Raw genomic sequence first — 56,083 nt, forward strand, 5'->3', positions numbered from 1 at the left:
GTTCCCGCTCCGCCGCGACCTCCTCGGCGCCGAGCGACCGGGCCAACCGGGCGAACCGGTCCCCGATCCGGTCGAGGGTGCGCGCCGGGCCCACCTCGATGACGACGACCGGGACGTGCTCCTCCAGATGCTTGGCGGTCTCCGGGGCGAGCCCGTAGACATGGCCGCCGCCGTAGCTGACGGCGACGACGAGTTCCGGCTCGCCACGCAGCAGGTCGTCCACGTCCAGGGTGCTGCCCGCGCCGAGGTAACCGACCTCGGCCAGTGGCAGTGATCCCGTCTTCGCGGCGTCCGGCACGGTCGGGTCGTCATGGTCGGAGCCGAATACCGCGCTCACGCGTATGCCGTGGTCCCAGAGGGTCGCTCCGGCCTGGACGTAGGCGAGCACCCGGGTCGGGAGCCGTCCGCCGGTCGACAGCTGACCACGGTCGTCGGAGAACTGCCACACATCCTGGTCGCTCACGCCACACACCCCTCGGTACCGGCCGCTTCGCCCGCTCCTCCGGGCTCGTACACCAGTACCTGCCCACCCAGCCGGCGCGACACCCTCACTTTTCGGCCGGTCCGGCACGGATGGCGCGAAGGCGCTCGCGTACGGGGGGCGCGACGGCGCTCGTGCGAGGGGCCGGGGCGGACATCGGGTCGCGCAGCCTCATCGCACGAGGCGGGGACGGAGCGGTCGGGTGCGACCGCCGTCACTCGTTGACGGTCGTCAGCAGCACCACCGCGTCCTCCAGCGCCAGCAGCCCGTGCCGCTCCTGCGGGATCGGGTGGAGTTCGGCGGCGCCCAGCTCCACGTCCCCGGAGGCCGCGGTGAGGCGGACCCTGCCGCGGAGCACCTGGACGGAGGCGGCGGCGGGTGCGTTGTGCGCCTCGAGGGCGGAGCCCGAGGTGAGGGCGATGACGGTCTGCCGCAGGGGTTCCTCGTGCAGCAGTCGGTGGGCACTACGGCCGTGCGGAGAGCTGCGGGCCGTGGTCAGATGCTCGTCGGCGAGGGCGTTCAGATCTTCCATACGCCCACTGTGCCGCAGCCCTCGTCCCCTCGCGATCCTGCCTGCGGCCCGCACGCGGCCCGCCCGTTCCGGCCGGGGCAGGGTGTGCGGGAGCCGTACGGCAGCTTGGGACGTACGGTCAGCCGCGCGCGGTCCAGCGGTATCTGACGTCCGGCTCCCGTTCCTCGTTGCGGCTGCCGTCGTCGAACGCGACCGCGGTGAAGCCATGCCGCTCGTAGAAGGCCCGGGCCCCGGTGTTGCGCTGGAAGGCGTAGAGCGTCAGTTCCTCGGGGGCGGACTCCCGCACCCTCGCCAGGAGCGACGAGCCGATGCCGCGGCGCCGTACGTCCGGCCGGAGATAGAGGTGTTCCAGTTCGGTCCCGTCGACGGAGGCGAAGCCCAGCACCTCCCCGGTACCGGACTCCGCGACCCACACCGTGGTCCCCGGCAGGACGACATGGGTCATCCAGGCGAGCGTGTCCTCGTCGCTGTGCACCTTCGGCAGGTAGGGCATGGCCGCGGCACGCGAGGCGAGAAAGAGCCCGGTGAGCGCCTCCGCGTCCTCGGCGCAGGCCTCGCGCAGCAGGATGCGGTCGGCTGTCGCGGACTCGTTCGGTGCCATGTCTTCTCTTCTCTCCCCGTCCGGTCGGATCCCGCTTCCCACCGGCATCCGCGGCGTGCGGTCTCTCCTCGGTACGAGGCTAAGGCCGGGCGGGCCCGCCGCTCCACAGAATTCGGGCTGTTCAGCCGGGTGGGCTGTGGAACGCCGCGCCGGTGCACGTCCACGGCGGGGCCGCTGCGGCCCGGCGCCGGGCACCCGCGAAAATAGCGGAGGGGAAGATCGCAACGATACGGAGGAGTGGGCGCATGCCGCACGAACGAGCAGGACAGCCGGCCCGGCCCGAGGATCTCACCGATGTGGCCCGGCTGGTGACCGCGTACTACGCGCTGCACCCGGATCCGGCCGAGCCCGGCCAGCGGGTGGCGTTCGGCACCTCGGGCCATCGCGGGTCGTCCCTGACCACCGCGTTCAACGAGGACCACATCCTGGCCACCAGCCAGGCGATCAGTGAGTACCGGGCGCGCCAGGGCACCGACGGGCCGCTCTTCCTCGGTGCGGACACCCACGCGCTGTCGGAACCGGCCCGGGTCACCGCCCTCGAGGTGTTCGCCGCCAACGACGTGACCGTGCTCGTCGACCCGGCCGACGGCTACACCCCGACCCCGGCGGTGTCGCACGCCATCCTCACCCACAACCGGGGCCGCACGTCGCACCTCGCCGACGGTGTGGTCGTCACCCCGTCCCACAACCCGCCCGGTGACGGCGGGTTCAAGTACAACCCGACGCACGGCGGTCCGGCGGGTTCCGAGGCCACCGGCTGGATCCAGCAGCGGGCCAACGAGATCATCGCCGCCGGGATGAAGGACGTGCGCCGGATCCCCTACGCCCGGGCCCGGGCGGCCTCGACCACCGGGACGTACGACTTCCTCGGCAGCTACGTCGCGGACCTGCCCTCCGTGCTCGACCTCGACGCGATCCGCTCGGCCGGGGTCCGCATCGGGGCCGACCCCCTGGGTGGCGCCTCGGTCGCCTACTGGGGCCGCATCGCCGAGGAGCACCAGCTCGATCTGACCGTCGTCAATCCCCTGACCGACCCCACCTGGCGCTTCATGACGCAGGACTGGGACGGAAAGATCCGGATGGACTGCTCCTCGCCGTACGCGATGGCCTCGCTGATCGAGCAGCGCGACCAGTACCAGATCTCCACCGGGAACGACGCCGACGCCGACCGGCACGGCATCGTCACGCCCGACGCCGGGCTGATGAACCCGAACCACTACCTGGCCGTCGCCATCGATCACCTGTACAGGCACCGGGAGCGGTGGCCGGCCGGTGCCGGAATCGGCAAGACACTCGTCTCCTCGGGAATGATCGACCGGGTCGCCGCCGGCCTGGGCCGCGAGCTGGTCGAGGTACCGGTCGGCTTCAAGTGGTTCGTGGACGGGCTGGTCGACGGATCGCTCGGGTTCGGCGGCGAGGAGTCCGCCGGGGCCTCGTTCCTGCGCCGGGACGGCTCGGTGTGGACCACCGACAAGGACGGCATCATCCTGGCGCTGCTCGCGTCCGAGATCCTCGCGGTGACGGACGCGTCACCGTCGGAGCACTATGCGGCACTCACCGCCCGGTTCGGTGAGCCGGCGTATGCCCGGATCGACGCCCCCGCCGACCGTGAGCAGAAGGCGGTGCTCGCGCGGCTCTCCGCCGACCAGGTCACGGCCGACACCCTGGCCGGTGAGGCCGTCACCGCCGTGCTCACCCATGCGCCCGGCAACGGGGCACCGATCGGCGGCATCAAGGTGACCACCGAGAACGCGTGGTTCGCCGCCCGCCCTTCGGGGACCGAGGACGTGTACAAGATCTACGCCGAGTCCTTCCTGGGCACCGACCATCTCGGCCGGGTCCAGGAGGAGGCCAGGGCCGTGGTCTCCGCGGCCCTGGGCGACTGAACCCCGCGGTTGCGCCGGGACCGCCCGGGTGGCGGGCCAAAGGCTCGCGGCCCGGGCCGGCGGGGGGCTGTCCGAGACGACGACGCATCAGGCGTGCAGGTGGACGTATCGCTAGAATTTGGGCATGGGAGAACGGCCTGCCATGACCGCGCCCGAACTCGTTCTCGAAACCGACGCGGGGGCCACCGTATTGAGCCCGAGCCGTGACTACCACGTCGGGCGCGACCCCCGGAGCGACATCGTCCTCGACGACGAGAGGGTTTCGTGGCACCACGCGGTACTGCGGCCCGTGGCCGACCACTGGTTGCTGAAGGACGAGGACAGCACCAACGGCACGTACACCGCGGGCCGGCGGATCCAGGAGTCGGACGTGGGCCCGGGCAGCGTCATCCGGTTCGGCCACCCCGTGAACGGACCGTGCGTGGCCCTGGTCGAACAGACCTCCCCGCCCCGCGCGACCCGATCGGCCGACCGCCCGACCGCCGTCGCCAAGCCCGAGGCCACCATCACGTTCCGGCAGCCGACCAGCGTGCGCCCGCGGCCCGTCCGCACCGTACGCATCGGCCGCAGCCCGGACAACGACCTCGTCGTCGACGACCTGGTCGTCTCGCACCGGCACGCCGAACTGCGGACGCATCCGGACGGAACGTACGAGATCGTCGACCTCGGCTCGCACAACGGCACGTACCTCAACGGCCAGCTGGTCGGACGCGCGCCGGTCGCGGAGGGCGACATCATCGGTGTCGGCCACTCCGAGTTCGCCCTCATCGACGACATGCTGCAGGAGTTCGTCGACACCGGTGAGGTCTCGCTCGATGTGCAGGACCTGAGCGTCACCGTGGACCGGGGCCGCAAGTGCCTGCTCGACGACGTCTCCTTCCCTGTGGGCGAGAAGTGCCTCCTCGGCGTGGTGGGTCCGAGCGGATCCGGCAAGTCCACCCTGCTCAACGCACTGACCGGCCTCCGCCCGGCCGACCAGGGCACCGTCCTCTACGACGGCCGCGACCTCTACCACGACTACGCCGAGCTGCGTCACCGCATCGGGCTCGTCCCGCAGGACGACATCCTGCACTCCCAGCTGCCCGTGGGCCGCGCCCTCGGGTACGCCGCCGAGCTCCGCTTCCCGCACGACACCGCCCCGTCCGAACGACAGGCCCGGGTCACCGAAGTGATCCGTGAGCTGGGTCTGACCAAGCGGACGAACCTGCCGATCCACAGCCTCTCCGGCGGTCAGCGCAAACGCGTCAGCGTCGCACTGGAGCTGCTGACGAAGCCGTCACTGCTCTTTCTCGACGAGCCGACGTCGGGGCTCGATCCCGGAATGGACCGCTCGCTCATGCGCGTGCTCCGGCGGCTCGCCGACGACGGCCGTACGGTGATCGTCGTCACGCACAGTGTGCTCAGCCTCGATGTCTGCGACCAGTTGCTGGTTCTCGCCCCCGGCGGGAGGACCGCCTACTTCGGGCCCCCGGAGGAAGCGCTCCCGTTCCTCGGGTTCGACCACTGGCCGGAGGCGTTCGAGGCATTCGAGCACGACCGGGACCGGGACTGGTCGGCGGAGTACCGCGCGTCCCCCTACCACCAGCAGTACATCGCGAACGCCGGCGCGCAGCCGCAACCGGCGCACGCCCCGCCGGTACCGGCCGAACCGCCGCCGAAGACCCGGAGCAAGGGCGCGCAGTTGCACACCCTTGTCCGCCGCTACGCCGCCGCACTGAGCGCCGACCGGACCTTCCTGGCCGTCATGATCGCTCTGCCGTTCGTGATGGGCGCCATGACCCGGGCCCTGGCCGGCAGCCGTCTGACCTCGGACACAGCGATCAACGCGTTGCTGATCCTCTGTGTGGGTGCCGTGCTGACCGGCGCCGCCAATGCCGTACGAGAACTGGTCAAGGAAAGGGCGATCTACCAACGGGAGCGTGCCGTCGGGCTCTCCAGATCGGCGTATCTGATGTCCAAGGTGGTGGTCCTGGGAACCATCACGGTGCTGCAGGCCGTCGTTCTGACCCTGGTCGGCCTGGTGGGCGTGGATCTCAACGCCCCGGGCGGCAAGGGCGTTCTCATGCCGCCCCTGGTCGAGATCACCCTGGCCGTGGCCATGTTGTCGTTCACCGCGATGATGCTCGGGCTGGTCGTCTCGGCACTGGTGCGCAAGGAGGAGGTCACCATGCCGCTGCTGGTGCTCCTCGCCATCGTGCAGGTCGTCTTCTGCGGCGCTCTGCTGAAACTGCACGGGGTACCCGGCCTGGAGCAGGTGGCGTGGCTGGTGCCGTCCCGGTGGGCGCTGGCGGCGATGGGCGGGACCATCGGGCTCGGCAGGATCGTGCCCGGAAGGGTGAGCGCGGACCCGCTGTTCGATCACTCCGCTGCGGCGTGGCTGCTGAACATGGGGATGCTGGTGGTGCTCTCGGTGTTCTTCGGAGGCGTGGTCTCCCGACTCCTGCGGCGGCAAGAGCCCGCGGTCATGCGGTAGCGGCGGACCGGGCAGCGACGGTGACTCCGAAACCCGGCCCGACGGCTCTCCGCCGGCGCTCCTCGGGCCCGCGTCCCGGGCAGCCACTCGGGACACGGGCCGAGCAGCGGGGTCTGTCGTCCTCCCGTACTCCCGGCACAGCGCAACCCATCTGCCGCTGAGCGGTGGCGGAACGCGCCGGTTGGTCCGACCCTTGTGCCTACCCGCCGATTGCGGCAGGTGGGCGAGGGACGATGGGGTGATTGTGTGACGGACGCCGGCACATCGGACAGCACGGCGACCGTGGCCGACGGCATGGGGGCGGCGATACTCCACACCCTGTTCGCCCAGCCCACGGTGGGTCTGCATGTACTGGACACGGACTTGCGGGTGGTGCGGGCGAACCCGCTGAGCAACCTCGTTCCCGCCGAGGACCTCGTGGGGCGTTACTTCACGGAGGCGTACCTCATCGAGGATCCGGACCTGGCCGAACGGACCATGCGCGAGGTGCTGGAGACCGGCGTGACCGCGGACCATCACGTGATCCGCGGCCGGCTCCGGGATTCTCCCGACCCCGTGCGCTTCCTCAGGGTGTCCGTGAACCGTCTGGAGGACGCGCAGCGGCACACCCTCGGGCTGCTGGCCGCCGTCGTCGATGTCACCGAGGAGGAGAAGGCACGTACCCGGGCTGCGTGCCTCGCCGCGGTGCGCACGCGGGTGGGCAGGTCCCTCGACGTGGCAGACACCTGCGAGGGGCTCGTCAGGGCCGTCGTCCCGGAGTTCGCCGACTTCGCCGTGGTCGAGGTCGTGGACGACGTGCTGCGTGGTTCGGATCCGCCGATAGGGCCCCTGGGGCACGATGTCCCGTTCCATCGCACGGCCGTGCGCGGTCCCGGCGACGCAGGCCGCCGGGACGGCCTGGTCGCAGAGATGCGGCGGCTGCCCGCCCGGACGCCCTATGCCCTGGCCACCTCGGACCTCCGGCCCCGCCTCGTCCAGCTCGACGCCCGAACGCCGTGGCTGGACGCGGACCCCGAGAGCGCCCGGATGATCAAGGCGACGCAGGCCCATTCCCTGATCGTGGTCCCTCTGAAGCTGCACGGCGCGGTCCTCGGTCTGGCGAGTTTCTATCGGTGCCAGGGGACCGAGCCCTACGAGGAGGACGATCTTCCGCTCGCTCTGACGGCCGCCGCCCATGTCTCGCTGAGCATCGAGAACGCACGGCGCTACGAGCACGACCATGCCATCGCCTCGACGGTCCAGCGGCGGCTCCTGCCCCAGCACGACGGGGACCGGATCGCCGTGGAGACGGCGCACGTCCTGCTGCCCGGTCGCAACCGCGGCAGCTGGTTCGACACCATCAGCCTCTCCGGTGCGCGCACCGCGCTGATCATCGGCAAGGTCGACGGCCCCGGCCTCCAGACAGCCATCGCCATGGGACAGTTGCGGACCGTCATCCACGCGCTGGCCGGTCTCGACCTGGAGCCCGACGAAGTGCTGGCCCGGCTGACGGACACCGCCGGCCGCCTGGCCGTCGAACGCGCGTCGCTGCCGCCCGGCGACCGGCTGCGCAAGGAGTCGCTGCACGCAACGTGCACGTACGCGGTCTACGACCCGTTCTCCCGTACCTGCGCCATCGCCCGGGCGGGACACCCGGCGCCGGTCCTCGTCACGCCCGACGGGATCACGACCGTCCTGGACGTGCCCGAAGGACCCTCGCTCTTCTCCACCGACACCTCCCCCTTCGCCACCGCCTCCTTCGAACTCGACCAGGGCAGCCTTCTGGCGTTCTTCACCGGCACCCTCGTGACCGACCAGGCGTCCGCGCAGCGGATGCACGAGGCACTCGCACGGCCCGGCCGGAGTCTCCGGGCCCTGTGCGACGACGTGGTCTACCACCTTCCGGCAGATGCCTCCGACGAAGGCGCCGCCCTCCTCCTCGCCCGTACCGACGTCGTCCCGCCCGAACGGGTCGCGACCTGGGAGCTGGCCCACGACCCGACCACGCCCGCCATCGCCCGCACGCTCGTGCGCGACCGGCTCGCGGGCTGGCACCTCGACACCGGGACGATCGAGTCGACCGAACTCATCGTGAGCGAACTGATCACCAACGCCGTGCGGTACGGCACGCCTCCGTTGCAACTGCGGCTGATCCTGGGCCCCTCGCTCACCTGCGAGGTCCACGACAGCAGTCGGGTCTCCCCCCATCTGCGTCATGCCCGCACCGTCGACGAGGGCGGACGCGGGCTGTTCATCGTCTCCCAGCTCGCCAGCCACTGGGGAACCCGCTACGGCAACGACGGCAAGGCGCTGTGGACCGAGCAGGACATCACGCCCGTGACGGACGGTTCCTGACCAGGCACGCAGCACCCGCCGCGAGCGGGAGCTCTTCGGGGGACAGCCGTGCGGGCACACCGAATGCGGCGCCCCGCGGCCGGATCGGCCGCGGGGCGCCGCGTTCAGGGTGAGGGCGGCCGCTCCGGGAGCGGGGAGCGGCCGCCGGCCGGATCAGCGGCGACCGTCGTGGTCGCGGTCCCGGTGGTCACGGTCCTTGTGGTCGCGGTCCCGGTGGTCACGGTCCTTGTGGTCGCGGTCCCGGTGGTCACGGTCCCGGTGGTCACGGTCCCGGTGGTCACGGTCCCGGTGGTCACGGTCCCGGTGGTCACGGTCCCGGTGGTCACGGTCCCGGTGGTCACGACCGTGGTGGCCACGGTCGTCGCGGTCATAGCCCCACGACTTCACGTCGACCCGGCGCCCACGCGCATCCCGCAGAGTCGCCGTGTCGCTGTCGTCCCAGACGTACCTGCGGAGGTCCTGGTAGACGTCGCGGCTGGTGTCGCGGCCGATTCCGGTGTGCACGCGCACCGAGGAACGGCCCGCCAACCACAGATTGAACCGGTAGCTGCGGTGGCTCTCGTCGCTCAGGGTCCAGCCACGCAGATCGACCGTGTGACGGCTGAGGTTGGTGACGGTGACCCACTCACCGTTGAGGCTGCGGTTGGAGCCGAAGTCGCGACCGGGGCTGTTGTACTGGATCGCGCCCAGGACCACGGGCGAACGCCGGTCGAACGAGGCGTGGCCGGGACCGCGGTCGCGACCGTATCCATGGCCATGGTCGTCTGCGGCCGCCGGCAGAGCGGCGGCGGCCACCAGCGCACCGGAAGCGATAACGGCAGCGGTGAACCGCCGTGCGGAACGGGACATGAAGACCCCTTCGGATCTGGGCCCGGACCGTGCGGTCCGGGCGTTGTTCGATCTCGGCCGTGCTGCCGAGAACGCACACTGTGGCCCGATTGCCCGAGTCGCGAAAGACCCACCGATACGTGTTACGAAGTACAGACATTTCCGTCACACGCACCTGTAGGCGCCACCCATCCCGCCTCTTCAAGTACCTGTCAATCCATGCCTGTTGCACACATCCGCGCGGCACTGCGGGGACACCATCCACCACGCCGCCCGCACCCGGCACACTCCGCCTCGGACCCCGCCCGCCCGGTCAAGGGAAATCCGTAACAGCCTCCACTTGCCCATAGGGGAAAAACAGTTCCCTTTACCCACAGAAAGGGGAACAAAAGTTCCGCGGCGGATCGTTACGCCGCCCCGACTGTCGTCACGCGAGGATCAGGCCGTGGTGTCGGACCAGGCGTAAGGCGGTGCGACCGGCCCGTTCGCGGGACCGGCTCCGGCCATTTCCATCTCCTGGTCGGCGACCTTCATCAGCTGCAGGGCGACATCCTTCATGGCACGACTGGCCGCAAGATCGTCACCGATGGCAGGGATGTCCACGTCCTGCGGGTTGCAGCGGGCGACCCCGTGTCCGACGACCTTCTCGGAGCCGGTGTCCAGCACGGCCTCGGCCCGGGTCGTACCGTCCTCCTCGGACAGACCGACGCTGACCTGCCACTCCCGTGTGCGAGTCATCGCGCACCTCCTGCGCGACCACGCCCGGCCTCGGTCCGCCGCCACGACGCGGTCCTGTCACCAGCATCCACCCGGCCGGACCGGTTCGCGCGTTCCGGCTCGTCCTGCGGGGATCGCACCGGCGAAATAGAATCGGCCCAGTCACTTCCACCCAGTGCGGAGCACCATGAACCGGCATCGTCCTGCTCGTTCGGCGAGCGCCGGCGAACTGCTCAGCACGTTGCAACAGCTCACCTCACGGGCACGCCGTGAGGTGGAGCTGCATCAGGCACGGGTGGAACTGGCCGAGGCACTCCAGCGCAAGATGCTCCCCGCCTCGCTTCCCACCCTTCCTGGGCTGCAGACGGCGGCCCGGTACGCGCCGGCCCGCAGCGGGCTGGACATCGGCGGGGACTGGTACGACGGCTTCCTGTTGCCGGACGGCTCACTGGCGTTCGCCATGGGCGACGTCCAGGGCCACGACGTCGAGGCAGCCGCACTCATGGGGCAGATCCGCATCGCCATGCGCGCGATAGCGGCCACCGCCGCGGACCCCGGAGAGGTGGTGGGCCGGACCAACGATCTGCTGCTGTCGGTGGACTCCGACCTCTTCGCGACCTGCACGTTCGCCCGTCTCGACCCGGTCACCTGGGAGCTCCAGACCGCCCGGGCCGGGCATGTGTCGGCCGTGTGGGCCACCGCCGACGGGCGGTCCGGCGTCACCTCCGACGAGGGCGGCCTTCCCCTGGGGATCAAGTCGGGCCAGCGTTATCCGGTCACCCGCCGACGGCTGTCCGGCGCCGGCGCGTTCGTCCTGGTCACGGACGGGGTCGTCGAAGGGCCTTCGTTCCCGATCGAAGAAGGCCTGGCCGCAGTCGAGCGGCTGGTGGCCTCCGGGGTCCGCGCAGACGCCGGTGAACTGGCCGACGCGGTGCTGCAGGCGGCGGAACAGACCGGGCACGAGGACGACGCCGCCGTTCTCGTCCTGCGCCACGCAACCACGCTCGCCCCTGGGTGATCCACAGATCCGGGCAGAGCGTGTCAAACAGCCGACACCTGCCCGGGTGGGTGTCTGATGAAATGCGTGACCCGCAGCAAAAGAACGAAAAGTGCGATATCGGCCGTACTGCACCCTCTGGCCGTCGCTGCCGCCTACTACCTGGCCGGCGGCCTCGGCCTGATCCGCAGCGTGGACATCAATGGCGCGGCCCTCACACCGATCTGGCCGCCGACGGGCGTCGCGCTCGGCGCGCTGCTCTACCTCGGCCTGCGCGTCTGGCCCGGTATCGCGCTGGGATCCGTGCTCGTCGCCGCCACGCTCCGGAGCGAGGGGTCCCCGGCGTTCACCGTCGCCATCGTGGCGGGCAACACCCTTGCCCCCGTCTGCTCCTTCCTGATGCTCCGCAGGGCGGGATTCCGCATGGAGCTGGACCGACTCCGCGACGGAATCCTGCTGGTCTTCCTCGGCGCACTGACGGGCATGATCATCAGTGCGTCCGTGGGCACCGCCACGCTGGTGCTGCAGGGCGGTGTCCCCGGAGACGATCTCTGGCCGGTTCTGGCGGGGTGGTGGTCGGGGAACGCGATGGGGGTCCTGGTCGTCACCCCTCTACTGCTCGCACTCCGCAGCATCCGGATGCCCCGGTTCACCGACCGGTGGGTCGAGGCGAGCACGCTGCTGGTCGTCGCCGTGGCGGTCTCGCTGATGGCCACCAGGTCCACACTCTCGATGCTCTACATGGTCTTTCCGCTGCTCATCTGGGCAGCCCTGCGCTTCCAACTGGCGGGGAGCGCCCCCTGCGCCTTTCTGGTGTCGTCCCTGGCGGTTCTCGCGGGGGCGCAGGGAGTGGGGCCGTTCGCCGGCCACACCACCCTCCAGGTGATGGTCAACCTCACCGTCCTCAATGGTTGCGTGACCCTCACCGCGCTGCTGCTCGCGGCCGTCGTCACCGAACAGAGCAACATCCGCCGGACGATCGAGCGGGCCTGCGACGAGCTGGCCGACGTGGTGGACCAGCTGACACAGAACGCCCGGACATCACGGCCCGACGACGAACCCGACGGCCTCCTGCCCCAGCGGCCGCGACACCACTGACCAGGACGACCCCACCAAGCACTCGGAGCCTGTCCGGCGGATCTTGCCGGACAGGCCCCTGGTCCCGGGAGGGATCAGCGCTTGAGCGTGAAGGTGAAGTCGCCGGAGAGATTGCCGCTCAACCGGACTGCCGAAACAAGTTTCCCCTCCGTGATCAGTCTCTCGACCTCGGCCCGTGAAAGTCCGCAACCCTCAGCGATCAGCCGCACCGGCCGGACCGGGATCCGCGCCGCAAAGCGGACCGAGACGTCGATCACCTCGTGGTCCAGGTGATCCGATCCGCCGGTGTCGAGGCGCCAGGCGTTGTCCCAGTCGAGGGCAATGCGATGACGGCGCCGCACGACCGGATCCTGGAGCAGCTCAGCCGCCAGTCCAGGGTCGTTGTCATGCAGCCGGTCCAGCAGCTCAGGTCGTACGGAGCGCACATTCACCCGCTCCAGGACCGTGAACTTTGCCGTTTCCCCGCAAGCGGTACAGAGCGCGAGGAGCCAGGCGTCGATGAGCTTGTGGTGTGCGTTGACGCGAAATTTGCCGCTTGCCCGGAAGCGTTCTGACGCGCACGCGTCGCAACGACGGACAACGAGCGGCAGGCAAGTGGGTGCGACCACCCAGTTCTTGAGCACAGAAGTACACCGGTTCCAGTGAGAAGTCCGCAGCAAAAAAGCAGCGCGGCGCACAGGCGCGACGCGCGACGCATCAGCGCTCGGGAGGTCTCACACGGTGTACAACGGCATGTCCTTGACTGGACGGCTTGGTTCGGCAGCACGGTAACGGTGCACAACGGCGGTGCTCCACTGGTTTTCCGGCGCCTCACCGCCAGGTTCTGTCCGCCCGATCACGGACGAAGCCAGGGCCGGACCACGGTGAGCGGCCCGGCACACCATCATCCGTTCGGCATGCCCAACTCTGCTGCCACATCGGTCAGATGGGCCCCCGACCCAGCCGAGAAGTGACGCTCCGACACTGCCACTTCGACACGTGTTCCAGGCTGCCCCGCAGCGCAGTGACCTCGGGGGAGAGTGACGGTGCCGCCCAACCGGCCGCGCACATTTCCGCACAGCTTCCGATTACCGCACCCTCCACATGCGAACACTCACCCATAGAAGGTGAGTTCCCGTACGGAACGGGACGAGGTCGGAGTGGGCATCGATGTCTGAACTTCACCGGAACTCCTGCCAAATGGCACGTGTGTGGATATCGTGCACCGAGCGAGGGCGCATCCGTCAGTCCATGGGATCGGGGGATGCGCCCTGTTTGTGGCGATGCAACTGTGACTGGGGGGTTCATGGGGCATGTCGAGCTACCTGGATGGGACAGATCGGCACCTGTGGGACTGGCGGGGGCGCCTGGTCCACGGGCCGATTCACGTCGGTCCCGCAGCAAGGAACTGGAAGATCTCTGCAGGGCTCAGGCCGGTCGGCGCGAGCCTGCGGAGCCGGCGCCGGCGCGAAGGAAGTCCGTTCGGTTCGCACGGACGGCCGCCCCGGGGGCCGAGGCACTCGGCCTGGGGATCACGGCGTGGCTCGTCCTGCGGGCCGGTGACCAGCCGCGAGCCGCGTTCGCGGCGGCGGTGGCCGCGCTCGTGTGGTCCGGTGTGCGGGCCGTGCGCGGCCGCTACGCGGACCGGCCCGGGGGCCGTCCACCGGGGTTGCTGAGCAGCATCGGTGACTGGCTTCTGCTGATCGGCGCACTCGCCGTCCTGTGGACCGTGGTCGGCGACGCCACCGATCCCGCGACGGCGGTCGTGGCACTCCTGCCGGGCCTGTTCATGGGCATCGCGGCAGGGGCCGTACGGCGATTGCCCCGGCCCCGGCGGCGGCACCGACAGACCCGACGGGTCCTGGTCGTCGGCGAGGCCGCGGGAGTGGAACGCGCGGTAGGTCTGCTCGGTTCCCGCACGGACCATCCGTACGCGGTCGTGGCCGCCGTACCCGTGGGGACCACGGCGCTGGCCTGCGAGGTGAAGGTGCCGGGCCGGCTCGGACCGACGCCGGCCGACGACGACGCGTCGACGGTGCTGGGCGGCGCCTTCGCCCATGACGCCGACCTGGCCCTGGTGGTCCCGGGGCCGCAGCTCTCCGAGGAACGGCTGCGCCGGCTCTTCTGGGCACTGCACGACGGCGGGCTTCCGCTGTCCGTGCTGTCGGAACTCTCGGGCATAGCGGTCGACCGGGTACGGCCGGCCGCGGCGGCCGGGCTGACCCTGCTGCACATCGCACCACCGCTGCGCCGCGGACCACAGATGGTCCTGAAGGCCGTGGTCGACCGCGTCGGTGCCGCCTGCGGCCTGCTGGTCCTGGCGCCTCTCCTGCTGCTGATCGGGGCGGCGGTGCGGCTCGGCTCCGAAGGGCCGGCACTCCACCGTCAGATCCGCCACGGGCAGCACAACCGGCCGTTCACCATGTGGAAGTTCCGGACGATGGTGGTGGGCGCCGAGCGTCACAAGGAGCAGCTCGTCGCGGCGAACGATCACGACGGTCCGATGTTCAAGATGCGCCGCGACCCCCGGGTGACCGGGATCGGCCGTCTGCTGCGCCGGACGTCTCTCGACGAGTTGCCGCAACTGCTCAATGTGCTGCGCGGTGACATGTCCCTGGTCGGTCCCCGGCCGCCGTTGCCGGAGGAGGTCTCCCGCTACGAGGAGCACGAGCTGCGCAGGCTCGCGGTCAGGCCGGGACTGACCGGTCTCTGGCAGGTCAGCGGACGTTCGGATCTGTCCTGGCAGGAGACCGTCTCCCTCGACCTGTGGTACGTCGACAACTGGTCGGTGGCCACGGATCTGGGACTCATGGCCCGTACGCTGCGCGCCGTCACCGACGGCCGCGGGGCGTACTGAGAGCGGCGGCCGAAGGATGCGCACCGTGCGAATCCACCGGACGTACGTCGGGGCCAAAAGGACGGGCGGCCGTCGCGTTGCGGCAGCCGCCCCGTGCCGGCCGGACCGTCGGATCCGCTCAGACCTCAGCGATCTGCCGCTCCAGCCACCATGCATAGGTACCGGCGATGCCGTCGCGCAGGGGAATCCGCGGGACGAAACCGAGGGAGGCGAGCCGGGACACGTCGAGCAGCTTGCGCGGAGTGCCGTCGGGCTTCGACGCGTCCCACGCGATTTCCCCCTGAAACCCCGTCACCTCACCTACTATCCCGGCGAGTTCACTGATCGCGAGGTCCTGCCCGCAGCCGACGTTCACGGGCTCCTCACCGTCGTAGCGCTCCAGCAGGAGGAGACACGCGGAGGCCAGATCGTCCACATGCAGGAATTCGCGGCGCGGACGGCCGGAGCCCCAGAGCATGACCGTCGCCGAGCCGTCCCGTCGCGCCTCGTGGAAGCGGCGGATCAGCGCGGGCAGGACGTGCGAGGTCTCCAGGTCGAAGTTGTCACCCGGACCGTAGAGGTTGGTGGGCATGGCGCTGATGTACGCGACACCGTACTGCCGGCGGTAGGAGCGGATCTGCACGATCCCGGCGATCTTGGCCAGTGCGTACGCCTCGTTGGTCGGCTCCAACGGACCGGTGAGCAGGGCGCTTTCGGGGATCGGCTGCGGGGCGAGCCTGGGGTAGATGCAGGACGATCCGAGGAAGAGCAGCCGCTCCACCCCGGCGGCATGCGCCCCGGCGACGACGCTGAGCTGGATCCGCAGGTTGTCCTCCAGGAACTGCACCGGATACGTCTGATTGGCCATGATCCCGCCCACTTTGGCGGCGGCCAGCACCACGGCGTCGGGGCGGACCTCGCGGAGGAACGCCTCGGTCCGCGCGGCGTCCCGCAGATCGAGACGGTCACGATCGCGGGTGATCACCTGATACCCGGAGGCGGTGAGGCGGCGGACCACCGCCGAGCCGACAAGGCCGCGGTGGCCCGCGACCCATATGCGGGCGCCGGGTCGTAGGAGGGGGCGGACGGATTCCTGGGACGGGCCGGGGAGATCAGTCGTCATGGATCGGATTGTGCCAGCGGCCGCAGCGCGCGGTGACGTTTTACCGCAGATCACTCACAGTCCCGTATTTCGGCGGGAACGTACAGCACATGAGGCGAACACAGAGGGGGGAGACGTGGCCAAGACCGCACTCATCACCGGCGTGACCGGGCAGGACGGTTCGTACCTGTCCGAGCTGCTGCTCGACAAGGGGTACACGGTGCACGGCCTGATGCGCCGGTCGTCGAGCTTCAACACCGAGCGGATCGACCACATCTATCAGGGACCGGAACAGGAGGACCGCTCGTTCGTGCTGCATCACGCCGACCTCGCCGACGGGGTGGCGTTGGTGAATCTGCTGCGCGACATCCAGCCGGACGAGGTGTACAACCTGGGCGCGCAGTCACATGTCCGTGTCTCGTTCGACGCGCCGCTGTACACGGGCGACGTCACCGGTCTCGGCACCGTCCGACTGCTGGAGGCGGTCCGGGCCAGCGGGGTCGACACCCGGATCTATCAGGCCTCCTCGTCGGAGATGTTCGGGGCCTCCCCGCCGCCGCAGAACGAGCGGACGCCGTTCCATCCACGGAGCCCGTACAGCGTCGCCAAGGTCTACTCGTACTGGGCCACCGTCAACTACCGCGAGGCCTATGGGATGTTCGCGGTCAATGGGATCCTCTTCAACCACGAGTCCCCGCGCCGCGGCGAGACGTTCGTGACCCGGAAGATCACGCGGGGCGTGGCCCGGATCAAGGCGGGCCTGCAGACCCACCTCCACCTGGGCAACCTCGATGCCGTACGGGACTGGGGCTATGCCCCCGAGTACGTGGACGCGATGTGGCGGATGCTTCAGTGCGACAGCCCGGACGACTATGTCGTCGCCACCGGCGAGGGGATCAGTGTCCGGCAGTTCCTGGAGTACGCGTTCGAGCACGCCGGCCTGAACTGGCGGGAGCATGTGCGCTACGACGCCGCGTACGAACGCCCCAGCGAAGTCGACGCGCTGATCGGTGATGCCGCCAAGGCCGAGGAACTGCTCGGCTGGAAACCAGCGGTGCGAGCGCAGGAACTCGCCCGGATCATGGTCGACGCGGACATCCGCCAGCTGGCCGACCAACTCGCCGGGGCGGCCGTGCGGGTGGACCGATGAGAGGTCCCGCCACTCCCGCCCGCAGCACCGCCCCGCCGTCCACCCGGGTACGGGCCGGTGCGGCACTCCCCCACGACGCCCGGCCGTCGCACCCCACGACGGAGCCGGGGACCGCCCCGGACGCGACCTCGGAATCCACCGGCCGCCCGGTGGCCCCGGGCACGTCCACGTCGGTCCGGACCCCGGGTCCGGATCTCCCACTCGCCCCGGCCTGCGACGGGACGGAACGTCTCCGTCGCCAGTCGGACGAGGCATCAGTCGCGGCCGCCCGGCCGCAACTCGCTCTCACCTTCGGAGCTGCATGATGAAGAGAAGTACGGCGCGCAGGCACCGCGGACGCGGCAGGGCCCGTGCCGCGTCCGCGGTGCTCTGCCTGCTCGTCGGAGCCCTGTCCACCACCGCGTCCCAGGGCTCCCCCGCCGCGGCCCTCACCGCGCCGGTCTCCCTGACCGCCGACGACCTCACCACCTGGCAGACCAACGGCATCGTCTGGTCGATGGCCGCGTCGGACTCCGGTGTCGTGTACGCCGGAGGGACCTTCTCCACCGTCCGGCCTCCGGACGCGGCCGCCGGGACGTCGGAACAGCCCGCGGTCAACTTCGCCGCGTTCGACGCGGCAACCGGGGAACCGACCGACTGCAGCCTGTCGTTCACCCTCTCGTCGGGGACGGCGACCGTACGGGCACTGGCGCTCTCCCCCGACCAGAAGACTCTCTACGCCGGCGGACAGTTCGGGGCGGTGAACGGGGTCGGGGTGAGCAATATCGTCGCGATCGACACCGCCAGCTGCACCCCGCGCCAGGACTTCAAGTTCTCCGTCTCCGCAACGGTGCGGGCGCTGGCCGTCACGGCGGACACCGTCTACCTGGGCGGCGACTTCAACACCGTGGCGGGGCAGACCCGGAACAAGTTCGCCGCGGTCACCACCGGCGCCGCGCTGAAGCCGTGGAAGGCCAACACCGACGAGGTCGGCCGGGCCCTGGAACTGACACCCGACCAGAAACACGTCCTGATCGGCGGTGACTTCTTCACCGTCAACGGCACCACCTCGCACGCCCTGGCCGTCGTGGACGCCACCACCGGGGACGTGGACAAGAGCTACCCGGCAGGCTTCATTCCGAACACCTCCACGGTGCAGGACCTGACCACGGACGCCACCGGCTTCTACACCGCCAACGAAGGCACCGGAGGCGGTGTCTTCGACGGCCGGATCGCCCTGAACCTCAGCACCTTCGAGCAGCGCTGGCGGGACACCTGCCTGGGCGCCACCCAGGCCGTCCTCGTGCACGACGGTGTGCTGTACAGCGGGAGCCACGCGCACGACTGCGCCAGCATGGGCGAGTTCCCGGACCAGCCACGCAAGCACCTGCTGGCCCAGTCCGTCGACGACCCGACGCTGCTCCCCTGGTTCCCGGACACCAACGACGGCATCGGGGAACCGGTCGGGCCTCGGGTGATGGCGCAGACGGACAAGGACGGCCACCACTACCTGTGGGTGGGCGGCGAGTTCACCACCGTCAACAGCTCCGCACAGCAGGGCCTGACCCGGTTCGCGGACGGCCCCGACACAGGGAAGCCCTGGGTGCCCAACGTCAGCCTGTCCACCGTTCGGGCGGGCAGGGTGGTGGTCGACTGGCAGACCAGCTTCGATGCCGACGACGGTGAACTCACGTACCGGATCTACAAGGACGGCGCGAGCACGCCGGTGTACACCACGACGGGATACTCGCTGTTCTGGGACCGGCCGCAGCTGAGGTGGACCGACACGGACGTGGCGGCGGGCGAGACCCACTCGTACCGGATCACGGCGAGCGACGGGACCAACACCAGCGCCAAGTCGCCCGCGCTGTCCGCCACCGTGGCGTCGACGGACGAGAAGTACCCCGCCAGGGTGCTGGCGGACGGTGCGTCGCTGTACTGGCGGTACGACGAAGGCACCTCGACCTTCGCCGGCGACACCGGCAGCGGACTGGACAACGGATTCCTGCGCAACTCCCCCTCCTACCGGCAGACTCCGGCCGCTGTCGCGGGCGACTCGACCGCGATCGGCTTCAACGGATCGAACCAGTACGCGTACAGCAACAGGCGCCATGCGTCACCGACCAGGTTCTCGGTGGAGACCTGGATCAGAACCACGACCACCAAGGGCGGCAGGATCATCGGATTCGGCAATGTGACCATGCAGAACAGCACCCAGTTCGACAAGCATGTGTACATGCGCGACGACGGCCGGCTGGTCTTCGGGGTCTACAGCGGCAGTGCCAGAACCATCGCGACGACCGCGGCCTACAACGACGGCGCCTGGCACCACGTTGTGGCCACGCAGGGCACCGGTGGCTTGGCGCTGTACGTGGACGGGAAGCTCGTCGCCTCGAACGCCGCGTACACCAGCAACCAGAACTACAACGGCTACTGGCGGGTCGCCGGGGACAACCTGAGCAACTGGCCCGGCAAACCGACGAGCAACTTCTTCGCCGGGCAGATCGACGAGACCGCCGTCTACCCGACTGCGCTCAGCAGCGCGCAGGTCAGTGCCCACTACGCGCTGAGGACAGGTGAATGAGTCATCCGTTTCGGGCCGGTGCCGCCGTCGTCGTGCTGGCGGCGGCGCTGGCCGCCTGCGGCTCGTCCGCCGAGGAGAACGGAGCAGCCGGCGACGGGAGGCCGACAGCCTCCCGTACCCCGCTCACGACCCCCTCGGCCGGGCCCTCGGTCGCCGCGGCCGACGGCGCCCCGGCCGCCGGGACGAGCGAGCAGCCGAAACTGCCCACCGACGAACTCACCCCGGCCACCGGGTCGTTCACCGAGAAGCAGCGGGAGTATCTGGTCGACCGCGTGCCCAAGGGCATGGACCCGGCCGCCGTGCTCCAGACCGGTCAGGAGACCTGTGACAGGCTGACGTACCTCGTCAAGGTCGACCGGGACACGGCCGTCGGTGCCATCGTCGCGCGGGAGATCAGCGACGCCGAACCCGCCGTCGAACATCTCTGCACCCAGCACGCGGAGTTGGTACGGGAGGCATCGCAGGGTTACGCGGACGGCACGTACCAGGACAAGCAGATCCGTCCGGGCCGCTACCACGACGTGAGTCCCACCCTGAACTGCAGCTGGCAGATCACCGGGGAGAACGGCAGGAACCTGGCGTCGGGCTCCTCCACCTCCGGGAAGCGGGTCGCGATCACCGTTCCGAGGACGGCCCGTGTCTTCACCTCCACAGGCTGCTACGCCTGGCTGCCCGAAGGGGGGCGCGGATGAACAGACTGCCGATAGCGGTGGCGATCCCGACGAAGAACGAGGGCCTGAACATCGCCGAGGCGGTGCAGTCGGTGCTCGGCCACTTCGAGGCGGTCGTCGTCGTCGACTCGAACAGTACGGACGACACGGCAAAAATCGCGCAGGAGTGCGGTGCCGAGGTCATCACCTACACCTGGGACGGTGGCCATCCGCGCAAGAAACAGTGGTGCCTGGACCATGTCCGCACGGACCTGGACTGGATCCTGCTGCTCGACGGCGACGAGCGGCTCAGCCCCGGACTGCTGGCCGAACTGCGGCAGATCTTCACCGGTCCCGGCGCACCGAAACCGGCCGCGTACGACGTACCGCTGAGCTACTGGTTCTGCGGGAAGCGGCTGCGGCACGGATACACGATCCGCAAGCGGTCGCTCACCGACCGGACCCGCTGCCGGTATCCGGAGGTCGGTGATCTCGACGCGCCGGGCATCGGCGAGGTCGAGGGGCACTACCAACCGATCGCCGACTCGGTCGGTACGCTCCGCAATCCGATCGAGCACCGGGATCTCGATCCGGTCACCGCCTGGTTCGAGCGGCACAACCGGTACTCGGACTGGGAGGCCTGGCTGGAGCACCATCCCGAGGTCAGGGAACAGGTGCGGAAGGCGAAGTCGCGTCAGGGGCAGGTGTTCCACAAGGCGCCCTTCAAACCCCTGGTGTCGTTCGCGTACATGTATGTGTACCGGCGCGGGTTCCTGGACGGGCGGGCGGGCTTCGACTTCGCACTGGCGATGAGCTTCTACCGTTGGCAGATCGCGCTCAAGTCCAGGGAGGGGAAGACAGGTTGACCCTTCAGGCCCTCCGGCGGACCACGTCCTCGTAGGCCTTCCGGAGGGTCCGGGTCACGACGTCGATGGTGAAGTGCTCCTGGACCAGGTTCCAAGCAGCCTTTCCGGCACGTTCGTTGGCCTCCGGTTCCAGGAGTTCCAGGATCGACTCGGCCACCTTCAGCGCGTTCCTCCGGTCCTCGCCGACCCTGCTGTCGATCACCCGTCCGGCCCCGGCCCGTGCGACGTCGGGTCCCAGGCCGCAGGTGCGGGTGATGACCACAGGGGTGCCGACGGACATGGCTTCGAGGACGGAGACGCCCAGGGGTTCCTCGATCGACGGCAGTACGTACACATCGGCCTGCCGCCCCGCGGCCAGGACCTCTTCGTGGCCGAGCGGTCCCACATGGTCGAGGGAGTCCCTCACGCCCAGGCGACGGGCCAGTTCAAGGGTTGCGGGCAGCGCCCCGGTATCGGGTCCGGCCAGCACGAACCGGACGTCCGGGTACGCGGCCAGGACCGCCGGCATCGCACCGACGAAGTCCTCGGGCCGTTTGCGCGCCTGGATCCGGGCCAGGAAGAGGACCGTCGGCGGCCGGTCCGCGTCCCGGGCGGGCCGCCGCTCCTGCGGCCGGACACCGTTGACCAGCCGTACGGTGCGGGTCAGTGGCACCGGCGCGGCGACGGCCTGGACATCGAGACGTTCCTTCTCGGTCAGGTGCAGCACGACGTCGGCCTCGCGCAGCACCTTGCGCACTCCCAGCAGGTCGGTCAGCCGGGCGACACGGTTCTCGGTCGGGTCCACCATGCCGTGGGTCTGGACGACCAGGGGGGTGCGGGTGGCCAGCGCGAGCAGCGCGGCGGGCAGCGTCACCAGGTCGCGCATCAGATGGACGTGGACGAGGTCGGCACCGTGCATCATGCGGCGGGCGGAGCGGAGCAGCGCGCCCGAGGTGATGCCGCTGACCTCGAACACGGGGAGCAGATGACGGGCCTGGAAGAGATGGACCGGTACGCCCTCGACCTCGCGCGGCAGGGGGCCTTCGAAGCCGTCGCCCAGTGCCATGATGCGGGCGTCGTCGCCTCCGGCCCGTTGGACCTTGGACAGGTTGAGCGCGACCCGCGTCGGGCCGCCGAACGCATGGTCCGGGGTGTGCAGTGTGACGATGTGCAGGATCCTCACCAGGGCCCCCTCAACCTCTGCCGATCCTGCACAGCCTAGTCATCCAAAGCCCCCCAAGTGGGTTGATTCGTTAGAGTGTTCACAGGTCCACGGAACGGGGAGCAGATGACGTCCGTGCATGAGGCGGCGCCGTCCGCACCCACATCGGAGCACGGACCGCGGGATCCGGTCCGGCCGCCGGTGAGGCCCATGTCGTGGGCGATGCTGTCGCGGGCCATGGCCGTGCCTCTCATCCTGGGACTGGTCTGTTTCCTGCCCGCGGTGATCGCCGCACAGCCGGGGACGGGCGTCCGGGACACGGCCTACTGGCTGCAACTGGTGCTGACCTGCTACGCGGGGGCCCGGCTCGCCACGATGATCCTGTCCACGCGGCGGCGTCTGCTGCAGGGCGTGTTCTGGATGTTCGTGTACATCGCGATGGGGGTGGCCCCGTTCGCCCAGGCGGTCATCGGGCAGACACCGACTCCGATGGTGGGGCCGCGGTCGGATCTGGTGACGGCCATCGCGCTGGTCCTGGTGGGGTGTGCGGCCTTCGATCTCGGGGCGCTGCTGGCGTCCCGTCGTCCGCTGCGCCGTCGCGGCACCAGGCGTCCGGGGCGCGGCCCGGCCGTCGCGCACCGGGGCCGGCTCGGGCTGCTGGTGGTGCTGGCCTTCGTGGCGAGCGGCTACTACATCCTGAAGCTCGGCGGACCCGGCGTCTTCTTCACCAGCCGTCAGGAGCTCAGCGCGTCCGTCGCGGTCAGCGGGGTGGCCTCGGAGCAGTCCCAGGTGGGGTCGGCCTTCCTGAAGGGGTTCGGCACGGTTCCCGCGTTGCTGGCGCTGCTCTTCTTCACCCGCCGGCTGGTGACCTCCCGCAGGGCGCGGCGTTCACCGTCGACGGTTCTGGTGTGGTGCGGGCTGCTGATCCTCAATGTCATCGTGAACAACCCGATGTCCAACGCGCGTTACTGGTTCCTGACCGTTCTGGTCTCGCTCCTGTTCACCGCTTTTCCGAGCAGTGCGGCGGTGTACCGGTCGGTGCTGGCCCTGGGAGTGGTCGGGGCGCTCGTGCTGTTCCCGTACGCGGACCGTTTCCGTTACGACAGTGCCGGATACCGGCCGGTGGAGTCGTCATCGGTATTCGAGCCGCTGGCCACCAAGGACTACGACCAGACGGTGATGTTCGCCAACACAGTGACGTGGGTGGACGCCCACGGCCACACCTTCGGGCGTCAACTGGCGGGCTCCGCCTTCTTCTTCGTTCCGCGTTCGGTGTGGAGTGGAAAGCCGGAGGACACCGGGGTGCGTGTCGGGCAGTGGATGGGGATGAACATGACCAACCTGTCGGCGCCTCTGTGGACCGAGCTCTGGGTCGACTTCGGCGCGCTGGGCGTGGTCGGCGGTCTCCCCCTCATCGGGTATGCCGCGGCACGGACCGACCGGCGTTACGCGCGTGCGGTGTCCCGGGACGGTCCGGGTCCCGGGAGCGTTCTGGCCGTCGCCGCACCGCTGATCGCCGGGTACTCCTTCATTCTGCTGCGTGGTCCCCTGCTGCAGTCGGTCGGGAAGGCCGCGATCGCGGCGCTCTGCCTGCTGCTGATCACCGGTTTCAGGGAGCGGAGCGGACCGCGTCCGCGCTGACGGCGATCCGTCCGGTCGCGGTTCCGCGACGCAGCCGGACCACCCGGGTCCAGGTGGCCGCCGCCTTGCAGACGGATCCCAGGCACAGACCCCAGGCCGCACCCGGCACCCCGCCGAGCAGGTATCCACCGGCGAGGAAGCCGACGGCGGCGAGGGAGAAGACCACCTGGATGGAGAGGGTGGTGCGCGGGTCGAGCATCCGGAGCGCCAGCAGCCCGCAGGTGCCGACGGCCATCGCGGCGTACTGGCTGCCGGTCGCCGGGAGCAGCGCGGCCGCCGTGGGCCAGGTGTCGCCGAGCAGGTGGCGGCCGATTCCGTCGGGCAGCAGGGCGAGCGCGGCGGCCCAGGCCGCGGCCGTGGCGGCCAGGACTGCGGCGAGCGTCGCCGCGGCGCGGACCCTGCGCCGTTCGGAAGCGATCCGGCCGAGCAGCGGCGGGCCGAAACCGGTGGCCGAGGTGAACAGCACGTTCAGCGGCCCGAAGAGGGTGGTCGCGCCGCGCAGGGCGCCGACCACCAGGGGGTTGCCGACCGTGCCCAGTCCCAGGACGGAGAGCTGGCTGGTGGCGTTGCCGACCCCGAACTCCACCACGAAGCGCCGCCCCAGATGTCCACGGCGCAGCAGCGCCTTCAGCCGCAGGGGTGTACCGGCCACTCTGCGGTGCAGCAGGGCGGCCGACAACAGCAGGGCGGGCAGCGCGGACAGTCCCCATACGGCGACGAGCCGCGCGGGCCCGGCACCGGCCGGCTGGGCGGCCAACGCGCCCAGTCCGCAGCCGAGTCGGAGCGCGTCGCTCACCAGGGCCAGGTGCGGGAGGTGAAGGGTGGAGAAGGCGTAGCGCATGGTGTCCTGCCCCAGCACCACCGGCAGGACGGCTCCCAGCATCAGCAGGGCTCGGGCGGTGGCCCCTTCCAGGGGCAGGGCGACGGCGGCGAGCAGGGCGCCGAGCACGGCCGCGGCGAGCAGGGTGAAGGTCACCGCCGACCGGCACGCACCGCGCACCTCGTCGCTCGCGCCGCGCCGCAGCACCAGTGGCTGCCCGGTGTAGGCGCCGGAGATCCCGAGCAGCACGGTGAAGACGAGGTAGACCGCCGAGAAGCGGGCAAAGTCGGCCACGGTGGAGAGCCGTGCGGCACTCACCAGCACCAGGATGTTGGTGAGTGCCGCCACGCCCTGGTCCGCGACCGAGCAGACGATCGCGGACGGTGCCCTCATCCGGTCCCCGCGGTGGGGTCGAAGGAACGCAGGCCGAGTGTGTCGGCCGGGTCGCCGGTGTGTGCCGGGCCGCGGCCGCCGTCGTCCCGGCCCGCGGCGGAGCCGTGACCGGCTCTGCCCGCACGGTGCTCGGCGGCCCTCTTGCGGGCCCGGCGGTCGTGGCGGCTGCGGCCGGGGTGCAGCAGGGCGCCGAGTACGGAACCTCCGGCCGCCTCGATGATCTCGCGGATCCGCTCCAGGTCGCTGCGGTGCACCTCGCGGGGTTCGCAGACCACCATGACCCCCTCCACCCGGTCGATCAGTGCGACGGCGTCCGCGTAGGAGAGCACGGGCGGGGCCAGCACGATGACGACGGCGCCCGGCCGGTCACCCTCGGCGACGATCCGTCCGACCGGCGCGGAGGTGAGGGCCCGCGGCACGTTGTCCGTGCGTCGGCCCGCTATCAGGGTGAAGGCGCCCGACCCGGGTACGTCCACGTTCATCCGGCTGTCCGCGGGCCAGGTCCGCCGCCCCTGCGAGGCCCGTCCCGGCCCGGTTCCCTGCACGGCCGGACCGAGGTCCCTGGCCAGCGAGGGGGTACGCAGATCCGCCTCGACCAGGAGGACGTCCCGCCCCATCTCGGCGAAGGCCGCGGCCAGGTTGGCCGCGGCGGCGGCCGCCGCCGCGTCGTCCCCGCGCGGGGCTGTGACCAGGAGTCTGCGACGCCGGGCGAACGACGGGTCGTAGGCGAGCCGGAAGGCGACCGCCCGGTACTCCTCGGCGAGCCGGCTGCCGCCGCGTCCGATGGCGAGCAGGGAGCCCGCGGACGCGCGCTCCCTGGGCAGGGTGCCGAGCAGCGGGGCGCCGAGCGCGTGGACCAGCTCCCGGGTGGACCGTACGGCCGGGTCGAACACCAGACGCACCCACGACAGGAGCAGTCCGAGTGCGAGCCCGACGACGCCGCCCAGTCCGAGCAGCAGGGGCAGTCCCGCACCGGTGGGCTTCGTGGGCGCGACGGGCTTCTTCGTCAGATAGCCCGGAGTGGTGTCCAGGGCGCGCAACTCCGCTATCTTCCTGCTGAGTTCGGAGATGGAGACCACGAGGTTGGCGCGTGCGCTGGTGACGTCGTCGCTCGCCCCCTCCTGCTGCGCCAGTTGGTCGCGCTGCGTGGTGAGGGGGTCGAGCTGCGCACGGTATCCGTCGACCATGTTGGCGATGCTGTTCTCGGTGCGCTGCCTGCGGATCTCCAGGTAGGCGTCGGCGAGCGCCTGGGCCCGCGCCTTCGCCACGGCGGGGGTTCGGCCGGTGTAGGCGAAGCGGAGCGCCAGGGTGTTCGGCGGATTGGTGACCTGGAGCCCCGACAGCAGGGTGCCGACCTCGACCCGGTCGCCCTGCCTGGCCAGGGAGCCGGCGGCCAGGCTGCCCACGGTGTCGCTGACGGCGGTCTGCCGCTCGGAACCGATGTTGATGCCCTTGTCGGCGGAGGCGCCCGCGGCGAAGGGGTCCGAGGCGGCCGAGCGTACGACCACCTCGCCCGTCGAGGTGTAGCTCTCCTCACTGCTCAGGGCGAGCCAGCCACCGCCGAGCAGTCCGAGGGCCACGCCGAGGGCGAGCAGGGCGCGGTAGCGCAGGAGCTGGCGGAACTGGTCCCTGAGCAGCGCGGGTTCGTCCTGGTCCTCGAGGGCGCGGATCGGCTGAGTCATCGGCGTGGTCCCCCTTGTGCGTCCGCGAGTGCCTCGGTGAGCAGGGCGTCGAAGCGGGCCAGTGCCGCTTCCCGGCTCAGGTGACGTGCGACGTACTGCGGTCCGTTGGCACCGAGCCGGTCCGCCTCGGCCGGCGCCTCGGCGAGCTTGCGTACGGCCGAGAGCAGCGCGGCAGGATCCTCCGGGGCGACGAGGATCCCCGCGCCGGACCGTTGGATCTCCTGGGCGGCGCCCCCCTCCTCGGCGACCGAGGCGACGACGGGGCGGCCGGCTACGAAGTACGAGGTGAGTTTGGAGGGGACGCTCATGTCGAGCACGGATGCCCGCTGGGTCACCGTGAGCACGTCGGCGGCGGCGAGGACGTCCGTGAAGTCGTCCGGGTCGGCCGGTGGCAGGAAGTCGATGTTGCGCAGTCCTGTCGCCCGTGCCAGCAGTGCGTCGCGCTGGTTCCCGTCCCCCATCAGCACGACCTGGATGTCCGGGGCCAGCCGGGCCGCGTCGACCAGGATCTCCAGGCCCTGTTTGAGCCCCATGTTCCCGGAGTGCAGCACCACGGGAGTCCCCTCGCTCCAGCCGAGTCTCGCCCGGGTCCGTGCGCGGTCGCCCGAAGGGGGTGGCACGTGCGACCAGTTGGGGACGGTGCGGATTCGGTCCGGGTCCACCCCGTAGGCGGTGACGCGCGGGACGAAGCTCTGGTGGATGACTCCGACGAGGGCGGCGCCGCGCAGGGCGTAGCGTTCGGCCGCCGAGGCGGCGGCTGCCGCCCGGCCGCCGCCGGGCATCCCGCTCTGCGCGGCCGCGGCACCCATCAGGTCCTGCACGACCGGTATGTGCGGGATGCGGTGGCGGCGGGCCAGCCGGGCCGCGATGACCCCTCCGGCGAGGCTCGGCATCTGGGAGACCACCGCGTCCATCGAGCGCGGCAACCGGGTGGACAGCAGGCCGTGTCCCAGCACGGTCGCCTCGAACGCGGCTCTGCGCAGGGCGGTCTGACGGGGTGGTACGTAGTGTCTTCGTCGATGGACGGTCACCCCGGAGCGCTGTTCGGTGACCCGCCACACCCCCCGGTACTCCGTCTCGGTGCGCCAGGAGGGGTAGTGCGGCATGCCGGTCAGCACATGGGTCCGGGCCCCGGATGCGGCCCAGTGCTCGGCGAGCTGCGTGGCATACGGTCCGATGCCGGTCAGCTCCGGCGCGTAGTTGGTCGAGACGATCAGCAGAGTGCGTCCCTCGAACGGCTTGTGACGATCGGCATCGGACATGGATGTTCGCCTTCCCCCCGGAGCCTTCTGCGTTCCCCCCAAGGAACAGCCCCAAATGTGAGCTTATCCGTTCACGAGATGCGCAACCGGCCTTCACAGTAAGGTCATTGCACCATCAACACCGATGCCGATATCCCGCAGCACCGGATGCCATGTCCGGACAACCGCTGCCGGGCACGGACATCACGTTCACCGTGGGGGGAGAGAACGGATGGTGCACAGGGTCGGTTACGCGCCGGGGGTCTACGACCTGTTCCACGTAGGGCATCTCAACATCCTGCGGCACGCCCGCAGTCAGTGCGACTACCTCGTCGCCGGCGTCGTCTCGGACGAGATGGCCGCACGGGCCAAGGGGCACAAGCCGGTGATTCCGCTCCAGGAACGACTGGAGATCGTTCGCAGCATCCGCTACGTGGACGCGGCGTTCGTCGAGACCGTGCCCGACAAGGTCGAGACCTGGCAGCAGGTCAGGTTCGACGTCATCTTCAAGGGGGACGACTGGCGGGACACCGAGAAGGGCAGGCGGCTGGAGCGGGACTTCTCCGGGGTCGGCGTCGAGGTGGTGTACTTCCCGTACACCGTGCACACCTCCAGCACCCAGCTGCGCCGGGTGCTGGACGCGCTCGTCAGTCCGCAGTCCGGAGCGCTCTGAGCTCCCCGAACCACTTGGCGAGGAACGCCATCAGGAACATCGCGTGCACGGCGGCGAGGACCAGGTAGCCGATCCGGAACGCGGCCGGGTCACCGAGCAGGAGGAAGACCAGGCAGAACACCCCGTAGTCGGCGGGCAGCAGCGCCACGGCCCGGATCCGGGAGACGTGGGCGGACGCGCTGCCGTCCGCCGTCGCGGGAGCGGCCTTGCTGCCCAGCTGCTCGCGCAGCAGACCGGCACAGAAGGTCAGCACGGCGGTGAACAGGAATCCCAGTGGAAGGAGCAGCCAGCCCTCGGCCGGCAGCGCGAAGAAGCGCCGGAACGAGATCAGTACGGCGGTGTGCACGAGGATCATCTTGGCGCAGTCCACGACATGGTCCAGCCACTCGCCGTCCGGCCCTCCGGTGCCGGTCAGCCTGGCCAGTTGCCCGTCGGCCGAGTCGAGGGCGAAGCCGAGGACGAGACCCGCGTACACCGCGACCGCGAGCCCCCACGACGGCCGGACGAGAGCCACGGCAGCGAGGGCGGAGAAGGTGAACGCCGCGCTGGTGAGCGTGACCTGATTGGGAGTCAGTCCGATGCGGTATGCACCGGCCGCGAGCAGGCGGCCGGCCGGACGGTTCACGTACCGCGAATAGAGCGACACCCCCTTGGCGGTCTTCTGCGCACCGCGCAACTCGCGCAGAACCGTACCTGAGCTTCCCATGCGCCCCCCAGCGTGTCGCGGTTGCCGGCGGGCCCGCGGTGCGGCGCGGGCCCTGCCACCGAAGCCGCATCATGGCACGCGGGCCGTGCCGGGCGGGGCCACTCGCACGCCCCGGTCGGCGATCCGTTCCCGACGGGCCCGTCTCAGGCGGTCGGTACGCGGCACTCGGGATGCCCCCAGCCGTTCGGGTTCTTGGCGATCAACTCCTGTGCGGCGTAAGACTTTCCGCAGTGGCAGCGGCCCGCGTACCTGGCCCGGATCGTTCCGCCGGACCGTGCCGGACGCGCCGCTCCCGCCGTCTTCTTCACGGGACCGCCCCTGCTCCCCCGCCCGGTCGCGCGAGCGGGGTCGGGAGTCGGCAGCGGCGAGCCGTGCGCGGAACCGGCCGGCTGCTGGGCCACCGCGGCGTCACCGGCCGCCTGATCGGCAAGGGCGTTGAGCGGGTCGCCGTCCACCTGATGGGCCGGCACGTACACGAACCTCACGGCCCGGCCGGTCAACAGGGCGTCGATCCGGGCCACCAGATCACGGTTGGCCACCGGCTTTCCGGCCGAGGTCTTCCAGCCGTTGCGCTTCCACCCCGGCAGCCACTTCGTCACCGCGTTCATCGCGTACTGCGAATCCATCCGGACCTCGATCGCCAGGGACGGATCCGTCGACTCCAGCAGCTCCCGCAGTGCGGTGAGTTCGGCGACGTTGTTGGTGGCGGTCCCCAGCGGTCCCGCTTCCCAGCGTTCCGGACGCCCCTGGGTGTCGGCCACGACCCACGCCCAGGCGGCAGGCCCCGGATTGCCCTTCGATGCCCCGTCACACGCGGCGATGATGCTCTCGTTCATGCCCTTGATCATGCCAGCGCCGCACCGTGCCCCGGACCGCCCCACCCTCGACACCCCGTGACGCTGAGTGACGATTCGAGGTGCGGTGGACCGTCGACGCTGGTTCTCTGATGGAGCAAGCTCTTCCCAACCGCACAAGGAGCGATGATGAGCGTTGCACGTGAATCCGGTGACCGTGCGCAGCAGATGCGCGAGAAGGCCCGGCACATGACCGAAGCCGCTGAGCGCACCACCGACCCTGAGCAGCGCCAGCGGCTCCAGGAGAAGGCCCGGAAGCTGCAGGAGCAGAGCGATCAGCAGCGCAACCCCGGCGGCGGCAACACGCGCCCGCCGAAGTAGCACTCGGTCACTTCACCTGCGTCACTCAGTACCTGCCTCAGGCATCCGGCCGGCGGTTTGCCGCTCCTCGACGAGTGAGTGGCGAGCCGTCGGCCGCTCCGCGTCCCGGCGTCCCGGTTCCGCCGCGCCGACGCAGGGCGCCGCAGGGTGACGCATCTGTCGCCCGGGCTGTGCGCCCGGCCGCACGAAGAGCGGATCGGGACCGGGTGGGGTATTCCGGAAACATGGCATACAGGCGCTTCCTGCGGACGTTCCGCGAGTCCCCCGGCCGCAGGAACGCACTCCTCGCGGTGCCTTTCGCACTGATCGCCGCCGTGCTGGTGGTGGACATGGTCACGCCACCGGATGTCCATCTCGGTCCGTTCCTGGTGGCGGCCCCCGCGGTGGCCGCCTCGTTCACCGGGCCGCGGATGACCGCACTCGTCGGCGCGGTCGCGGTGCTGGCCCAGGTCCTGGTGGCCGTGGAGAGCAGCACCCCCGGCGACCTCAATCACACCTACCAGATCGTCGCGCTCGTCCTCATCTCCGCTTTCGTCACCGTCTTCGCCCATCTGCGCGTACGCAATGAACAGGCGGTCAGCCGACTGCGTTCGGTGGCCGAGGCGGCCCGGCGCGTGGTGCTGCGACCGCTGCCGGTCCGAAGCGGTTCGCTGCGCATCTCGTCGGTCTATCTCGCCGCCGAGGCGGAGGCGCAGATCGGGGGCGACCTCTTCGCGTCCGCCCGCACCTGCCACGGAACCCGCATGATCATCGGTGATGTACGGGGAAAGGGGCTGGCCGCGATCAGCGAGGCAGCCAGCGTGCTGGGGGCCTTCCACGCTCTTTCCCGTCAGGATCTGCGGCTGCCGGAACTGGTCACGCATCTGGAGGGGAGCATCGACCCGGACCAGAACCACATGGGTGAGGACGGCGAGGACAACGACGTGGAAGTGGACCTCGCGGAGTCCTTCGTCACCGCCGCGGTGCTCGACATCCCCGATCCCGGCACCGAACTCTGTCTGGTCAGCTGTGGTCACCCACCGCCGCTCCTGCTGCGCGCGGGTGAGGTGATCGCGCTCGATGTACGCGTGCCGGCTCCGCCCCTCGGTCTGCGGCATCTGCTGGTCACGGAGCACGAGATGGAGACCTTTCCCTTCGGCGTGGGCGACACCCTGCTCCTGTACACGGACGGTGTCATCGAGGCCCGGAACGGGGCAGGGGCCTTCTACCCGCTCCAGGAGCGGGCGGCATCGCGGTGCGGCCAGTCACCGGAGACGCTGCTGAAGTTCCTGTGCGCCGACCTCGTCCGCCACGCCGGCGGCCGTCTCGGCGACGACGCGGCCCTGGTCGCCATCGAGCGGCTTCCGCCCACCGGGTGAAATGCCGGGCCCGCCCGCCGGGAGCGGCGGACGGGCCCGGCGGACGCTCCGCCCGGCTTTCCCGGGGTGGTACGGAGCCGCTGTCCGCGGTGTCCGGGCCCGGCCGGAGCTCTACCGGCTTCCGGTCGGGGCGTGCTCCGGGGCCGACAGGGCCTCCCGGGAGACCAGCGCGGTGGAACCCGGAGCCGTACAGGCATGGGCGCCCGCCACCGCGCCGAGGCGGGCGCACTCCAGGACGTCCCGGCCCGCGAGTCTTCCGTAGAGGAAACCGCAGACGAACGCGTCGCCCGCGCCGTTGGAGTCCACCACGGGTGCGGGCGGGACGGTCGCGGGGATGTGGTGCGGTACCGGGCCGCCGTCCCGGGTGAGGACGTAGGAGCCGTCCGCGCCCGCTGTGGCGACGACGGTCTCCGCGCGGCCCTCGCGGAGGATCTCGTGCATCAGGTCGGTGGTGTGCTCGCCCGCGCCCGCCGCGCTGAGGAAGACGAGGTCGGAACGGAGCGCGAACTCCCGGTGGTGGTCCGCCAGCCCGTCCCAGTCGTGCAGATCCGTGGAGACGGGGACACCGAGTTCCTCGATGTCGTCGTAGAGGAACCGCGCGAAGTTCATGAGGGAGAGGTGGACGTGGCGGGTGCGCCGCAGCCGGGGCAGGTAGAAGTCCCTGGGCATCCGCAGGTCGGCCGGGTCGCGGCTGTCGTAGAAGGACATCCGCCGCCCCGTCGCGTCGACCAGATTGACCGCACGGCGGGTTCCCGCGGAGGAGATGAGCGGGACGAACTCCACGTCCCCCGCGGCCATGCGCTCACGGACCTGCGTGCCGATCCAGTCGTCGCCGATGCAGTCGAGCAGTGCGACGTCGAGGCCGAGCGCCCGCGTTCCGAGGGCCACGTTCCCTCCGGTGTGACCGGGCCACTCCTCGATGGGGCCGACGTGGACCGAGTCGGCCGCCGGGACCGGCAGGGAGTCGACGCGGACGATGGTGTCCACCCCGCTGCCTCCGACCACCAGAACGTCGTACTGTGCATGTCGTTGGGTCAAGATTCCGCCTCTCCGGTTCCCGCCGCGGCTCAGTATGACGGGGGCTCGCGCGGAGATTCCACCCGTCCGTACCCGGAGTGCCAGGGTCCGGATCACCCGTCCGACGGTGCGGGAGCGGGGTCAGGCGACCAGGGGCCGGTCCTGGGGAGCGATGGGCGCCGGAAGTGCCGTCGAACCGTTCAGATAGCGGTCCGTCGCGGCCGCGACGGACCGCCCCTCCGCGATGGCCCACACCACGAGCGACTGGCCGCGCCCCGCGTCACCCGCGATGAACAGCCCGTCGGTCCCGGTGCGGCCCGCACGGCCGGCCGGCTCCCCCGCTTCCGCGGTCGCGGCCGCGAAGGCGGCGTTCCGGGCGAAGTTCCCCCGGTCGTCCAGGATGAGCCCGAGCTGCCGCATCAGTCCGGTGTCCCGCTCGGGGCCGAAGAAACCGAGCGCGAGCAGCACCAGATCCGCCGGGATCACTCGCTCCGTCCCCGGCCTCGGCCTTCTGTCCCGGGGCTCCACCTCTGCCAGCCGCAGCGCGCGCACCCGGCCCGACCGGTCCCCTTCGAAGCTGAGGGTGGCGCTGGAGAAGACTCTCGGATCCGTCCCGTCCTGCTCCCGCGCCTCCTGATGCGCATGGGATATCCGGTAGACCTTCGGGTACACCGGCCATGGCTCGCTGTCCCGTCGGATGTCCCCCGGCTCCGGATTGATGTCCAGCTGCACGACGGAGGCAGCTCCCTGGCGCAGCACGGTGCCCAGACAGTCCGAGCCGGTGTCCCCGCCACCGACGATCACCACGTTCCTGCCCTCGGCGGTGACCACGGGTACGTCGCGGTCACCCTCGGCGACCCGGTTGGCCAGGGTCAGGTACTCCATGGCCTGGTGGATGCCGTGGAGTTCACGGCCGGGGACGGGCAGCTCCCGTCGCCCCGTGGCTCCCACGGCGACGACGACCGCGTCGTGCCGTGACGCGAGCTCACCGGCGTCGAGATCGTGACCGATGTCGACACCGGTGCGGAAGGTCGTGCCCTCCGCCCGCATCTGGTCGATGCGTCGGTCCAGGTGGCACTTCTCCAGCTTGAACGCGGGGATGCCGTAGCGCAGCAGCCCGCCGATGCGGTCGGCGCGCTCGTACACGGCAACGGCGTGACCGGCACGGGTGAGTTGTTGTGCCGCCGCCAGCCCGGCGGGACCCGAGCCGATGACTGCGACGGTCCTGCCGGTGGACCGCGCGGGCGGCTGCGGTGCCGTGTACCCGCGGGCCCAGCTCTGGTCGGCGATCGCCTGTTCGACGTTCTTGATCGTCACCGGATCGGCGTTGATGGTGAGCACGCAGGCGTCCTCGCACGGTGCCGGGCACAGCCGCCCGGTGAACTCCGGGAAGTTGTTCGTCGCATGCAGCCGCTCGGCCGCTGCCCACCAGTCGCCCTTGTGCGCGTACGCGTTCCACTCGGGGATGAGGTTTCCCAGCGGGCAGCCGCTGTGGCAGAACGGTACGCCGCAGTCCATGCACCGCCCCGCCTGCTCGGACACCAGCGGAAGTCTCGCCTGCCCTGCGTAGACCTCGTTCCAGTCGCTCAGCCGTTCCTGCACGGGGCGTGCGGGTACGGGCCGACGGGGAGTCCTGAGGAAGCCGTGGGGGTCGGTCATGCTCCGCCTCCGTCGCTCACTCGCGGTGCACAGGCGTTACGGCCAGACTACGCCCGCACACCATGAGGGCCACGTGCCCCGAGCAGCGGTTTCCGCGCAGACATGGGCTCACGGATGCTCGCGCCGACGGGTCCGGCGCCGGACCGGCCACACCGGTGGTGGATCCCCGGCCGCGGTCGTAGCGTCGACTCAGGAACAACCGCTGGAGGAAGGGCGCCGCGCCGGCGACCGCTTCCGGCGTACGGGACACATCGGGCGCTCGGGGAGCCACCGGGCCCGGACGAGGTATCTGGGGAGCCGCCATGCAGGGGAAAAGGTTCAGGACAGCGGTCATGCTGTGCGCTGCGGCGGCGCTCGCGACAGCGGTGTCACCGGCATCCGCTGCCACGTCCGCGGCGTCCTCGGGACCCGCTCGTGTCGCAGTCGTCGACTGTTTCTCGGAGCCACAGGTACGCCCCGGTGACTTCCTGATCGCCTGCGGGGACGGCAACAACCACCTCATCGGGCTGCAGTGGTCGGACTGGGGAGACACCTCCGCCAAGGGCAGCGGCTTCGACTCGGTGAATGACTGTCAGCCCTACTGCGCCGCAGGCAGGTTCCACTCCTATCCGGTGGTCGTCAGTCTGGACCGCCCGCAGTCCTGGGAGAAGCGCCCCGAGCTGAAACACTTCACCCGGATGCAGCTCACGTACACCGGGGACAGGCCGGCCCATACCGAGCAGCACGAGACCTACGAACTCTGGGACTGACCGTTCCCGCGGCCCTGCAAGGGATGCCCCGCGGTCGCGACGTGCCGCGCCGCCGCTTCGCGGCCGGGTACCCGCTCGTAGGGTGACCCGGTGAACGAACGCGAGACCAGCGGGGGCACGGGCGGCCGACGACCGGGCTACGCGGCCGCAGCGGTGGTGTTCGCCATCGGGATGGCCAGGACCACCCTGCCGACCCCGCTCTACGGGCTCTACCAGGAACAACTCGGGTTCACCGAGCTGATGGTGACGGTGATCTTCGCCGTGTACGCCGTCGCCGTGATCACCGTGCTGCTGGTCGTGGGGAACTACTCCGATGCGGTCGGCCGCAGGCCGGTGCTCCTGTGTGCCATGGTTCTGTCGGCCGCCAGTGCGGGCTGCTTCCTCCTGGAGCGCGGTCTGCCCCTGCTCTTCGCAGGGCGGCTGCTGTCCGGCTGCGCGGCCGGTCTGCTCAGCGGTGCGGCGACGGCGGCCGTCATCGAACTGGCCGGACCGGGACAGAAGGCACGGGCCGGGTTCGCCGCCACCGCGGCGAACATGGGCGGTCTGGGCTGTGGGCCGCTGCTCTCCGGCCTCCTCGCGCAGTACACCCGCTGGCCTCTGGCGCTGCCGTTCTGGGTGCATCTGGGGCTGGTCGCGGTGGCCTGCGGGATCATCCGGTCGCTGCCGGAGACCGTTGCGGAGCCGATCCGATGGCCGCCGCTGGCCCCGCAGGGAGTGACGGTGCCGGCCGAGGTGAAGGGCGTGTTCGCGCCCGCCTCGCTGGCGGCGTTCGCCGGGTTCGCGCTGCTCGGCCTGTTCACCGCGGTCGCACCGAGTTTCGCCGCACGGACGCTCGGGGTGCACAACCTGGCTGTTTCGGGTGCCGTGGTGTTCTCCGTCTTCCTCGCCTCGACCGCCGGGCAGTTGCTGACGCAGCGGATCGGGGCGTGCCGGGCGCTCCCCGTGGGGTGCGGCATCCTCGTGGCCGGCCTGCTGCTGGTGGCATCCTCACTGGTCGCCGAGTCCATGCCGCTGCTCGTCCTGGGGGCCCTGGGCGGCGGCACCGGTCAGGGTCTGGCCTTCCGTGCGGCGCTGACCCAGGTCGGCGACGCGGCCCCGGCGCGGCATCGCGGGGGCACCATTTCCGCCTTCTTCGTCGTCGCCTACGCCGGGATCTCGGTCCCGGTGGTCGGGGTCGGGGCCATGGCCACCTGGCTCGGGCTGCGGCAGGCCGGGCTGATCTTCACCGGCTGCGTGATGCTGTTGGCGGCGGGCGCGGGAACGTACGCCGCGCTCAGGCCGCCGAGCGGAGCGTGACGCTCACGGCGCCGGCCGTTTCGCCGGCATCCACCGCTCCCGAAACCGCTGCCGGGGACGCCGGGGCCGTCCCGGGGTGTCCGGGACGGCCCCGGCGGAGGGCCGCTGTCCTTCGCCGCCGACGGTCACGGTGCGGCGGGCTTGAGCACGACGCGCAGTTCGGTGAGGCCCCGGAAGGCGGGGAACGGAACAGCCATCCAGGGCGCCTCCCGCCCGGGGTCCGCCGGAGCCACTCCGGGGAAGCGACTGAACAAACCGGTGAGAGCGAGTTGCGTCTCCAGTCTGGCCAGGGGCGCTCCCAGGCAGTAGTGGATGCCGTGCCCGAACCCGAGATGGGCTCGGTACTCGTGCTCGGAACGGGTCACGTCGAACTCGTCCGGGGCGTCGAATTTCAACGGGTCGCGGTTGGCCGCGCTCAACGCGATCTGGACCAGGGCACCCTTCGGGATCCGCGTCCCGGCGATCTCCATGTCCTCGGTCGCATAGCGGAAGGTCGCGCTCTCCACGGAGCCGTCGAAGCGCAGCAGTTCCTCCACTGCCGCTCCGACCAGCTTCGGGTCCTCCCGCATGGCGCGGAGCTGCGCGGGATGGTTCAGGAGGTGGTGGATGGCGTTGCCGATGAGGTAGGCGGTCGTCTTGTGGCCGGCGAACATCAGGAGGAACGCGGTCGAGATCAGCTCCTGCTCGGTGAGCCCGCCGTTCTCGTCCCGGGCCGTGATGAGCGCGCTGAGCAGGTCCTCACCGGGGCTGGTGCGCTTGCGCGCGAGGAGGTCCGCGAAGTACGCGTGCAGACGCTCCTCGGCGTTCTGCTGGGCCTGTTTGGATTCCTTGCCGAATCCTGTCTGCGCCACCGTGGTGGACAGGCGTTGCAGCTCCGGCCGTTCGTCGGGCTCCACGCCGAGCAGTTCGCAGATCACGATGATCGGCAGCGGGAACGCGAACGCGGGCAGCAGGTCGACCGGTTCGCGCGTGGCGCAGTTGTCCAGCAGTGTGCCGACGATGTCCTGGATCCGGGGCCGCAGCGCCTCCACCCGGCGCGGGGTGAACGTGGAGCCGACGACCTTGCGCAGCCGGGTGTGCTTGGGCGGGTCGGAGTTGAGCATGTGGTCGTCCAGGGCCAGGGACGAGTCACCGAAGATCCTCCGGTAGGCATCCCGGGCCCCGTACATGTCCTTGCTCAGCCGCGGGTCGGCCAGGGCCGCCTTCGCGTCCTCGTACCGGGTGATCAGATACGTGTCGATGCCGTGCGGCGGACGCATGGGGCAGACGGGGGCCGTCTCCCTGAGGCTCGCGTAGACCGGGTGCGGGTTCTGCCGGTACTCGGGTGTGCAGCGCTCGGCCGCTGCGGCCGGATCCTCCACGGTCGTCACGGACGGCTCCTGAGGTCGAAGAGGGTTTCGGCGTTGCCGCCGAGAATGAGTTGCTGGGACGCCTGGTCGACCGGAAGTTTCTCGATCATCCGCATGAGTTCCTCCAGCGGTACGGACATGGGCGGCGAGTCCGTGCCGAACAGCATCCGCTCCGGCCCCAGCACCTCCGCGTTGAGGCCCAGGTGGGCCGCGCTGAACGTGCTGGTGTCGACGTACATGCGCCGGAGCGCACCGGCCGGGTCCGTCGTCGGCGGACCGGAGGACGGCGGTGCGGACGGCCCCCCGGCTGAAGAGGGCCCGGGGTCCGAGGGCTGTGCCGCCGGGCGGCCGCCGCCCCAGTGCCGGGGGCGCGCCGCCGTCTGCAGACGTTCGGGCAGCAGGGCCATCGCGCCGCCACCGGTGGCACCGATCAGCCGCAGTCCGGGGTATTTGTCCAGCCACCCCGCGAACGCGATCATCGCCATGCCCATGGTGACGTCGCCGAACCGGCCGATCTGTTCCACGAAGCCGAGGTGCTCGACCCGGTCCGTGCCGATCGGTTCGGCCGGGGCGTGCACGAGGACCGGCACCCCCGCCTCGGCCGCCAGCGCGAAGAAGGAGTCGGCCCGCGGTGAGCCGAGCAGCTCGCCATGGACGCTGGAGTTGGTGATCAGCCCGACGAAGGCGGGATCCGCCAGCGTCTCACGGACCCCCTCCAGGTGGTCGTCGTCGCCGAACGGGTTGGCGTACACGTATCCGCGCAACTGGTCGGGGTGGGAGGCGATCAGGCCCGACATCCAGGCGTGGAAGCTTCGGAGCCGGTCTCGGGGCTGCGCGTAGTTGTCGACGCCCGGGACTCTCGCCATGGCACCGGCGCCGACCGGGCTGCCGATGATGGTGAGGTCGATCCCGGCCTCGGCTCGGGCGGCGAGCATGGCGTCGACGTCGGTCAGGCTGGGAGGCATGGGGAAGCGCCGGGCGGCCTCCGGTGGGGACAGGTGTCCGTGGATGTCGATGATCACGTGTGGGTTCCCTGGGTCGGTGCGAGTGCGTGGGCGACCGCGACACAGTCCTCGTCGCCGTGTCCCTGGTCGATGGCGCGGACGTGGGTCCGGGCGGCTGCGGCGACGAGGGGGAGCCGCAGTCCGGCCGCGGCTGCCTGGTCCGCGGCGAGCAGGAGGTCCTTGGCCATCAGGCTCAGCCGGAAGTCGGGCTGGTCGAAGCGCCCGGCTGCCAGCCGCTTGGACTTGAACGACATGACGGGCGAGGCGAAGCCGCTGCCCGCGATCGTGCCGAGGACGAGCTGCCGGTCGAGTCCGGTGGCGACCGCCAGTTCCACGGCCTCGGCCAGCGCCTGCACCTCGATGCCCATCAGGAGGTTGAGGAGCAGCTTCATCCGCATGCCGGAACCGAGTTCGCCGAGGTGGACGACCTCCTTGCCGAGCAGTTCGAGCAGGGGCCGCCCAGCGGTGAAGACCCGTTCCTCGCCGCCGACGAACAGCCGCAGTTCACCGCTGCGGGCGTGCTCCCGGTTGCCGAGCATGCCGACATCCAGCACGGACGGCGTGGCGCCGGTGAGGTGGACGACCTCCTCGGGGGCGACGGTGCCGGCGCAGACCAGGGCGCCGGGGTAGGGGCCGCGGGCCAGGATGCCATCCGGTCCATGCAGTACGGCGGAGAGGGCGTCCGCATCGGCGACGGTACAGATGGCGGCGCTCGTGCCCTCGACGGCCTCGGCCGGATGCGCCGCGGCGACGGCGCCGGCCCGGGCGAGCGGTTCGGTGCGCTCCTCGGTGCGGTTCCAGACCCGCACCCGGACGCCCTGTTCGAGCAGGCGGGAGGCAAGGCCGGTGCCCATCGTCCCGAGCCCGAGGACGGCGACGGGCCCGGTGGCGGGGTGCGTCATGACTTCACCCCCACGGTCTCCCGGACAACCCGGTACCGCAGGGACTGTGTCCGGTCGACCCAGACGCGCAGCGGGGCCACCAGCGCGCGGTGCTCCTCGCCCTGCTGCCAGGCGAAGAAGTGGGCCGGTGTCTCCCACTCGCTGGTGATCACCCACTGGCGGGAGTCGTCGATGGGCTCGCCCAGCCGGTCGATGATGTGTCCCGGGACCTTGGCGACGGAGTTTCGTATGCGCTCGTAGGCGTCCAGGAACCCCTGCTCACCGCCTTCGATGACGTGGACCGTGTACACGACGGAAAGCGTGTCGGCCGGGCGGCCTTCCTGCTCGGAGTGCATGTCTTCTCCTGGAGGGTGAGATCTGGCAGGGCACGATTCCCACGGACTCATGGCCCCCGTGGCCACGCAACTCCGGCGTGGCCACGGCCCAATGGAGAGAAGGCGACCCCCGTTTTCGGCGGCGCGGTCGGGTGAGATCCCGGGGGTTCCCGTCGGGTGAGATCCCGAGGGTTCCCGGCGCCGCCCGGGGGGTCGGATCAGTCTGCGGTCCGGCGGAGGACCAGACTGACGAAGCCCCACACCTCCCGGTAGACGCGCAACCACTCGGTGCGGCGGATCGCCGCCGTCCCGAGGACCTCCGCGGCGGCCGGGTCATCCGGGTGATCCAGGGCCCAGGAGGCCAGTGACCCCCAGCAGGACCACTCGTAGTCGTCCAGTTCGCGGCGCGTGCTGACATGCCCGTGGACCGGAGTCCACCCGTCGGCGGCGACCCGCTCCACGGTGGTCGCCAGGTCGGTGAAGTCCCCGAGCATCTGGACCGCTTGCGGTGACGGTTCACGTTCCCAGATACCCTCACCGATCAGGACGCGTCCGCCGGGTGCGAGGTGCCGGCGTGCCGCCGCGAGAGTGGGCAGCAGCCCACCGAAGGCGTGCGTGGCCCCGACACTGAGCACCAGATCGAACGAGTGCTCGGAACGGAAGTCCGCGGCGTCCTGGCAGTGGAGTGCGAGACGCGTCCCGACGCCGAGACGGCTCGCCGACTCGTCGGCCTGCCGCAGCGCGGCCTCGGACGTGTCGACGCCCTCGGCGGACAGGCGCGGGTGTGTGCGCAGGGCGCGCAGCAGCCACTCCCCGCCGCCGCACCCCAGGTCGAGTACCCGCTCGTCGCCGCGTGGGATGCCGTGTTCCAGTAGTTGGCGCACCGATTCGTCGTCGAGCGGGGACTTGATCGGGTGTGCGGCATGGGCGAGCCCGGACATCTGTTCATGATTCATCGACGCAGCCTGGCAAAACCCGGGGGCGGCCCGCACGTCGTTTTCTCCGGTGGCCTTCCCGGGCCGCTGCCCCGACGAGGCGTTACGCTCGATCTGTATGGAAGCGTTCCGACCGTGGAGGCCGCCATGCGCGAGAACGAGGAGTACACGACGCCGTCGCAGGCAGAGGGCGAACGGCTCGAAGAGGACATGAATCCCGCCGAGGAACGGCACCCCGCCACGGCACGCACCCAGCCGTCCCAGGCGGAGGGTGAGCGCGGCGCCGAGGACACCGAGAGCTGAAAGAAGCGGCACGGACCGGGCCGGCGGTGGTGGTTCCGTGCCGCTCGGGCCCGTCGGCCGGGTGCACGCAGCCTCGACGAAGCCGGGCCGCCCCGGGGGCTCCGCCCGCGTCCGGGCAGCGGCGACAGCTCCGCACGCCGGGCGGCCGCGGTGCGGAACAGCGTCAGACACCCGCCGTTCGAGCCGCCTCGTACACCTCGGCGGCGACATCGATCAGCTCCGCGGCATCACGTGTCGTGCTCTGGAGGTCCAGCAGGATCTCCGTCACACCGGTTTCGGCGTGCGCCACCAGGTCCTCGACGATCTGCGCCACGTTCCCCTGGAAGGGCTGGCGCCCCGCGCCCTCGAAGGGCTTGGCGCTGTACCGGGCATTGACGCGCGCACAGACCTCGATCGGCCGTTCCCGGCCACGCTCGGCAGCCAGGTCCTGCACCCGCTGCCAGTCCTCGGTCAGCCGAGCGGCCCCCATGGCCACTGGCATCCACCCGTCCGCCCGGTCCACCAGACGACGGGTGGCCCGCGGGCTGTTCGCGGGCAGGTGGACCGGGATGGGGCGAACCGGCTTCGGACCGACCTCGGACGGCGCGATGGTGGTCCACTCCCCCTCGTACGAGACCGGGTCGGGTCCCCAGACGGCCGCGCACACGTCCAGCAGTTCGTCCAGCACCGCGCCACGGCGTGCGAACGGTGCGACGGAGGCAGCCGCGTACTCGTCCAGGGACCATCCCGTGCCGAAACCCGCGACCACCCGCCCACCGCTCGCGACGTCCAACGAGGCAAGTGCCCGGGCCAGTTGGAAGGGAACATGCAACGGCGCCACCAGAACGCTGGTGCCGAGCCGCGCCCGGTCGGTGGCTGCCGCGGCAAGCGTCAGCGTCACCAGGGGGTCGGCGACACTCCGGTAACCGTCGGGCCACGGCAGGCCCGGTACGCCGTACAGCCCCTGGGTGGCGGGCTCGGGGAACAGGATGCGTTCGAACACCCAGAGGCTCGTGTATCCGGTCTCCTCGGCCGCGCGAGCCACGGCGGCCACGTCGCGGGAGAGGTCGTACTGCTTCATCTGCGGGAGACCGAGACCGAGCGAGATCGTCATGCGTGCGCCCCTTCGTGATGACTCCGGTGCAGCCAACGTAGGTCATCCGGTCGGCTGTTGACGAAGAACCCCACCGAGCGGATCGATATCGGCCGAAAGCGACCGAGCGCGGCACCGCACGACTGTGAGACTTGCTGTGACTCAGTGAGAGCCGCATCAGGCCAGCGGTCCACCCTGGGGTGTCGGATCCGTATCGGCGAGCGGCGCCGTACCACTGCCCTGCAGGGGCGGGCGCTCAGGCCTGAACCTCGGGAGGACGACGGCTGGGATGAGGCTGATGAGCGTGAAGGCCAGCATGGGGCGCCACCGTCATCGGCACCGCGAGTGAACGCAACCACGACTACCTGCGTTCCCTCGGCGCGATCCCTGTGTCCTACGGCCCCGGCCTCATGGAACGTGTGCACCGCATCGCACCACAAGGAGTCGACGCCGCACTCGACTTGATCGGCGGCGATGCCACCGCTGCCTCCCTGGAGCTCGTCACCGAACGTCAGCGAATCGGTACCACCATCGATGCCGAAGGCGCTGAGAGGTACGGATTCCATCGCGTCGGCGGCCGAACAACACACGGCCTGCGACAGGTGGTCGACTGGTATCGCACCGGCGCTGTCAAAATCCCCAGCGTCACCGTCTACCCCCTCGAAGAGGTCGCCGCCGCCCATCGCCACGTTGAAGCCGGTCACACCCAGGGCAAGGTTGTCCTTCAGGTCCGATAGGTCGCCCCACGCATCCGGGGACGGCACCGCCCGAACGAGAAATCCACGTCCGGGAACAGGAGCCGTCCGACGGGTCAGAGGTCGCGGTCACGTTCGGGCGCCTCGGCGCCCAGCCCGAAGTCCCCGCCCCTGATCCTGAGTTCGTCGCCTCCTGATGGAACGTCAGTACCCTTGCGGCACTGGCCTCCTCGCCGACCGGCAGGGGAACGCATTCCGACCTCCGGTGGTCACGGGATCCGCAGCTGGGCGTCTTGGGTCCGCGCGGCCGGTTCACCTCGCCGATCGGGCACTCGACCGCGAGCTATGTCGCGGATACGGGATGTCCGGGCCCGCCCCGGACATCCCGCCCGGACCGGCTATCAGATCTCGGGCCGCCGATGGTTCCGTGCCGCCCAGCCCCACACCTGTTCCTGCTTCATCGCGAAGTCCCCCGAAGCAACCTCCTCGGAGCGCGCCTGCACCACGTGACCCGGACACGGCCGTTCGCGGCCCCGCCGGGGCCCTCCGCCTCCATGGTGAGCGCACGCACCCTTCCGACGAGAAGTGTGGTGTCCCGCCACATGCACCTCCGACCGGCCTATTCCTACCGTGTGGCGACACGAAATCCGTCCCCGCCAACCGTTTCGGAAGTGGTGTTCATGGCTGCCTCGGCATCCGCCCCGCCAACCTCCCGCTCCCTCAGGCGCATCGTCGCCGCGAGTCTCATCGGGACCACCGTCGAGTGGTACGACTTCTTCCTCTACGGGTCAGCCGCCGCGCTGGTCTTCAACAAACTGTTCTTCCCCGAGTCCGACCCGCTCGTCGGCACGCTCCTCTCCTTCCTCACCTATGCGGTCGGATTCGCCGCCCGGCCGCTCGGTGCCCTGGTGTTCGGGCACTACGGCGACCGGCTCGGCCGCAAGAAGCTGCTGGTGCTCAGCCTTCTGATGATGGGCGGAGCGACGTTCGCCATCGGGCTGTTGCCCACGCATGCCACGGTCGGGTCCGCCGCCCCCGTACTGCTCACCGCCCTGCGTCTGGTGCAGGGCTTCGCTCTCGGTGGTGAGTGGGGCGGGGCCGTTCTGCTGGTCTCGGAGCACGGAGACGCCGAACGGCGCGGGTTCTGGGCCTCCTGGCCCCAGACCGGTGCCCCGGCCGGGCAGCTGCTCGCCACCGGGGTGCTCTCCGCGCTCACCGCGCTCATGTCGGAGTCCACCTTCGAAGCATGGGGCTGGCGCATCCCCTTCCTGCTCTCCGGGGTCCTGGTGATCCTCGGGCTGTGGATTCGTCTCTCCGTCGACGAATCACCGGTGTTCAAGGCCGCACTGGCGCAGGCCGAGGAACGCCGGTCGGCTGCCGGGGCGGCCGAGAAGATGCCGCTCGTCGCAGTGCTGCGCCACCACTGGCGCGATGTGCTGATCGCCATGGGGGCCCGGATGGCGGAGAACATCAGCTACTACGTCATCACGGCGTTCATCCTCGTCTACGCGACCACGGCAGCGGATCTGAGCAAGCAGACGGCTCTCAACGCGGTGCTCATCGGCTCGGCCGTCCACTTCGCGGTCATTCCGATGTGGGGCGCGCTGTCGGACCGGTTGGGGCGCAAGCCCGTCTATCTCGTCGGCGCGATCGGCGTCGGCCTGTGGATGGTCCCCTTCTTCGCGCTGATCAACACCCGGAGCTTCGGAAACCTGCTGCTCGCCGTCACCGTCGGGCTCATCTTCCACGGAGCCATGTACGCACCGCAGGCAGCATTCTTCTCGGAGCTGTTCGCGACCCGGATGCGGTACTCGGGTGCGTCGATCGGGGCGCAGTTCTCGTCGGTGGCGGCCGGTGCTCCGGCGCCGCTCATCGCCACCGCCCTGCTCGCTCACTACGACAGCTCGACACCCATCGCGCTGTACGTCATCGCCGCGGCTCTCCTCACCGTAGTGGCGATCGGCTGCGCCCGGGAGACCAGGGACCGGGATCTCGCGGACATCGAGGGAGCCGGTGCGGAGCCGGCCGGGACCTCTGCCCCCGCGGCCGAAGCCCGTACCGTCTGAACCTCGTTCGCCGGGCGGGCCGGGCAGCGTCGCAGCGGCTTTCTATGCCGGCTACAACGGGAATCCGGCCGCCGGCTTCGAGCGCTACATCTCCAAGGACCGCGTGCTCCACGGGTTCGGCGGCCCCAACGAGCGCTGGGCCTGGGGCGCGGGCGACCTCGAACTGAAGGCGGCACGACTGTCGGCTCAATAGGGTCTCTCGTCTGGATCACGCAGGGCTCGCGCGCCCCGGCACCGGACCGGGAAGGGCACATCCCGAGGGTGACCCGAAGTCCCAGCGGCTGCGCGCCGGGCGGTTCTCCCGTGGGTGCGTGTAGCGGCCAGGCGGTTCCACGCACCACGAGCCGTCCGATCTTGATCCGCGGCTGACCTGAGGCCGAGCCGGTGCGTCGGGCGGTCCACGCTGTCATCCTGGGAGGAAGCACCGAAGCGTTCCCGGGTCCCCGGATCGCCCCGGCCGCCTGCAGAGGGGACCATGCGATGGATCCCGACATCCGGACCAGGGCCGCGCTCGAGGAGCACTGGCGGGCATCAGAACGTGGGGATACCGAAGCCGAGCACGCCATCTACGCAGCGGACGCAGTCCTCGACTATCCCCAGTCAGGTGAACGATTCCGGGGCCGCGCGACGATTTCGGCGCAACGTGGCGGGCACCCCGCCCATCGGCACTTCACCGTCCACCGGATCGTCGGCAGTGGGGACCTGTGGACCAGCGAGTGCGTCATTGCGTACGACGGGGTACCCACCTACTCCGTGAGCATCATGGAATTCGCGCGCGGGTTCGTAGTTCACGAGACGCAGTACTTCGCGGACGCGTTCGGTGCGCCCGCATGGCGGACCAGGCTCGCGGAGCCTATGCCGGGGAGGGACATCGCCAGGGCCTGACCTGCCGCGCGCTCGGCCCGACAGGCACGTGATGCGACTCTGCTGAGCAGCCGTCGGGATCTCTGCCCGGGCGGTCGCGAGGTGCTGCCCACGCTTCGGCAGCGCCGGCGTCACCGGCGTTCCTAGGGTGTGGTCCGGTAGAACTCGGCTGCGGTGACGGTGCCGGGAACGCCGAGCTCGGCGGCGACCGTGGTGATCGCGGTGGCGCCGACGGCGAGGTCGGCTTGGCCGTCGGTGGTGAAATACGGTGCGATGAAGGCCTCGTAGTGGTCGCGGGCCTCGTCTGGGGTGTGTCGGCCGAGGAACGTCTGGATGTACCGCACCGTGGTGTCGGCTTCGTCGTGGATGAACTGCAGGGCGCGTCGGTGGGCTCGTACGACGGCCTGGACCGCTGGATCGTCCGGGTGGATACAGAGGGGGTCGACGGCCACACCTACGGTGGGAATCTGGAAGTGGTCACCGACCCAGGCCAGCACGTTCCAGCCGTACTCGGCGGCTATCGCCTCCGGTGCCATGGTGCTGCCGACGTAGGCGGCGTCGATCGTGCCGTCGTGCAGTCGGCGCAGGTCCATGCCGTAGTCGCCGGGCGGACGGACGATGGTGTGGATGTCGCGGTCCGGGTCGAGGCCCGCCCGGCGCAGCACAATCCGGGCGAAGCACCCGGGTGGGGTGTGCGGGGCGTGGACCGCCAGCCGTCGGCCGGCCAGGTCGGCCAGGGAGGTCAGGCCGGGGCGGGCGAGGAACCAGAACAGCTGGCGGTGGGTGTTGACGTCGAGTACGACCCAGGGGATTCCATCGTCCAGTCGGGACAGCAGTGCCCGGCCGAGTCCGACGGTGGCGCCGTGGCGCAGCCGCTCCTCGTCCCAGGAACAGCCGTCGTGCAGCGCGACGTGGACACCCTCGTCGGCGTAGTACCTCTGCTGGTCGGCGATGTAGGCGACCAGTTCCTCGTGCAGGCCCCGGCCCACGTAGGCGAGATCGATCGTGTACATGGACGTCTCTCCTTGATCGTGTCGCCGCCATGCGCCGCGGGTGCCACGGGCCCGGCGGCTCAGGCCGAGGGTGCCGGGGTGGCCGTGTACCGGAGGCGATCCGGAGTTCCGACCGGAGCGGGCTGGTACGGCCCCGTGCGGGCAGGGCAGCGATGGGTCAGTCCATGGACATTCCCCCGTTGACCGCGGCGGTGGTGCCGGTCATGAAGGCGTTGTCCTCGTCGGCGTAGAAGGCGACTGCTCGGGCGACGTCGGCGGCGTGTGCCAGGCGGCCCAGGGGCGTGCCGGCCAACTGCCGCTGTTTGTGCGCTTCGTCGAGCACGCCCGCCATGCGGGTGTCCTCCACCGGGCCGGGTGCGACGATGTTGACCGTGATGCCCTGCGGGCCCAGTTCCTGGGCGAGGTAGCGGGCCATCTGCTCCAGCGCCGCCTTGGACGTGCCCAGCGCGATCATGCCCTCCCGGGGTCGGCGGCTGAGGCCGGTACCGAGATAGATGATGCGCCCCCAGCCCTGTTCGGTCATGGCAGGCAGGACGGCTCTGGTGACCACGAACGCCGCGTGCATCTCGGCGTCGATCTTGCCGCCCAGTTCTTCCCAGGTGATGTCCTGGAACGGCTTGACCACATAGGGGATGAGTGCGTTGTGCACGAGCACGCCGATGCCGCCCCACGCCGCCTCGACCTGCTCGACCACACTCTCGACGGCCGCTGCGTCGCGTACGTCCGCCTGCACGGCCATGGCCTGCCCGCCTGCGGCCTCGATGCCGGCCACGACCTCCTCGGCTGCCTTGGTGTCGCGGAGATAGTTGACCACCACGCGCATCCCTCGGGCGGCCAGGAGGTGCGCGGTGGCCGCCCCGATTCCGCTGCTGGCCCCTGTCACCATGGCCACCCTGCCCGTTGCCCCAGTCACGAGCCCACCTCCTGCTCATCATCACGGCCGTCCAAATGGCCGTCCGGGGTTGTTCGTCGTCCATGCCGAGGTGCGCCGAGCTGACCGCCCCGTGGAGCGCGGTGTCCCTTCTTCGCGCTGATGGACGCCCGGACTTCGCGCTGATGGACGCCCGGAGCTTCGAATACCTGCTGCTCGCCGACACCGTCGGGCTCAACTTCCACGGAACCATGCAGGCACCACGGCGGCACTCTTCTCGGAGCTTTTCGTGACCTGAGCGCGGTCCGGACGGGCCCGAGGTCCCGGCGGGCGCCGGACGTCACTCCTGGGCGGTGGGCTGGAACCAGGTGGGTCCGTCGGTCAGGGACTGCTTGATCCTGAAGAGGCCGAACTCGTTCAGCGGCGGCAGCGCATCCAGCGGGAACCAGCCCACCTCCAGCGATTCGTCGTCGTTGACCCGCGCCTCGCCGCCGGTCGCCCGGCAGCGGAAGGTGATGTCCAGGAACTGGCAGCGGTCGCCATTGGCGTACTGCACCGGCGAGAGGGCCTGGGTGAGCACCACCCGCTCCGCCACACAGCGCACGGCGGTCTCTTCGTACACCTCGCGTTCCGCTGTCGCCGCCGGTTCCTCGCCCGGTTCGCAGATACCGCCGAGGACCGCCCACTTGCCGGTGTCGGAACGGCGTCCCAGCAGCACTCTGCCTTCGTCGTCGAAGACCACGGCGGTGACGCCCGGCAGCAGAAGCAGCTGCTGGCCCGCGGTGGCCCGGATCTCTCGGATGAAATCAGGAGTTGCCATGGGCCGACTCTACGTGGCCCGCACGGCGATCAGCGGCTGCGCCGCTGCCGCGCCGAACGGACGGTGACCCAGCCGAGCCCGGCCAGGGCGATCAGCACGAGCACTCCCTCCGGGAGCGGCCCCATGCGGGTCGCGGGCGTGAGCGAGGACCTCAGGGGCACCTCCTCCACCAGTGCGTCCGCCGTGAAGAGCTTCGTCTTCCGGACGACCGTGCCGTCCGGCCGGATGATCGCGCTGACTCCGCTGGTGACCGGGACCACGACGGATCTGCTGTGCTCGACCGCCCGCACCCTGGACATGGCCAGCTGCTGGTAGGTCATCTCGCTGCGGCCGAAGGTGGCGTTGTTGCTGGGTACGGCGATGAGCTGGCTGCCGTGCTCGACCGTGTCCCGCACGGCGTCGTCGAACGCGGCCTCGTAACAGGTCACGAGCCCCACCTCGGTGCCCGCGAGGTCGAAGACACCCACCTTCCGTCCGGGGCCGAAGTCCCGCTGCACACGGTCCACGTCGGAGTTGAACAGGCGTACGAAGGAACGCATCGGGATGTACTCGCCGAACGGCTGGACGTGGCGCTTGTCGTAGGTACTGACGGGGCCCTTCTCCGGATCCCACTGGATGAGGGTGTTGCGCAGCTTCCCGGTGTCGGGCTCGATCACCGCACCGACCACGGTGGGCACCCCGATCGCCTTCACCGCGTCGTCGATCACGATCCGGGCATCGGCGTTGCGGTAGGGGTCGAGGTCGGAGGAGTTCTCCGGCCACAGGACGAAGTCGGGTTGCGGGACCTTGCCGGCCTTCACCTCCTGGGCGAGCTGTTCGGTGCGGCGTGCGTGGTTGTCGAGGACGGCGCGGCGCTGGGAGTTGAAGTCGAGTCCGAGCCGCGGCACGTTGCCCTGGATCGCGGCGACGGTCGCGGTGCCGTCCTCGGCCGAGTCGTCCACGAGCGGCAGCGCGGCACAGGCCGCGGCGACGGGTACGAGGACGGTCGCCGCGGCTGCGGCGACGGCGGCCCGGGGCACCTCACGGGTGCTGCGGAACGACCGGAACTGACGCACCGCTTCGAAGAGACCGAAGCCGCAGAGCACCACGGCGAAGGAGAGCAGCGGGGTGCCGCCGACGGCGGCGAGCGGCAGGAAGACCCCGTCCGCCTGCCCGAAGGCGATCTTTCCCCAGGGGAAGCCGCCGAAGGGGATCCTGGCCCGGATCCCCTCGTCGAGGACCCAGACCGCGGCGGCCCACACCGGCCAGCAGGCGAGGCGGGAGACGGCGGCGATCCCGATGCAGCCGACGGCGACGAACAGTGCCTCGGCCGCGGCGAGCGCCAGCCAGGGCAGCGGACCGACCTCTTCGCCCGTCCAGTGCAGCAGCGGCAGCATGAACCCCAGTCCGGCGAGGAGGCCCAACCCGAACGCGGCACGCACCCTGCGTTCGTGCAGCACCCAGCCGAGCAGGGCGAAACCGGGCAGCACCAGCCACCACAGGGGCCGGGGCGGGAAGCTCAGGTACAGCATCGCTCCGGACAGCAGGGCGGCTGCGGGCCGTACGAGCCGCCTCGCCCTCCGCGCCTTTCCGGGCACGGACGTGGAGGCGGACTCCTGCGGGTCATCGACTGGGGTGATGGTGGCGCTCACCCCGCGGAGTCTACGGTGGTCAGCGGTGCACGGGGCAGCCGCGAGCATGCGCCGGGACCTGTGCGCCGGACCGATCGGACGCTTTCCCGCACGGACCCGGGCCGCTGCCAGTACCGTGTCCGCCAGTCCCCCACCGATCGGCCGGATCCGGCCGTGGCGTGAACGGGACAGTCACCGGTCGGGGGGCGGACGTGACGGTTGCACCAGCGGAGCGGGATGGCGGCAACGCTTCCGACACGGCGGGGGCGGTGCTTCTCGCCGTCTGCGCGAGCTGGTCACTGGTCACCGCCGCTGGACGGGAGTCCGGGCCGGAAGGTGTGCTGCTGGCGTTGCTGGCCGTCGCCGCGGGCTTCACCTGCGGACGGATCTGCGGAACGCTGCTTCCGGTGGCGGCCGCCACGGCCGTTGCCCTCGGGGCGCTCGTCATGGGACTTCTCGTGCGTCGTGGCGTGACGGATGCCATGACGTCGGCGGACGCGGCGCCCGGTCACTCCGGTGCCGCCGCCGCGTTGCTGGTGCTCGCGGCGGGCGCGGCCTGTTGCGGGGCAGCCGCGGCCCGCCGGTCATCGTTGAGGGTCTCGCTGCGGCTGCTGGCGCTCGGTACCGCCTGCGCCGCGTGGACGGCGGGCTCGGCAGCCGGTTTCGCCGCGGCGCTCGGGGTGCTGCTGTGCTCGCTGGCCGCGACCAGGACGCGGCACCGTTTCCTCGGCCTGGCCGGACTCGCGCTGGCCACCGGTCTCGTCGTCGGCACGTCGTGGGCGGTCGCCGCGGACGCTCTTCCGCAGAGCCTCATGGTGTCGCTGGAAGGTCCGCTCACCACGAACAGGGTGCTGCTGTGGCAGGACGCGCTGAAGCTGGCCGGGGACCATCCGGTGCTCGGTATCGGGCCCGGACGCTTCGCCGAACTGAGCCCGACTGTGGAGCAGACCGTTCATTCCGACGGCAGGCCGCACTCCGCGCCCCTGCAGCTGGCCGCCGAGCAGGGAGTGGTGGGGGTGGTGCTGCTGGGCGCGGCCTTCGGCTGGCTGATGTACGTGCTGTGGCGGTCGCCGCGCGCCACGGCCGTCGTCCTGACGGCGGGCGCCGCGCTCACCGCACTCGCCGTGCTGGCCGCCGTCGGCAACGCACTCAGCTTCACGCCGGTGACCGCGGGGGCGGGACTGCTCGCGGGGCTGGCGTCGGCCCGGCAGCCCATCGGGGACGGTTCGACGGAGGCCGGCGGACCGGACAGCACGGACGGGCCACCGCGGACACCTGGTCCGGACGGGGCCCGCGGAACGGTCCGTCGCCGTCCCGGCGCGGTACGCCGCACACTGCGGGCGGATCACTCCCTGCTGCTCTGAGCCCGGCCCGGGACATTCAGCGCGTCGGACGGCGGCAGACCGTCCCGCGGATCAGGCTCCGGCCCGTACGCCGTTCGTCGACAGGTGCAGACGGTCGCGGATGAACCGCACGCCCGCTTCCGCGTCATCGACCGTGATGGTGAACGTGCGGCCGTCCCCGAGCCGCAGCACCAGCCCCTCGCCCCTGCGGACCACCACGGCCGTGCCCTGTCCGGGGCGCCAGCGGTAGCCCCAGCCGCCCCACTGGCGCGGGGTGACCCTGGGGACGAACTCCGCGCCGACCACATGGGTGAGCAGAATCCGGCGGCGCGGCAGACCCATGTGGCCGCAGCGCACCTCGAGGGCGTCCCCGTCGACCCTGACGGCCACGTGCACAAAGGCCAGGGTGCCGAAGAGCATGAACAGTCCGGCGGCGACACAGCCGATCACGGACATCAGCAGCGGAGCGATCCCGGAGGTCCAGTTGGAGGTGACGGCCAGCTGGACACCGAGCGCCAGACAGGCCGCACCTGCGGCGGCGAGCACCCACTGGGCCTTGTTGGTGGCCTTGCCGACCCAGACATCGGAGCGCGGGTCGGCTCCGGCGTGCCTCGGTTTTCGGGGGTGGTCCCTCATGTCAAGCAGCGTACTGAACATTCCGCCCGCCGGGGATGGGGTCCGAGGCTCTCGGCGGGGTCAGCGGGCGGGGCTGGCGACGCCCAGCAGGCGCCCCTCGGCGTACGCCAGAGCGGCCTGCGGCAGGTCGGCGGTGTCCCCGCCGAGGAGCACGGTGAGACCGGTGGCCGGTTCGGCCGACGGAGCGGGGGCGGCCCCGATGCGGCGCAGTGCCTGGGCGGCGACGGCACCGGCGGAGCCGTGCAGCGCGACCGGCGGCAGACCGGCCTGCCGGAGGGCGTCACGGATGCGTGCGGCGACCAGTTCGTAATGGGTGCAGCCCAGGACCACGGCCCGCACATCCCGCGGGGTGCGGGCGGCCGCTGCGGCGATGGCCCGGTCGATCGCCTGGTCGTCCGCGTGTTCCACGGCATCGGCCAGACCGGGGCAGGGGATCTCGGTGACGGCGACGGACCCGGCGAACTCGCGGATGAGTCCCCGCTGGTACGGGCTGCCGGTGGTGGCAGGCGTCGCCCAGATCGCGACGGGTCCGCCGGCGGCGACGGACGGCTTGATGGCCGGAACGGTGCCGATGACCGGCAGAGCGGGTTCCAGCTCCGCGCGGAGCGTCGGCAGGGCGTGCACGGAGGCCGTGTTGCAGGCCACGATCAGCGCGTCGGGACGCAGGGCCGCCGCCGCACGGGCCACGTCCAGCGCGCGGGCCGTCACGTCCTCGGGGGTACGTGGTCCCCAGGGCATGCTGCCGGGGTCGGAGGAGAGCACCAGATCCGCGTCGGGCCTCAGCCGGCGTACTTCGGCGGCGGCCGCAAGCAGGCCGATTCCTGAGTCCATGAGCGCGATCTTCACCCAGTCACCATAGTCGACCGCCCTTGCGGTTCCGTCATAGTGGGGCAGACTGCGGCGAATGAACGCTGTTGCCTGGATCGCCGTGGGTTCACTGGCCGCCTGGGTGTGGCTGCTGCTGGGACAGGGGTTCTTCTGGCGGACCGACCAGCGCCTGCCGCGCCGGGAGGCTCCGGAACACTGGCCGTCCGTTGCGGTGGTCGTCCCCGCCCGTGACGAGGCGGACATGCTTCCGGTGAGTCTTCCGTCACTGCTGGCACAGGACTATCCCGGGCCGGCGGAAGTGTTCGTCGTCGACGACTGCAGCGAGGACGGCACCGGGGACGTCGCCCGCGCCCTGTCCGCACGGTCCGGGGGGTTGCCGGTGACGGTGGTGTCGCCCGGCGAGCCGGAGCCCGGCTGGACGGGCAAGCTCTGGGCCGTGCGGCACGGGATCTCCCTGGCCAGGGCCCGTCAGCCGCAGCCGGACTACCTGCTGCTGACGGACGCCGACATCGCGCATGAGCCGGACAGCCTGCGGGAACTCGTCGCCGCTGCCGAGTCGGGCGGATTCGATCTGGTCTCGCAGATGGCCCGGCTGCGGGTGTCGAGTGTCTGGGAGCGGCTGGTCGTCCCCGCCTTCGTGTACTTCTTCTCACAGCTCTATCCGTTTCGGTGGGTGAACCGGACGGGGACACGGACGGCTGCGGCGGCCGGTGGATGTGTGCTGCTGCGGACCTGGGCGGTGGACCGGGCACGGGTGCCCGAGTCGATCCGGCAGGCGGTGATCGACGACGTGTCGCTGGCGCGGGCGGTCCAGCGCAGCGGCGGGCGGATCTGGCTGGGGCTGGCCGAGCGGGTGGACAGCGTACGGCCGTACCCGCGGCTGGCGGACCTGTGGCGGATGGTGTCGCGGAGCGCGTACGCCCAGCTGCGGCACAACCTGCTGCTGCTCGTCGGGACGGTCCTCGGGCTGGCGCTGGTGTACCTCGCCCCGCCGGTCACGCTCGTCGCCGGTCTGCTGGGGGGTGCTCCGGTGGCGGCGTGGGCGGGCGGGGTGGCCTGGGCGGTGATGACCGTGACGTACATGCCGATGCTCGGTCACTACCGGCAGTCGCTGTGGCTGGCACCGCTGCTGCCGTTCACGGCCGTGCTGTATCTGCTGATGACGGTCGACTCGGCGGTCCAGCATCACCGGGGGCGGGGGGCGGCCTGGAAGGGGCGCACATACGCCCGGCCCGAGGCCGCGCCGGACCGCTGAGCAGACCGGGACGGGGGCGACGGGCGCGGTGCCGACCGGGCCCCGTGGCGATCATTTACGGCCGGGGGTCCAGTTCATGCCCCATCCGTAGGCCTGGTCGATGGTGCGCTGCGGGCTCACCCCGCGGGCGGGGACGAGATAGCGGGCCTCGCGCTGCACCACGAGGTCTCCCCCGTTGTTGGTCAGAAGCGCGAGCGCGCAGATGGTGGACGGGACGGTGCATTCGTCGAGCGAGAAATCGATCGGGGCACCGTTCTGGGGCTGAAGGGTGACGGTCGCGTGGAGATCGGCGAAACTCCGGGCCCCCTCGTAGATCGTGACGAAGATCAGGACGCGGCGGAACATGTCCTTCTGATCGAGGTTGACGGTGAGGTTCTCGCCGGTGGCGACGGCGCCGGTGCGGTCGTCCCCGTCGAGATGGATATAAGGGGGCTGCCGGAGCGAGCCGAAGGCGTTTCCGAGGGCCTGCACGACTCCCTTGCGGCCGTCGGTGAGTTCGTAGAGGGCGCAGAGATCGAGATCCAGGTCCGCATGGTGGGCGACCGCTCTGCCGAGTTTGCTCCCCCAGCCCTTGAACTGTTTGCGCACCTCCCAGTTGAGATTGACGCGGAGGGCTCCCGAAGTGCCTCCCTGTTTCGCGAGGGAGACCGAGGGCGCGTCCTTGGTGAGTGTCACCTTGGACAGCCGGACGGGCTGGACGACCGGGGGCGCCGGAGGGACCGGAGGGGCCCCGGCCGGTACGGGCGGAAGCACCGACGGGGGTGGCGGCAGAGGGCCCACTCCCCCACCGGGCTGCGGTGGTTGAGGTGAAGGGGGCTGTTGATACGGCTGAGGCCGGTGTTGTGGTTCATCGACGGAAATACCGAAGTCCTTCGCCAGGCCTTCGAGGCCGGTGCTGTATCCCTGACCGACGGCCCGGAATTTCCAGGCGCCCTGGCGCCGGTAGAGCTCCCCGAGAATGAACGCACTCTCGACCGTCGCGTCCGAGCTGTCGAAGCGCGCGATCTCCGCACCGTTCGCGGCGTCCGTGATTCGTACGTACAGTCCCGCCACCTGCCCGAAGGTGCCACCGTCCGCGGAGGCCGCCAGGACCACGCGGTCGATGACCGGCTCGATGCGCGCCAGGTCGACCGCAAGGCAGTCGGTCACCGCACCGCCGACGCTCCGCCTGCCCTCGTGGCGTACCGCTCCGGATGCGTGGGAGGGCTGGTTGTAGAAGACGAAGTCCGCGTCGCTGCGCACCTTTCCCGACACGAGAAGGAGCGCGGACCCGTCCACGTCCGGCATTCCCGGGGCGGTCCGCCACCCCAATTCGACCCGCACGGCGTGGGCTGTCACCGGAACATTGGATCCTTTGAGCATCGTTCTGCTCTCCCCCATCGCGTCCGACTGTCCGAAAGCTTTACTCACCAACCTATTCCTCCGCCCCTCCCGGGGCCCACAACCGAGCGGGCACCGGTCGGCGATCCGTCGGCAACACCCTCGGATCCCACGGCGCTCCGGTGCGGCCCACGCTTCTGCATCGGCCCTGGCAGGTCCCACGCGGATGTCGGTCTTCG

50 protein-coding genes (1 of these 50 only partly in view) are annotated in these 56,083 nt (G+C 70.6%); 22 read left to right on the forward strand and 28 right to left on the reverse strand.

Translation table 11 applies throughout. The features are described from left to right. The 3 genes from AB0L71_RS12275 to AB0L71_RS12285 all read right to left on the reverse strand — a co-directional run. A protein-coding gene (locus tag AB0L71_RS12275) for an ABC transporter substrate-binding protein (RefSeq protein WP_365241325.1) crosses the window boundary here: on the reverse strand, positions 1-463 show its 5' portion. 419 nt of this gene lie to the left of the window's left edge; the window shows 463 of its 882 coding nt (coding positions 1-463); the start codon lies at positions 461-463; its stop codon lies off the left edge, out of view. 232 nt (positions 464-695) lie between these two features. Then, entirely contained in the window at positions 696-1,013 is a 318-nt protein-coding gene (locus AB0L71_RS12280; RefSeq protein WP_365241328.1) for a cupin, read from the reverse strand. 118 nt (positions 1,014-1,131) lie between these two features. Further along, entirely contained in the window at positions 1,132-1,614 is a 483-nt protein-coding gene (locus tag AB0L71_RS12285) for a GNAT family N-acetyltransferase (RefSeq protein ID WP_365241330.1), read from the reverse strand. Between the two features lie 245 nt (positions 1,615-1,859). Between AB0L71_RS12285 and pgm the strand changes: the two genes are divergently transcribed. The 3 genes from pgm to AB0L71_RS12300 all read left to right on the forward strand — a co-directional run bounded on the left by pgm (position 1,860) and on the right by AB0L71_RS12300 (position 8,307). Continuing rightward, the gene (gene pgm / locus AB0L71_RS12290) at positions 1,860-3,500 is read left to right on the forward strand and encodes a phosphoglucomutase (alpha-D-glucose-1,6-bisphosphate-dependent) (protein WP_365241332.1); all 1,641 of its coding nucleotides are present in this window, start codon (positions 1,860-1,862) and stop codon (positions 3,498-3,500) included. Positions 3,501-3,624: 124 nt separating this feature from the next. Then, positions 3,625-5,973 (forward strand): FHA domain-containing protein, encoded by a 2,349-nt coding sequence (locus AB0L71_RS12295; protein WP_365241335.1) that lies wholly within the window; start codon positions 3,625-3,627, stop codon positions 5,971-5,973. Positions 5,974-6,267: 294 nt separating this feature from the next. Beyond that, positions 6,268-8,307 carry a SpoIIE family protein phosphatase gene (locus AB0L71_RS12300; protein ID WP_365241537.1) on the forward strand — a complete coding sequence of 680 codons (2,040 nt, stop codon included), beginning with the start codon at positions 6,268-6,270 and terminating at the stop codon, positions 8,305-8,307. 153 nt (positions 8,308-8,460) lie between these two features. On the opposite strand, the gene AB0L71_RS12305 is transcribed toward AB0L71_RS12300, so the two are convergent. Both AB0L71_RS12305 and AB0L71_RS12310 read right to left on the reverse strand, forming a co-directional pair. Then, positions 8,461-9,156, reverse strand: coding sequence for a lamin tail domain-containing protein (locus tag AB0L71_RS12305; protein ID WP_365241338.1), 696 nt, complete (start codon positions 9,154-9,156; stop codon positions 8,461-8,463). Between the two features lie 417 nt (positions 9,157-9,573). Beyond that, positions 9,574-9,873: a DUF1876 domain-containing protein gene (locus tag AB0L71_RS12310; protein ID WP_365241340.1), complete on the reverse strand. Its 300-nt coding sequence runs from the start codon at positions 9,871-9,873 to the stop codon at positions 9,574-9,576. Between the two features lie 166 nt (positions 9,874-10,039). On the opposite strand from AB0L71_RS12310, the gene AB0L71_RS12315 reads away from it, so the two are divergent. Further along, positions 10,040-10,870, forward strand: a complete 831-nt coding sequence (locus AB0L71_RS12315) for a PP2C family protein-serine/threonine phosphatase (RefSeq protein WP_365241343.1) — start codon at positions 10,040-10,042, stop codon at positions 10,868-10,870. A gap of 66 nt (positions 10,871-10,936) precedes the next feature. Then, positions 10,937-11,947: an MASE1 domain-containing protein gene (locus AB0L71_RS12320; RefSeq protein WP_365241345.1), complete on the forward strand. Its 1,011-nt coding sequence runs from the start codon at positions 10,937-10,939 to the stop codon at positions 11,945-11,947. A gap of 74 nt (positions 11,948-12,021) precedes the next feature. Here the strand turns inward: AB0L71_RS12320 and AB0L71_RS12325 are convergent, their stop codons facing one another. Further along, entirely contained in the window at positions 12,022-12,570 is a 549-nt protein-coding gene (locus AB0L71_RS12325; protein WP_365241348.1) for a DUF1062 domain-containing protein, read from the reverse strand. A 662-nt stretch (positions 12,571-13,232) separates the two neighbouring features. On the opposite strand from AB0L71_RS12325, the gene AB0L71_RS12330 reads away from it, so the two are divergent. Then, complete coding sequence (locus AB0L71_RS12330; protein WP_365241351.1) at positions 13,233-14,783, forward strand: exopolysaccharide biosynthesis polyprenyl glycosylphosphotransferase; 1,551 nt, start codon at positions 13,233-13,235, stop codon at positions 14,781-14,783. 118 nt (positions 14,784-14,901) lie between these two features. Here AB0L71_RS12330 and AB0L71_RS12335 read toward each other — a convergent pair whose 3' ends face one another. Then, positions 14,902-15,885, reverse strand: coding sequence for a GDP-L-fucose synthase (locus tag AB0L71_RS12335; protein WP_365241354.1), 984 nt, complete (start codon positions 15,883-15,885; stop codon positions 14,902-14,904). Positions 15,886-16,000: 115 nt separating this feature from the next. Between AB0L71_RS12335 and gmd the strand changes: the two genes are divergently transcribed. The 4 genes from gmd (at position 16,001) to AB0L71_RS12355 (ending at position 21,093) form a co-directional block, all read left to right on the forward strand. Continuing rightward, a complete protein-coding gene (gene gmd, locus AB0L71_RS12340) occupies positions 16,001-17,014 on the forward strand; it encodes a GDP-mannose 4,6-dehydratase (protein ID WP_365241357.1) in 1,014 nt (337 codons plus the stop codon). Positions 17,015-17,318: 304 nt separating this feature from the next. Then, the gene (locus AB0L71_RS12345; RefSeq protein WP_365241359.1) at positions 17,319-19,577 is read left to right on the forward strand and encodes a LamG domain-containing protein; all 2,259 of its coding nucleotides are present in this window, start codon (positions 17,319-17,321) and stop codon (positions 19,575-19,577) included. After that, the gene (locus AB0L71_RS12350) at positions 19,574-20,269 is read left to right on the forward strand and encodes a hypothetical protein (protein ID WP_365241362.1); all 696 of its coding nucleotides are present in this window, start codon (positions 19,574-19,576) and stop codon (positions 20,267-20,269) included. Before AB0L71_RS12345 ends, AB0L71_RS12350 begins: the two co-directional genes overlap by 4 nt. Beyond that, positions 20,266-21,093, forward strand: coding sequence for a glycosyltransferase family 2 protein (locus AB0L71_RS12355; RefSeq protein WP_365241365.1), 828 nt, complete (start codon positions 20,266-20,268; stop codon positions 21,091-21,093). Before AB0L71_RS12350 ends, AB0L71_RS12355 begins: the two co-directional genes overlap by 4 nt. A gap of 4 nt (positions 21,094-21,097) precedes the next feature. On the opposite strand, the gene AB0L71_RS12360 is transcribed toward AB0L71_RS12355, so the two are convergent. Beyond that, positions 21,098-22,255: a glycosyltransferase gene (locus AB0L71_RS12360; protein ID WP_365241368.1), complete on the reverse strand. Its 1,158-nt coding sequence runs from the start codon at positions 22,253-22,255 to the stop codon at positions 21,098-21,100. 105 nt (positions 22,256-22,360) lie between these two features. On the opposite strand from AB0L71_RS12360, the gene AB0L71_RS12365 reads away from it, so the two are divergent. Next, complete coding sequence (locus AB0L71_RS12365; RefSeq protein WP_365241371.1) at positions 22,361-23,875, forward strand: hypothetical protein; 1,515 nt, start codon at positions 22,361-22,363, stop codon at positions 23,873-23,875. Here AB0L71_RS12365 and AB0L71_RS12370 read toward each other — a convergent pair. The 3 genes from AB0L71_RS12370 to AB0L71_RS12380 are packed head-to-tail and all read right to left on the reverse strand — an operon-like array spanning position 23,844 to position 28,032. Next, the gene (locus AB0L71_RS12370) at positions 23,844-25,088 is read right to left on the reverse strand and encodes a hypothetical protein (RefSeq protein WP_365241372.1); all 1,245 of its coding nucleotides are present in this window, start codon (positions 25,086-25,088) and stop codon (positions 23,844-23,846) included. The two genes, AB0L71_RS12365 and AB0L71_RS12370, sit on opposite strands and share 32 nt — an antisense overlap. Next, entirely contained in the window at positions 25,085-26,770 is a 1,686-nt protein-coding gene (locus tag AB0L71_RS12375; protein WP_365241375.1) for a lipopolysaccharide biosynthesis protein, read from the reverse strand. The genes AB0L71_RS12370 and AB0L71_RS12375 overlap by 4 nt, the downstream gene beginning before the upstream one ends. Beyond that, positions 26,767-28,032 carry a glycosyltransferase gene (locus AB0L71_RS12380; protein WP_365241378.1) on the reverse strand — a complete coding sequence of 422 codons (1,266 nt, stop codon included), beginning with the start codon at positions 28,030-28,032 and terminating at the stop codon, positions 26,767-26,769. The genes AB0L71_RS12375 and AB0L71_RS12380 overlap by 4 nt, the downstream gene beginning before the upstream one ends. 211 nt (positions 28,033-28,243) lie before the next feature. Here AB0L71_RS12380 and AB0L71_RS12385 point away from each other — a divergent pair, with 211 nt between their 5' ends. Beyond that, positions 28,244-28,684 carry an adenylyltransferase/cytidyltransferase family protein gene (locus AB0L71_RS12385; protein ID WP_365241381.1) on the forward strand — a complete coding sequence of 147 codons (441 nt, stop codon included), beginning with the start codon at positions 28,244-28,246 and terminating at the stop codon, positions 28,682-28,684. Here the strand turns inward: AB0L71_RS12385 and AB0L71_RS12390 are convergent. Together AB0L71_RS12390 and AB0L71_RS12395 are read right to left on the reverse strand one after the other, a co-directional pair. Beyond that, positions 28,659-29,390 carry a CDP-alcohol phosphatidyltransferase family protein gene (locus AB0L71_RS12390; protein WP_365241383.1) on the reverse strand — a complete coding sequence of 244 codons (732 nt, stop codon included), beginning with the start codon at positions 29,388-29,390 and terminating at the stop codon, positions 28,659-28,661. The two genes, AB0L71_RS12385 and AB0L71_RS12390, sit on opposite strands and share 26 nt — an antisense overlap. A 143-nt stretch (positions 29,391-29,533) precedes the next feature. Continuing rightward, the gene (locus AB0L71_RS12395) at positions 29,534-30,226 is read right to left on the reverse strand and encodes a ribonuclease H (RefSeq protein ID WP_365241385.1); all 693 of its coding nucleotides are present in this window, start codon (positions 30,224-30,226) and stop codon (positions 29,534-29,536) included. A 147-nt stretch (positions 30,227-30,373) separates the two neighbouring features. Between AB0L71_RS12395 and AB0L71_RS12400 the strand changes: the two genes are divergently transcribed. Together AB0L71_RS12400 and AB0L71_RS12405 are read left to right on the forward strand one after the other, a co-directional pair. Beyond that, positions 30,374-30,565, forward strand: a complete 192-nt coding sequence (locus AB0L71_RS12400; RefSeq protein WP_365241387.1) for a DUF6381 family protein — start codon at positions 30,374-30,376, stop codon at positions 30,563-30,565. A 224-nt stretch (positions 30,566-30,789) separates the two neighbouring features. Further along, the gene (locus AB0L71_RS12405; protein ID WP_365241390.1) at positions 30,790-31,923 is read left to right on the forward strand and encodes a PP2C family protein-serine/threonine phosphatase; all 1,134 of its coding nucleotides are present in this window, start codon (positions 30,790-30,792) and stop codon (positions 31,921-31,923) included. A gap of 111 nt (positions 31,924-32,034) precedes the next feature. On the opposite strand, the gene AB0L71_RS12410 is transcribed toward AB0L71_RS12405, so the two are convergent. Both AB0L71_RS12410 and AB0L71_RS12415 read right to left on the reverse strand, forming a co-directional pair. Continuing rightward, on the reverse strand, positions 32,035-32,961 hold the full coding sequence (locus AB0L71_RS12410) for a PfkB family carbohydrate kinase (protein ID WP_365241393.1): 927 nt from the start codon (positions 32,959-32,961) through the stop codon (positions 32,035-32,037). Positions 32,962-33,081: 120 nt separating this feature from the next. Further along, the gene (locus AB0L71_RS12415; protein WP_365241395.1) at positions 33,082-34,599 is read right to left on the reverse strand and encodes a glutamate synthase subunit beta; all 1,518 of its coding nucleotides are present in this window, start codon (positions 34,597-34,599) and stop codon (positions 33,082-33,084) included. A gap of 332 nt (positions 34,600-34,931) precedes the next feature. Between AB0L71_RS12415 and AB0L71_RS12420 the strand changes: the two genes are divergently transcribed. Then, on the forward strand, positions 34,932-35,348 hold the full coding sequence (locus tag AB0L71_RS12420; RefSeq protein WP_365241397.1) for a hypothetical protein: 417 nt from the start codon (positions 34,932-34,934) through the stop codon (positions 35,346-35,348). 90 nt (positions 35,349-35,438) lie between these two features. After that, positions 35,439-36,644, forward strand: coding sequence for an MFS transporter (locus AB0L71_RS12425; RefSeq protein WP_365241400.1), 1,206 nt, complete (start codon positions 35,439-35,441; stop codon positions 36,642-36,644). 125 nt (positions 36,645-36,769) lie between these two features. On the opposite strand, the gene AB0L71_RS12430 is transcribed toward AB0L71_RS12425, so the two are convergent. The 5 genes from AB0L71_RS12430 to AB0L71_RS12450 form a co-directional block, all read right to left on the reverse strand. After that, the gene (locus AB0L71_RS12430; protein WP_365241403.1) at positions 36,770-38,014 is read right to left on the reverse strand and encodes a cytochrome P450; all 1,245 of its coding nucleotides are present in this window, start codon (positions 38,012-38,014) and stop codon (positions 36,770-36,772) included. Then, positions 38,011-39,015: an amidohydrolase family protein gene (locus AB0L71_RS12435; protein ID WP_365241405.1), complete on the reverse strand. Its 1,005-nt coding sequence runs from the start codon at positions 39,013-39,015 to the stop codon at positions 38,011-38,013. The genes AB0L71_RS12430 and AB0L71_RS12435 overlap by 4 nt, the downstream gene beginning before the upstream one ends. Beyond that, positions 39,012-39,899: an NAD(P)-dependent oxidoreductase gene (locus AB0L71_RS12440; RefSeq protein ID WP_365241407.1), complete on the reverse strand. Its 888-nt coding sequence runs from the start codon at positions 39,897-39,899 to the stop codon at positions 39,012-39,014. The genes AB0L71_RS12435 and AB0L71_RS12440 overlap by 4 nt, the downstream gene beginning before the upstream one ends. Then, a complete protein-coding gene (locus tag AB0L71_RS12445) occupies positions 39,896-40,234 on the reverse strand; it encodes an antibiotic biosynthesis monooxygenase family protein (protein WP_365241409.1) in 339 nt (112 codons plus the stop codon). The genes AB0L71_RS12440 and AB0L71_RS12445 overlap by 4 nt, the downstream gene beginning before the upstream one ends. Positions 40,235-40,431: 197 nt before the next feature. Further along, positions 40,432-41,169: a class I SAM-dependent methyltransferase gene (locus AB0L71_RS12450; protein ID WP_365241412.1), complete on the reverse strand. Its 738-nt coding sequence runs from the start codon at positions 41,167-41,169 to the stop codon at positions 40,432-40,434. Positions 41,170-41,295: 126 nt separating this feature from the next. On the opposite strand from AB0L71_RS12450, the gene AB0L71_RS12455 reads away from it, so the two are divergent. After that, positions 41,296-41,451, forward strand: a complete 156-nt coding sequence (locus AB0L71_RS12455; RefSeq protein WP_365241415.1) for a hypothetical protein — start codon at positions 41,296-41,298, stop codon at positions 41,449-41,451. Between the two features lie 163 nt (positions 41,452-41,614). Here the strand turns inward: AB0L71_RS12455 and AB0L71_RS12460 are convergent, their stop codons facing one another. After that, positions 41,615-42,544 carry an LLM class F420-dependent oxidoreductase gene (locus AB0L71_RS12460; RefSeq protein WP_365241418.1) on the reverse strand — a complete coding sequence of 310 codons (930 nt, stop codon included), beginning with the start codon at positions 42,542-42,544 and terminating at the stop codon, positions 41,615-41,617. A gap of 389 nt (positions 42,545-42,933) precedes the next feature. On the opposite strand from AB0L71_RS12460, the gene AB0L71_RS12465 reads away from it, so the two are divergent. From AB0L71_RS12465 to AB0L71_RS12475, 3 genes are all read left to right on the forward strand, one after another. After that, entirely contained in the window at positions 42,934-43,260 is a 327-nt protein-coding gene (locus AB0L71_RS12465) for a zinc-binding dehydrogenase (RefSeq protein ID WP_365241420.1), read from the forward strand. A gap of 638 nt (positions 43,261-43,898) precedes the next feature. Further along, positions 43,899-45,284, forward strand: coding sequence for an MFS transporter (locus AB0L71_RS12470; protein ID WP_365241423.1), 1,386 nt, complete (start codon positions 43,899-43,901; stop codon positions 45,282-45,284). A 480-nt stretch (positions 45,285-45,764) separates the two neighbouring features. Then, positions 45,765-46,169 (forward strand): nuclear transport factor 2 family protein, encoded by a 405-nt coding sequence (locus tag AB0L71_RS12475; RefSeq protein ID WP_365241425.1) that lies wholly within the window; start codon positions 45,765-45,767, stop codon positions 46,167-46,169. Between the two features lie 122 nt (positions 46,170-46,291). Here the strand turns inward: AB0L71_RS12475 and AB0L71_RS12480 are convergent, their stop codons facing one another. From AB0L71_RS12480 to lnt, 4 genes are all read right to left on the reverse strand, one after another. Further along, positions 46,292-47,161 (reverse strand): ABC transporter substrate-binding protein, encoded by an 870-nt coding sequence (locus tag AB0L71_RS12480; RefSeq protein ID WP_365241428.1) that lies wholly within the window; start codon positions 47,159-47,161, stop codon positions 46,292-46,294. 157 nt (positions 47,162-47,318) lie between these two features. Beyond that, on the reverse strand, positions 47,319-48,074 hold the full coding sequence (locus AB0L71_RS12485) for an SDR family oxidoreductase (protein WP_365241430.1): 756 nt from the start codon (positions 48,072-48,074) through the stop codon (positions 47,319-47,321). Between the two features lie 298 nt (positions 48,075-48,372). Then, positions 48,373-48,852, reverse strand: coding sequence for an NUDIX domain-containing protein (locus AB0L71_RS12490; RefSeq protein WP_365241433.1), 480 nt, complete (start codon positions 48,850-48,852; stop codon positions 48,373-48,375). 29 nt (positions 48,853-48,881) lie between these two features. After that, the gene (lnt, locus tag AB0L71_RS12495; protein WP_365241540.1) at positions 48,882-50,363 is read right to left on the reverse strand and encodes an apolipoprotein N-acyltransferase; all 1,482 of its coding nucleotides are present in this window, start codon (positions 50,361-50,363) and stop codon (positions 48,882-48,884) included. 311 nt (positions 50,364-50,674) lie between these two features. Between lnt and AB0L71_RS12500 the strand changes: the two genes are divergently transcribed. Then, complete coding sequence (locus AB0L71_RS12500) at positions 50,675-51,826, forward strand: O-antigen ligase family protein (RefSeq protein ID WP_365241435.1); 1,152 nt, start codon at positions 50,675-50,677, stop codon at positions 51,824-51,826. A gap of 51 nt (positions 51,827-51,877) precedes the next feature. Here AB0L71_RS12500 and AB0L71_RS12505 read toward each other — a convergent pair whose 3' ends face one another. Next, positions 51,878-52,441, reverse strand: coding sequence for a hypothetical protein (locus AB0L71_RS12505; RefSeq protein WP_365241438.1), 564 nt, complete (start codon positions 52,439-52,441; stop codon positions 51,878-51,880). 60 nt (positions 52,442-52,501) lie between these two features. Further along, a complete protein-coding gene (locus AB0L71_RS12510) occupies positions 52,502-53,287 on the reverse strand; it encodes an aspartate/glutamate racemase family protein (protein ID WP_365241441.1) in 786 nt (261 codons plus the stop codon). A gap of 58 nt (positions 53,288-53,345) precedes the next feature. On the opposite strand from AB0L71_RS12510, the gene AB0L71_RS12515 reads away from it, so the two are divergent. After that, positions 53,346-54,524: a glycosyltransferase gene (locus tag AB0L71_RS12515; protein ID WP_365241444.1), complete on the forward strand. Its 1,179-nt coding sequence runs from the start codon at positions 53,346-53,348 to the stop codon at positions 54,522-54,524. A 51-nt stretch (positions 54,525-54,575) separates the two neighbouring features. Here the strand turns inward: AB0L71_RS12515 and AB0L71_RS12520 are convergent, their stop codons facing one another. After that, positions 54,576-55,904 (reverse strand): TerD family protein, encoded by a 1,329-nt coding sequence (locus AB0L71_RS12520; protein ID WP_365241447.1) that lies wholly within the window; start codon positions 55,902-55,904, stop codon positions 54,576-54,578. Between the last annotated feature and the right edge of the window lie 179 nt (positions 55,905-56,083).

This window comes from Streptomyces sp. NPDC052052, assembly GCF_040680455.1.
Classification (GTDB): Bacteria; Actinomycetota; Actinomycetes; order Streptomycetales; family Streptomycetaceae; genus Streptomyces.

What these genes read in the sequence shown, in the direction of transcription:
- AB0L71_RS12375 (WP_365241375.1), bottom strand. Translation starts at nt 26,770, where the DNA reads ATGACTCAGCCGATCCGCGCCCTCGAGGACCAGGACGAACCCGCGCTG.
- AB0L71_RS12475 (WP_365241425.1), top strand. Translation starts at nt 45,765, where the DNA reads ATGGATCCCGACATCCGGACCAGGGCCGCGCTCGAGGAGCACTGGCGG.
- AB0L71_RS12310 (WP_365241340.1), bottom strand. Translation starts at nt 9,873, where the DNA reads ATGACTCGCACACGGGAGTGGCAGGTCAGCGTCGGTCTGTCCGAGGAG.
- AB0L71_RS12420 (WP_365241397.1), top strand. Translation starts at nt 34,932, where the DNA reads ATGCTGTGCGCTGCGGCGGCGCTCGCGACAGCGGTGTCACCGGCATCC.
- pgm (WP_365241332.1), top strand. Translation starts at nt 1,860, where the DNA reads ATGCCGCACGAACGAGCAGGACAGCCGGCCCGGCCCGAGGATCTCACC.
- AB0L71_RS12300 (WP_365241537.1), top strand. Translation starts at nt 6,268, where the DNA reads ATGGGGGCGGCGATACTCCACACCCTGTTCGCCCAGCCCACGGTGGGT.
- AB0L71_RS12415 (WP_365241395.1), bottom strand. Translation starts at nt 34,599, where the DNA reads ATGACCGACCCCCACGGCTTCCTCAGGACTCCCCGTCGGCCCGTACCC.
- AB0L71_RS12405 (WP_365241390.1), top strand. Translation starts at nt 30,790, where the DNA reads ATGGCATACAGGCGCTTCCTGCGGACGTTCCGCGAGTCCCCCGGCCGC.
- AB0L71_RS12385 (WP_365241381.1), top strand. Translation starts at nt 28,244, where the DNA reads ATGGTGCACAGGGTCGGTTACGCGCCGGGGGTCTACGACCTGTTCCAC.
- AB0L71_RS12295 (WP_365241335.1), top strand. Translation starts at nt 3,625, where the DNA reads ATGGGAGAACGGCCTGCCATGACCGCGCCCGAACTCGTTCTCGAAACC.
- AB0L71_RS12480 (WP_365241428.1), bottom strand. Translation starts at nt 47,161, where the DNA reads ATGTACACGATCGATCTCGCCTACGTGGGCCGGGGCCTGCACGAGGAA.
- AB0L71_RS12370 (WP_365241372.1), bottom strand. Translation starts at nt 25,088, where the DNA reads ATGAGGGCACCGTCCGCGATCGTCTGCTCGGTCGCGGACCAGGGCGTG.
- AB0L71_RS12285 (WP_365241330.1), bottom strand. Translation starts at nt 1,614, where the DNA reads ATGGCACCGAACGAGTCCGCGACAGCCGACCGCATCCTGCTGCGCGAG.
- AB0L71_RS12450 (WP_365241412.1), bottom strand. Translation starts at nt 41,169, where the DNA reads ATGAATCATGAACAGATGTCCGGGCTCGCCCATGCCGCACACCCGATC.
- AB0L71_RS12400 (WP_365241387.1), top strand. Translation starts at nt 30,374, where the DNA reads ATGAGCGTTGCACGTGAATCCGGTGACCGTGCGCAGCAGATGCGCGAG.
- AB0L71_RS12465 (WP_365241420.1), top strand. Translation starts at nt 42,934, where the DNA reads ATGGAACGTGTGCACCGCATCGCACCACAAGGAGTCGACGCCGCACTC.
- AB0L71_RS12505 (WP_365241438.1), bottom strand. Translation starts at nt 52,441, where the DNA reads ATGAGGGACCACCCCCGAAAACCGAGGCACGCCGGAGCCGACCCGCGC.
- AB0L71_RS12280 (WP_365241328.1), bottom strand. Translation starts at nt 1,013, where the DNA reads ATGGAAGATCTGAACGCCCTCGCCGACGAGCATCTGACCACGGCCCGC.
- AB0L71_RS12330 (WP_365241351.1), top strand. Translation starts at nt 13,233, where the DNA reads ATGGGGCATGTCGAGCTACCTGGATGGGACAGATCGGCACCTGTGGGA.
- AB0L71_RS12395 (WP_365241385.1), bottom strand. Translation starts at nt 30,226, where the DNA reads ATGAACGAGAGCATCATCGCCGCGTGTGACGGGGCATCGAAGGGCAAT.
- AB0L71_RS12440 (WP_365241407.1), bottom strand. Translation starts at nt 39,899, where the DNA reads ATGACGCACCCCGCCACCGGGCCCGTCGCCGTCCTCGGGCTCGGGACG.
- AB0L71_RS12390 (WP_365241383.1), bottom strand. Translation starts at nt 29,390, where the DNA reads ATGGGAAGCTCAGGTACGGTTCTGCGCGAGTTGCGCGGTGCGCAGAAG.
- AB0L71_RS12515 (WP_365241444.1), top strand. Translation starts at nt 53,346, where the DNA reads ATGAACGCTGTTGCCTGGATCGCCGTGGGTTCACTGGCCGCCTGGGTG.
- AB0L71_RS12470 (WP_365241423.1), top strand. Translation starts at nt 43,899, where the DNA reads ATGGCTGCCTCGGCATCCGCCCCGCCAACCTCCCGCTCCCTCAGGCGC.
- AB0L71_RS12460 (WP_365241418.1), bottom strand. Translation starts at nt 42,544, where the DNA reads ATGACGATCTCGCTCGGTCTCGGTCTCCCGCAGATGAAGCAGTACGAC.
- AB0L71_RS12365 (WP_365241371.1), top strand. Translation starts at nt 22,361, where the DNA reads ATGACGTCCGTGCATGAGGCGGCGCCGTCCGCACCCACATCGGAGCAC.
- AB0L71_RS12345 (WP_365241359.1), top strand. Translation starts at nt 17,319, where the DNA reads ATGAAGAGAAGTACGGCGCGCAGGCACCGCGGACGCGGCAGGGCCCGT.
- AB0L71_RS12380 (WP_365241378.1), bottom strand. Translation starts at nt 28,032, where the DNA reads ATGTCCGATGCCGATCGTCACAAGCCGTTCGAGGGACGCACTCTGCTG.
- AB0L71_RS12520 (WP_365241447.1), bottom strand. Translation starts at nt 55,904, where the DNA reads ATGGGGGAGAGCAGAACGATGCTCAAAGGATCCAATGTTCCGGTGACA.
- AB0L71_RS12490 (WP_365241433.1), bottom strand. Translation starts at nt 48,852, where the DNA reads ATGGCAACTCCTGATTTCATCCGAGAGATCCGGGCCACCGCGGGCCAG.
- AB0L71_RS12350 (WP_365241362.1), top strand. Translation starts at nt 19,574, where the DNA reads ATGAGTCATCCGTTTCGGGCCGGTGCCGCCGTCGTCGTGCTGGCGGCG.
- AB0L71_RS12315 (WP_365241343.1), top strand. Translation starts at nt 10,040, where the DNA reads ATGAACCGGCATCGTCCTGCTCGTTCGGCGAGCGCCGGCGAACTGCTC.
- AB0L71_RS12355 (WP_365241365.1), top strand. Translation starts at nt 20,266, where the DNA reads ATGAACAGACTGCCGATAGCGGTGGCGATCCCGACGAAGAACGAGGGC.
- AB0L71_RS12335 (WP_365241354.1), bottom strand. Translation starts at nt 15,885, where the DNA reads ATGACGACTGATCTCCCCGGCCCGTCCCAGGAATCCGTCCGCCCCCTC.
- lnt (WP_365241540.1), bottom strand. Translation starts at nt 50,363, where the DNA reads ATGCTGTACCTGAGCTTCCCGCCCCGGCCCCTGTGGTGGCTGGTGCTG.
- AB0L71_RS12445 (WP_365241409.1), bottom strand. Translation starts at nt 40,234, where the DNA reads ATGCACTCCGAGCAGGAAGGCCGCCCGGCCGACACGCTTTCCGTCGTG.
- AB0L71_RS12455 (WP_365241415.1), top strand. Translation starts at nt 41,296, where the DNA reads ATGCGCGAGAACGAGGAGTACACGACGCCGTCGCAGGCAGAGGGCGAA.
- AB0L71_RS12305 (WP_365241338.1), bottom strand. Translation starts at nt 9,156, where the DNA reads ATGTCCCGTTCCGCACGGCGGTTCACCGCTGCCGTTATCGCTTCCGGT.